Here is a 56383-nt window from a genome sequence, read left to right on the forward strand (position 1 = left end):
CCGCAAGCGCCCCCATTCCGCCCTTGGCGGCAAACCCCCAGCCGTGGTCTACTGGCTGAGAAAAGACGAAACCCAACCCGGTCAGCAGGAGCAAAGAGTAGCTTAAATCAAGCCGGAAACTGTCCAGACATTGGGGAGTAGCTCAGATTTCGACCTGTCGCAGCCAATTGAACCGCAGATCAAAGTCGCAAGAAATGTGCTTCGAGAGTTTCAGGTCGATGAGCACGGAAGGAAAATTCAAAGGCGAAGAAGGCCTGATAAATGGCTGATTTACCTACGTGTTCTTGACGCCAAGGAATGCGGTGCCAAATGGAATGAAATCGCATCGATGCTGGAGCACACGGCCGGGACCGAAGGTGCCGTGCGCGACACATTGGAACAAGCGAGAGACCTGTGTTTTAATTTTTGATTTCTTTCCACAATACCCACGCCTCCGACGCTGATCCACAAATGAGCCACCAAACGTTTCTTAACGAGGTGGCCCATGACCAACGATTGCAACCCGGCAAAGCGCATCCCCGCTGCTGACGTGCGGCAACTCTGCGGCGGCGTCAGCGACATGACGCTGTGGCGGTGGCTCCATCACGACGATCTGAACTTCCCGCGCCCTATCTATATCGGCCGTCGCCGTTACTGGCGCGAGGCTGACGTTATCGCCTGGCTGGAAGCCCAGGAGGTGGCGGCATGATCCAGCGGCACGTCAGAGATAACCACGACCGGACCGACAACGCTTTGCACGAATTGCGGTGCCTGTTGATCGCCGCGCGAACGCTGGCGGAAGACCCCAACGCCAAGATCGAAGGCACCGACGAAGCCAACGCGGTGCACGCCATGATGGAACTCGCTTGGGCGAAGATGGACGAAACTGAAACCGCCCATCTCATGGAATAGGTTGGTTTGGGCGGCAAGTCCGAGCGATTGACACAAGCCCAGCGGCGCGAGGCAAAGCGTAAGTGAATGCCCGGCATCTTTGCCCAACACGCTGACGCCTACGCCACTGCTGGCCTTCCCGCGTTTCCTGTAAACACGCGCCGCAAGCGACCGGCGGTGCGGGGCTGGCAGAAGGCTACGCCCGGCAGAGCGCGGGCATGGGCGTCCGTGGACAATCTGGGCGCAGTGGACGGTCTCGGGATCGTCATGGGCAAGTCATCCGGCCTTACCGAAATCGACGTGGACGCGGTGGGCGATGCGTGGCTGGCGTTGGCTGTGAAGCGTTTCGGAGAAACCCCGATCACGATCCGCACCGCCAGCGGCAAGGCAAAGTTGTGGTATCGCCACAATGGCGAGGGGCGCCGCATACGACCGTTTGATGACCTGCCCATCGACGTTTTGGGTGGCGGCTTCACCATCGCCCCGCCGTCATGGCGTGAAGACCTTGCCGCAGCTTACATCTACCGCACGGGCGGGCTGGATTCACTGGAAAAGTTGCCTCCGATCCCACCGCAGGCGCTTGAAACGGGCAGACCGCGAGCCGCTGAATGCGTCCGACAAGGCGAGCGCAACGACTTGCTGTGGCGCTACTGCATGGCACAGGCGCGACACCGCGATGATGTCGAGGCGCTTCTGGACGTGGCCAAAACATGGGCCAGCGCATTCACCGACCCATTGCCGTTGAAGGAGGTTGAACGGTACGCTCGATCCGCTTCGGGATACGAGGCATCCGGTCGGAACTTTCTTGGCCTTCGTAAGCCGCAAGTGACCGAAGGAGACAGGATCATGGACGATCTGATTGACCATCCCGAAGCTTTCACCTTGTATCAAATGTTTCTGCGATGGCATGGCAAGCGCCGCGCCTTCGCCATTGCGCCAACAGCAATGAGTGCGGCGGGCGGCCCGCCTTGGTCGCGGCACAAGATCGCTAATGCTAGGGATGTTTTGCTCGAACGCGGTTTCATCGAGGAACTGGTAGCGCCTGACCCCAAACGCCGCAAATCGGGCCGATACCGGCTTGTCCATGACTATGCCAAATCTGGCAACAATCATAATACACCTTTTCCCCTTTTGGAACGGCTGGTGATGCAACCGCATGGGGGCTGGCGTGACTGCGCCGGGCATCCCCCATCTGGTCCCAATGCCCGGCTTTGCTGGTGCGGGCAGGACCGCGGCGGAGTTGTTCTTTCGCGCTGTGCGGGAGGTCGGCATGGCTAAGGCATCCACCAAGGCAATCCGCTTCCTTGAGACCCTGCGCATTCCCGAGGGGCCGAAGGCTGGGCAGCCGGTGAAGCTGGCCCCGTTCCAAAAGCAATTCGTCAGGGGTGCCCTGGCGGACGGGATCAGTGTGGCCGTTCTCAGCATCGGCCGGGGGAATGCGAAAACCGCCCTGTCATCCGGCATCGCTCTTGGCGCGGTCATGGGCATCTGGGATCGGCAGCCGCACCGCGAGATCATCGTTGCGGCGCGGACGCGGGATCAGGGCCGGATCGCGTTCGACTTCGTGGTGGGCTTCATTCGCGGCCTGCCCGAAGACGAACAGGCGCTGTTTTACGATCCGCCGCAGCCCGAGACTTGAAGTCGAGTATGACGGCGACGGCGGCGGGCACTTCATCCGGGTTATCGCGGCTGACGGCAAGTCGGCTCTGGGATCGGCCCCGACGCTGGTCCTGATGGACGAACGCGGTCACTGGCAGGCGGATCAGGGGGACGCGCTTGAACACGCGTTGCTCAGCGGTCTGGGCAAGCGTGGCGGCCGGGCGCTGATTATCAGCACATCGGCGGCGGATGACGCGCATCCGTTCTCGGTCTGGCTGGACGAGGATCAACCGGGCGTCTACCGGCAAGAACACCGGCCCGCGCCGGGTTTGCCCGCGGACGATCTGGACAGTCTGAAACTCGCCAATCCGGGGGCAGAACACGGCATCGGTTCATCGCTGGAGTGGTTGCAAGCGCAAGCGCGGCGGGCCATTGCGCGGGGCGGATCGACCCTGACGGCATTCCGGCTCTACAACCGAAACGAACGTGTCAGCGGCGAAACCCGCGACTTGCTGTTGACGGTTGACGAATGGCTGGCCTGCGAGACGGCGGACCTGCCCGAGCGATCCGGGCCTTGCGTGGTCGGGATCGACCTGGGCGGCCCTGCCAGCATGACGGCGGCGCGTTCTACTGGCCCGAAACCGGGCGGCTTGAAGCCCTGGGCACCTTCCCGAGCAAACCGGGCCTGCTGGATCGCGGTCAGAATGACGGCGTCGGGGATCGGTATGTGCAGATGCACGACCGGGGCGAGTTGTCCACCCTGGGCGATCAGACGGTGCCGGTTGCGCCGTGGCTGGTCGAGGTTCTGGCCCATGTCGAGGGCGAGCAAATCGCCGCGATCACGATGGACCGATACAAGCAGGCCGAACTTGCCGAGGCTATCGACAAGGCGGGCATTCGCGCCCCGCTGGTCTGGCGCGGTCAGGGATACCGGGACGGCGGCGAGGACTGCGAGCGGTTCCGGCGGGCGGCGTTTGACGGGCTGGTGAAAACCGCGCCGTCGCTGCTGCTGCGGTCAGCCTTTGCGGATGCGGTCACGCTGCGCGACCCGGCGAACAACCTGAAACTGGCGAAAGCCCGGTCAAAGGGCCGGATCGACGCGGCATCGGCAACGGTTCTGGCGGTGGCCGAAGGTGCCCGGCAGACGGCGCGGGCGAAACGGACAGGAGGACGGATCGCATGGGTTTGAGAGAGATCGCAACACGGTTGATCGGGACGCACGGTCGGGCGGTGACGGTGCAGCGCGAGCCCCCCGGCACACCGGACGGCTACGGCGGCGTCAATCCGGGCACCTGGACGGACTATCCGGCGACGGCGGCAACGACGCTGTTTGACGAAGAACTGGCGGCTATCGCGGGCGGGCTGATGGAGGCGGGCGACCTGCGGCTTTGCGTGGCGGCCGAGGGGCTGGCGATCACGCCCGAGGTTGGCGACCGCGTGGTGGCCGAAGGTGAAACCTACCGCGTCATCCGCGTCACGACGCACGGGACGGACGGCAGCGCGGCCTATTACGAATTGCAGGTGCGGCGTGACCCGGTGGCATAGATATTCCCGGCACGTCACGCGCGGGCCACGGTGGCAGGCGCTGCGGCGCGAGGCGCTGCGGCGTGACGGCTTCAAATGCGTCCTGTGCGGCGCACGGCATCGGCTTGAGATCGACCATATCCAGCCGGTGCGGACCCATCCCGAACGGTCTTACGACCTGTCGAACCTGCAAACGCTCTGTGGCCGGTGCCACGGGGCCAAGCTCGCGTGGACTGCGGGCAGACGCCCGTTTCCCCCGAACGCCAGAAATGGCGGCAACTGCTGCGGGACATGCAGCGCAAACCTTCGAGCAAAGGAGATGAACATGCTTGAATCGGTGAAGATTCAGCGTCGGCAGTCGGAAATCCGGCAGGCGCTGGCCGAGCTGGTCGGGAAGGAAAAACCGACCGAAGACGAAACCCGGCAGATGGACGAGCTGGATCGGGAATATCGGGCCAATGAAACCCGCTATCGCGCGGCGCTCATTGCCGAGGATCAGGAACGGCGCGAAGCCGGGGCCGATCTGGAAACCCGCGAGGGCAAGGAATGGTCCGATCTGGTCAGCCGCTATGAAATCCGGCAGGCGGTCATGGCCTTTGCCGAGGAAGGCCGGGCGCTGGACGGCGCGACGGCCGAAGTCGTGGCCGAAATGCGCGCGCAAGGCGGGTATCGCGGCATCCCGGTGCCGTTCGAGGCGCTGGAAGCCCGCGCGGGTGAAACCGTTGCCAGCGGCACGCCCGATCCGATCCAGACGCAGCCGATCATCGACCGGCTGTTTGCCGACAGCGTGGCGGTGCAGATGGGCGCTCAGGTCATCAATATCCCCTTCGGGGATCGTGAATGGCCGGTGGTCACGTCCAGCGTTGCGGCGGGATGGGCCGCGACCGAAACCGGCTCTGTTGCCGGGCCGACCGCGTTTGCCACAACCGACAAGGCGATGGCCCCCGACAATACGCTGGGCGTCCAGATGAAGGTGACGCGCAAGACGTTGAAGCAATCGGGACCGGCCATTGAACAGGCAATCCGGCGCGACATGCAGAACGCGATCCGCGTCAGGGCTGGTGCGCGGTCTGTCGCCGGGCTTTCGCATCCTGCCGGATGGCGAGCGGATCGAGCGACGCGGCGGCGGGTTTCTGCGCACGGTAACGCGGGCGGCGCTGTTCGAAATCAGCGCCGTGACCCGCCCGGCCTATCCGCAAGCCCAGATCGAGGCGCGGTGCTGGTCTGGACGGGCCGAGGCGCAAGGCGCGGGCCTGCAACGCGCCCTGGGCCGATGGAGGGCTTGAAATGGAGATACTGAAACGAGACGAGGCAATCCCGGCCAGCTATCCGGCGGTGCCTTCGGGCCTGTCGGTTGCGGCGGCGGCGCTGGACGGGGATATGATCTGGCAGCGGATCGAGGCTTACACGGCGCACCGCTTCACCGATCGACAAGTGATCTGGACGGTTGAGGGGCCGGGCGAATGGTGGCCCGACCTGACCCCGGCAACCATCACGGCGGCGGAAATCTGGCGGGATGACGCCTGGACGGCGGACACGCTGAAGGCCGGGCCGCTGGGCGGCTACGTCCTGGACGGCACCGGGCCTTACCGGATCACGGCAAATGTTGGCGGCGGGGCGGTTCCGGCGGCGATAAACGAGGCTTTCCGGCGGCTGGCCGAATACATGGCCGAAGAGGTCGAGCGGCAAGGAGCCGGGCAATACAGCGTCACAATCGGGCAGATCACCGAAACCTTTACCCGCAATCCCGGCTGGCAGGCGCGGGGCATGCAACTGAGCGGCGCGGGCGATCTGCTGCGCCCATACCGGAGGGCGTGACAATGTGGCCTTTCAAGCGAAAACAAGAGGTCGAGACCCGCGCCAGCGGCAGCGGCTTCACGGCTGAAATCATCACGGCGCGCGAAGCCTGGATCAGCGGGCGGCGGGGCATTGCCGAACTGACGGCGACGGTGCAGGCGGCCGTGACGATGTGGGAAAGCGGTCTGAGCCTTGCCGATGTGACGGGCACCGAACTGCTGACCCGGCGCATTCTGGCGCTCTGTGCGCGGTCCCTGGCGCTCAGGGGCGAAGCGGTCTTGCTCATCACCGAACGCGGGCTGGTGCCGTGTTCCGACTGGGATCTGAAAACCAGCGACGGCTGGCCGACCGCCTATCGCGTGACCATCCCCGAGGCGGGCGGCGGCATATCCCGAACGGCTCTGGCCGGCGAGTTTCTCCGCTTTCGGATCGGCGCTGACATTGCCGCCCCCTACGCCGGGCAAGCCCCGCTCAAGCGGGCGCAACTGACGGCCGGGCTGTTGAACGCGGTCGAAAACGCCTTGTCCGAGGTCTTCGAGAATGCGCCCATCGGATCGCAAATCGTGCCGTTTCCCGAATCGCCTGACGTGGACCTGGGCAATATCGGGCGAGAGTTTCGAGGGGCGCGGGGCAAGCTGCTGTTGCGCGAATCGGTCAACGTGACGGCGGCGGGCGGACCGGCCCCGGCACAGGACTGGCGGCCCAGCGACGTCACCCCCGACCTGAGCCGGGCCATGACCCGCGAAAGCCTGGACGCGGCGCGCGATGCGATCTGCGCGGTCTTCGGCATCCTGCCGGGGATGCTCAACCCGGCCACCACGGGGCCGCTGGCGCGCGAAGGACAACGCCACCTGGCGCAATGGTGTTTGCAACCGATGGCGGCGGCGATAGCCGAAGAATGCACCGACAAGCTGGGCGAGACGGTCGAGATCGACACCATGCGGCCGCTGCAAGCCTTCGACGCGGGCGGACGGGCACGCGCGGCGGCGGGCATCGTTCAGGCGCTGGCACAAGCCAAGGAGGCGGGCGTTGATCCGGCAACGGCAATGAAACTGGTGGATTGGGAGCAAGCAAATGGCTGAGATCACGGGAATGACCATCAAAGGCGGCAAGCTGGGCCGCAAAAAGAAAATGGAGTTGCTTGTGCATTCTTCGACGTGCAGCTTTCCGAGGTCAGATTGCGCGGGTGCGCCGTGGTTTGGCACCCAAACGGCAACGTCACGATCTGGCCGCCGAAACTTGATGAAAGGACAGACAGCCGCCGTGCCGTGCATTTCTCGGACGAGCAGTTGAAGCGCGAGATTGCAGAACTGGCAATCGACGTGCTCAAGGCGATGGGCAGATCAATCCCCACAACCTGCACCGCCGACACCTGAGCGAAAAGCCAACGGGCTATGGTGGCGGCGAAGTTGGCAAAAATGCCAGTGGGAAACCCTGCCTTCCAAGGGGCAAATTTGCCCGATAGTGCGACGAACGCCAACGCGGCCGCCCGGCCCATTTTCTTAAGTGTGAATCATCGCCAAATTCAGGGCAATTCCGTTCCCCCGGTGTTCCCCCAGCGGACATTTTGCCAAGGGCGTTTTCACGACACCTAGCCAAATCACTGTATTTCTTGAGAATTTTGGCTCCGGCGGTAGGATTCGAACCTACGACCAATTGATTAACAGTCAACTGCTCTACCACTGAGCTACGCCGGAACCGTGCGGGCCGTATAACAATCCGGATTCCCCTCGTCCAGAGGGTTTCGCGAAAAAATTTTCGGAACCGGGCACGACGACGGATCGCCTGTCAGGCCAGTCGGGAAAACCGCGCCGAAACCGACAATTCCCCCTCTGGCGCAACGCGGTTTTTCCCCACGAGGTCAACGAGATGGGCAAAGACGTTCCGCTCGGCCGCGGGCAGCAGGGCGGCCGACACATCGGTGTAGATTCGGGCCGCCAGATCGCGGGCAGTGGCGGGCGCATCGGCGAGCGCATCGAGAATCGCCGCCTCGCGGTCCTCGCGGTGGCCGATGAGCCAGTCGAGCCGCTCGGCGGGCGCCTCGACCGGCGCGCCGTGGCCGGGGTGGAACACCTCCCAGGCCCGCGCGCGCAGCGCCCGGCACGAGGCCATGAAATCCGTCAGATCCCCGTCAGGCGGAGATACCAGCGAACTCGCCCAGCCCATCACGTGATCGGCGGTGAAACACTGCCCCTCCCAGGCCAGGGCTATGTGATTGCCCAGATGACCAGGCGTGTGGATCACCTCCAGCTCCCAGCCATCACCCGCGATTCGTTCGCCATGCGCCACGGTGACGTCGGGAGAAAATTCCGTGTCGATGCCTTCGCCCCCGCCGGCCAACCCGCCGCGGGCCAGCTGCTCCATCACCGCGCTGCGGCCCGCCGTCGGCCCGCCATAGGCCAGCACGGGCGCGCCGGTGCGCTGGGCCAGCAGACGGGCCAGCGGCGAGTGGTCCAGATGGGTATGCGTGACGATGATGTGGGAAATGCTCTGCCCCGGCTCCAGCGCGGCCAGGATCGCCTGCAGATGCGCCTCGATCGCCGGGCCGGGGTCGATCACGGCCAGCTCGCGCGTGCCCACCAGATAGGTATTGGTCCCGCGCCAGGTCATGGGCGACGGGTTCGGGGCCACGATCCGTCGCAGGCCGGGGCCCAGATGCACCGCTTCGCCAGGGGTCGGGTCGAAATCCTCGGGGGCCTGCATTTGTCGTTCCGCTCCTGTGTGCCGCGAAAACCGGTTTCGATTTCCTGTCCTGAGATATAGGCTTAGCGCATGTCTTTCACCTGGCTCAAACGATATATGCCGCGCAGCCTCTATGCCCGTGCGGCAATGATCCTGATCGTGCCCGTGCTGGCCTTGCAGGCGATCGTCACGGTCCGGTTCATCACCGACGATCTCAGGGGCGTCACCCGCCAGATGACGCTGACGGTTTCGCGCGAACTGCGCCTGCTGGCCGATCTGGCAGAAGGCGCGGGCAGCCCGCAGGAGGCGCTGGACCGGCTGGCGCCCTATCTGCAGACGCTGAACATGGGCCTGCGCTTTGTTCCGCCCGATCAGGTGCCGGCCACGGACCGGATTCCGTGGTCCGACTATTCGGCCCGGATCGTGCGCGACACGCTGCGCGCGGAACTGCCGGAAACCCTGGCGGTCAGCTTCCTTGACAGCGGCAGGGTCAGCTTCTTTTTCCGCACCGATCTCGGACCGGCCGAGGTGTTCATCAGCCGGCGCCGCGTGACCGCCGCGACGCCGCACCAGTTGATCGTCGTCACCATTTCCTTCGGCCTGTTGCTGACCGGAATCGCCTATCTCTATCTGCGCAACCAGCTGCGCCCCATCGCCAAGCTGGCCAAGGCCGCCGAGGCCTTCGGGCGGGGCCGGTCGGTCCCCTATACGCCTGCCGGGGCGACCGAGGTGCGCGCCGCGGGCAGCGCCTTTCTGGACATGCGCAACCGGATCGAGCGGCATATCGAACAGCGCACGCTGATGCTGTCGGGGGTCAGCCACGACCTGCGCACGCCGCTGACCCGTCTGCGGCTGGGCCTGTCCATGCTGGACGAGGACGACGCCCGGCCCCTGCTTCAGGACGTGGCCGAGATGGAGCGGCTGGTGGAGACCTTTCTCGATTTTGCCCGCGGCGCGGCCGAGGGCGAACCGGAAGAGACCGACCCGCATGACCTGGTCCGGCAGATCGTCGCCGATGCGCAGCGCGCCGGCAAGCCGGTCGAGATCGCCGAGCTGTCCGGCTCGGGCGCCCTGCCTCTGCGGCCGGTGGCGATCCGACGGGCGGTGGAGAACCTGCTGGACAACGCGGTGCGCTACGGCTCGCGCGCCGAACTGTCGGTCGCCCTGACCGACCGGTCCCTGCGCATCCGGGTCGAGGATGACGGCCCCGGCATCCCGCCCGAACAGCGGGCCGAGGCAGTCCGGCCATTCACCCGGCTGGATACGGCGCGCAACCAGAACAAGGGCAGCAGCGTCGGGCTGGGCATGGCGATCGCCATGGATGTGGCGCGAGCGCATGGCGGCACGCTGCGTCTGGGCGAAAGCGAACGGCTGGGGGGCCTGCGCGCCGATATCGTGATCGCGCGCTGACCGGCGGCCCTCAGTCCCGGCCCGCCACCGCCTGCCAGGCCGGAACGATCGCCTTTTGCGCAACCGGGATCAGCAGCAGCCCCAGCGCCAGCCCCAGCACGCCGTCCATCGCCGCCGTGGCCGTCCACTGGACTGCACCGCGCAGATCATCGGGGAACGGTGCCGCGGCGGCCACCGCCCAGTCGTGGATGTGATGGCCCAACCAGACAAAGCCCAGTTCCTCGAGCCCGTGCACGATGATCGACCCGCCGACCCACAGCATTGCCGCGGTGCCCACAACGGTCAGGATCTGCATGAATCGCGGCATCAGCCGCACCAGCCCGCGCCCAAGCGCGCGCGTGACCGCCAGCCGTCCGTTGGCAGCGAGAAACAGGCCGACATCGTCCGCCTTCACGATCAGCGCCACGCTGCCATAGACGGCGACGGTGATGCCGACCGCCACCACCAGCAGCGCGGCAGCCTCCATCCAGATGGTGCTTTCGGGCAACGCGGCCAGCGCGATGGTCATGATCTCGGCCGACAGGATGAAATCGGTCTTGATCGCGCCGGCGGCCTTCTGCTCCTCCAGATGCGCGGGATCGCCGGGGATGTCCTCGGGCAGGATCGCGTGGGCCGCGTCATGGGGCACGAAGGCGTGCCAGATCTTCTCGGCGCCTTCAAAACACAGATAGGCCCCGCCCAGCATCAGCAAGGGCGCGATCAGCCAGGGCGCAAAGGCCGATAGGATCAGCGCGACCGGCAGCAGGATCACCAGCTTGTTGCGAAACGACCCCTTGGTGATCTTCCAGATGATCGGCAGCTCGCGGCTGGCCTCGAACCCGTGGACGTATTTCGGCGTCACCGCGGCGTCGTCGATCACCGCGCCGGCGGCCTTGGCACCGGCCTTGGCCGCCTGCGATGCCACATCGTCCACCGACGCCGCCGCAACCTTGGCGATCCCCGCCACGTCGTCCAGCAATGCCAAAAGTCCGCTCATCGCACCTACCCCTTGTTGCCGGGGGCAGGTTAGCGATTGGCGGCGGCGGCGCAAGACCGCGCAGGCTCAGCCGAAGAGACGACGGACATCCTCGGTAAAGGCCGCCTCGACCTGCTCCATCTCGCCCACCGACACATGCGCGCGAAGCGTCCGGAACACCGCGGCGATTGCTTCGGGCGCATCTCCCAGCGGGTCGGTCTCGAACGCCTTCTGAACCGCCTCTTCGAATTCCTCGGCCTTGCGGATGCGGGTCGGGGTCTTGGACGGGTTCCAGCCCTCGTAATAGATCCCCCGCACCAGCACCGGCAATTGCGCGCCCAGCTGCGCGGCCTCGTCCACGCTCAGATGGTCGCGCACCACATGCAGCACCGCCCGCAACAGCCGATAGGCGCGCTGCTTGTGCTCCCACCCGACCTGTTCGTCGATCTCGTTGACCCAGCGGTTCAGCTGATGTGCAGCATCGTCGATGATCTTCAATCCAAGTGCGCTCATGCGATCCTCCCATTCTTTCCGCGCAAACAGTCTGCAACCAGTCACCGCCGGATGCCTTGACCTGCGTCATGCGCCACCGAATCTGTTGATCAGGATCATGGCCCGCCTGCCCGCGCCGGGCAGTATGGGGACAGGAAAACAAGGAGAACGATCATGCAGGTTGAACCGCGCGTCGTCTTTCAGGGTTTCGACCCCCGTCCGGAAATCGAAGAGCTCGTCAGAGACAAGATCGCCAAGCTGGAACAATTCTACGATCGCATCACCTCTTGCTCGGTCGCCGTGGAAAAGGACACCCGCAAGGGCCATCAGGGCCATCAATACAAGGTGACGATCCATGTGGACACGCCGATCGGAGAGGTCGCGGTCTCCGGCAAGCCGGGCGACGTGAACGCGCACGAAGATCCCCGCGTGGCGATCCGCGATTCCTTTGACGCGGCCCGGCGGCAGATCGAGGATCTGGTGCGCAAGGCGGGCGGCGTGCATGTCAAGCGCCACCCCGAGCGCGTGCACGGCACCGTCGCCCGCCTGTTCCCGGACGAAGGCTATGGCTTCATCCGGATGGAGAATGGCGAAGAGGCCTATTTCCACCGCGACAGCATGGAAGGCAACGGCTGGGATCGGATCGACCTTGATGCACGGGTCACCTTCACCGCGATGGATGGCGACAAGGGGCTCTATGCCGCCAACGTGACGGTGCGGGACTGAGCGCGCACCGGTGGCGCGGCGCCCGTTTGCGCTAACGCGGCATGTTTTCGCTAACACATTGGCACTGCGCCGCTTTCCCCCCTTTTGAACTCCGGCCGGGGCGGGTATATGGCGCCCGACCTTTCACCAGTCCGGAGTTCTGCGCTCATGACCATCAATGTCGGCATCAATGGTTTCGGCCGGATCGGCCGCTGCACCCTGTCCCACATCGCAGCCAGCGGCCGCAATGACATCAAGGTGGTCAAGGCGAACGCGCCGGGCCCGCTGGAGACGCATGCGCATCTGCTGCGCTATGACAGCGTGCATGGCCGCTTTCCCGGCGAAATCCGCGTGGACGGCAACACGCTGGACCTGGGCCGCGGCCCGATCGAGATGATGTCCTCCTATGACCCGGCCGAGCTCGACTGGTCCGGCTGCGACGTGGTGCTGGAGTGCACCGGCAAGTTCAACGACGGCGAAAAGGCCAAGGTGCATCTGGACAACGGCGCCCGCGCGATCCTGTTCTCGGCCCCGGCCAAGAATGTGGAAAAGACCATCGTCTATGGCGTCAATGACGACCAGCTGGCGCGGGGCGACAGGCTGATCTCGAACGGCTCCTGCACCACCAACTGCCTGGCGCCGCTGGCAAAGGTGCTGGACGAAGGCATCGGCATCGAACACGGCATCATGACCACGATCCACGCCTATACCGGCGACCAGCCGACGCTGGACCGCCGCCACAAGGATCTGTATCGCGCCCGCGCCGCGGCGATGTCGATGATCCCGACCACCACCGGCGCGGCCAAGGCGCTGGGCGAGGTGCTGCCGAACCTCAAGGGCCGGCTGGACGGCTCGGCCGTGCGGGTGCCCACGCCGAACGTGTCCTGCGTGGATCTGACCTTCCGCGCCGCCCGCACCGTGACGGCGGAAGAGGTGAACGAGGTCGTCCGCGCCGCCGCCGAAGGCCCGATGTCGCGGGTTCTGGGCTATGAGCCCGCGCCGCTGGTCTCCACCGACTTCAACCATACCGAGCAGAGCTCGATCTTTGCCCCGGATCAGACCCGCGTGGTCGATGGCCGCCTGGTGCGCGTTCTGGCCTGGTATGACAACGAATGGGGCTTTTCGGTGCGGATGGCCGACATGGCGGTGGCGATCGGCCGGATCAACGCCTGACCGGCCGCCCCTTGAGAACCCGCGCCCGGATGGCTAAAGCTGTCCGGGCGTTTTTCGTCGCTGGCCGCGGGTTCCGACATGACTGACCGACTTGCCCTGTATCTTGGCCTGGCCATCTTCGCCGCGCTGGTGGGAGATCTGCTGCTGTTCGGCGCCGAACACCTGATCTTTCTGGGCAAGAAACTCACCGATCTGATCGAGTGGCTCGCCTTCTGGCGCTGAAACGCCGCGCGCGGCCCGCAGCATGGCCGCGACGGCCCGGTTACTTCTCGACAACGAAATTCGGCCCCACCCGTGGTCGGCGGGGCCGTCCTGGCAATCGCAACGATCATTGCGCCTTGGCGATGGTCACCCTTTCAGGATCGACCGCCCGGCATATTCCGCCACTTCGCCCAGCTGTTCCTCGATCCGGATCAGCTGGTTGTATTTCGCCAACCGGTCCGACCGCGCCAGCGAGCCGGTCTTGATCTGCCCGCAATTGGTCGCCACCGCCAGATCGGCGATGGTGGCGTCCTCGGTTTCGCCCGACCGGTGGCTCATCACGTTGGTGTAACGCGCGCGATGGGCCATATCGACCGCCCGCAGCGTCTCGGTCAGCGACCCGATCTGGTTCACCTTGACCAGCATCGAGTTGGCGCAGCCCTTCGCGATGCCATCCGCCAGACGCGCCGGGTTGGTCACGAACAGATCGTCGCCCACCAGCTGGATCCGGTTGCCCAGACGTTCGGTCAGGGCCTTCCAGCCCTCCCAGTCGTCCTCGGACATTCCGTCCTCGATCGAGATGATCGGATAGTCGTTCACCAGCGCCTCCAGATAGTCCACATTCTCGTCGCTGGTCAGCGTTTTTCCTTCTCCGGCAAGCACATACTTGCCGTCCTTGAAGTATTCGGTCGCGGCGCAGTCCAGCGCCAGATAAATGTCCTCGCCCGGCTTGTAGCCCGCTGTCTCGATCGCTTTGAGGATGAAATCCAGCGCGTCGCGGGTCGAGTTCAGCGCCGGCGCAAAGCCGCCCTCGTCGCCGACGCCGGTGGCCAGCCCGGCCGCGGAAAGTTCCTTTTTCAGCGTGTGGAACACTTCGGACCCCATGCGCACCGCGTCGCGGATGTTCGGCGCGCTGACCGGCATGATCATGAATTCCTGGATGTCGATCGGGTTGTCGGCATGTTCGCCGCCATTGATGATGTTCATCATGGGCACCGGCAGCACCCGCGCCGAGGTGCCGCCGACATAGCGATAAAGCGGCTGGGTGGTGAAATCGGCGGCCGCCTTGGCCACCGCGAGGCTCACGCCCAGGATCGCGTTCGCGCCCAACCGACCCTTGTTCGGGGTGCCGTCCAGTTCGATCATCGCCATGTCGATCGCGACCTGCTCGGTCGCGTCATAGCCCACGATCTCGTCGGCGATCTCTCCGTTGACCGCGGCCACCGCCTCCAGCACGCCCTTGCCCATGTAGCGGCTCTTGTCGCCGTCTCGGCGCTCGACCGCCTCATAGGCGCCGGTGGACGCGCCCGAGGGCACCGCCGCGCGGCCCATGGTGCCGTCCTCCAGGATCACGTCCACCTCGACCGTCGGGTTGCCCCGGCTGTCCAGGATTTCGCGTGCGTGAATGTCGATGATCGTGCTCATGGCAAGTCCCCGGTTGGCTTGGATTCGCCCGCCTCTTACCGGGGCTCCGGAGCAAGCGAAAGGGGCGCGGGCGTCGCACGTCGATGTTTGCGCTCACGCCAGATCGTGTAGATGCCCGACCCCACGATCACCGCCGCCCCCAGCAGCATCGGCGCATCGGGCCGTTCTTCGAACACCGCCATGCCGACGACCAGCGCAAACAGCAGGCGCGAATAGCGGAATGGCGTGACAAAGGACACCTCGCCCACCCGCATCGCCGCAACGATAGCATAATAGGACAGCGTGCCCAGCCCCACCGCGCCCGCCAGCAGGCCGAGGTCGGCCACGCGCGGCGCCACCGCCGGCGCCCCGGTGACCAGCGCAAGAAGCCCCGAAGCCGGCACCAGCGTCAGAAAACCCAGAAAGCTCAGCTGAAAGGACGAGATCCCCTTGGGCACGTTGCGCGTCACCAGATCGCGGATCGCCAGCCCGATCACCCCGATCACGGCAAAGATCGACCGCGCGTCGAACCCCTCCAGCCCCGGCCGGATCACCAGCAGCACACCCAGGAATCCGGCGCAGATCGCGCTCCAGCGCCGCCAGCCGACCGGCTCGCCCAGAAACAGCGCCGCCCCCAGCGTCACCGCCAGCGGCGTCGCCTGCAGGATCGCCGAGGCCTGCGATATCGGCGTCAGCGCGATCGCCGTGACAAAGCCGAGCGTGCCGATGACCTCGCCGACATTCCGCAACAGGATCCGGCGGCTCAGCATCGCACGCGAAACCAGCCGCTCACCGCGCAACGCAAGGGTCGCACCGAATACCGCCGCCCCGCCGGCGCCAAGCGCCGCGAGGATCTCCCAAGTGGGCAGGCGCCCCGCCAGCAGCTTGATGAACATGTCCTCGAAGGCGAAGCCCAGCATCGAGAGCGTCATCAGCAGCGCGCCGCGCAGGTTTTCCATCGGTGCATCCTTTCCGCGTGATCGGTCCTGAGTGGATCGATTCGGCAGACCGGACAAGGGCACCCGGCGCATGGCAGGCATGCATCTGCGCATTGAACGAAACCGGCACGCGCTGCTAGGGCTTGCGCATGACGGCTCCGCGGCTCCAACCTTCGCTCTCCGACACGGCGCGGGCCCTGGCCATCGGCGCGACCGGGGCGGGTCTGGCCTGGTCGGTTTCGGCGCCGGCGGCGATCCTGCTTGGGCCGGCGCTGCTGGTCAGCGCCGCCAGCCTGAGCGGTGTGCCGCTCGGCCTCCCACGCCCGGTGACAGAGCTCTGCTTCGTCATTCTCGGCCTCGGCATCGGCGCGGGTTTCGACACCCATGCGGGCGACGCGATCCTGCGCTGGCCGCTGGCCTTTCTGGTGCTGCTGCCGATGCTGGCCGCCACGCTTTGGCTGGGGCGAACGGTGCTCGAACGCGGCTTCGCCTTCGACCGGCGCAGCGCAACGCTGTCCGCCGCCCCCGGACATCTGAGCTTCGTGCTCGGCCTCGCCGCCGACACCGGCGGCGATGTCGGCCGGGTCGCCGTGGTGCAAAGCATCCGGCTGCTGGCTCTGACGATCGCCGTGCCCGTCATCGCCCTGGCGATGGGCTACCGCATGGACCCCGCGATGCTGCCCGCCTCCACGCCCGCCCCCTTGCCGACGCTGGCAGTTCTGGCGCTGCTTGGGGCGGGGGCCGGGCTGCTGCTCAGACGCACCGGTGCGCCCGCGCCGATGCTCTTGGGACCACTGTCCGTCTCGGCCGTGGGCCACGTCACCGATCTGGCGCCCGGCGCACCTCCACCCTGGGCCATCACCCCGGCCTTCATCGTTCTGGGCACCCTGATCGGAACGCGTTTCGCCGGCATGACGCTGGCCCAGTTGCGCGCCTGGCTTCTGGCGGGCCTGGCCGTCACGGCGATCGCCGCCGGCATGGCCGTCCTGGCCGCACTTCCCGTCGCACTCGCCTTGGGATTTCCACCTGCCCATGTCGTCGCCGCCTTCTCGCCGGGCGGTCTGGAAACCATGGTGGCCCTCGGCGCCGTCATGGGCGCAAGCCCCGGCTTCGTCGCGGCCTGCCACATGGTCCGTCTCGGCATCCTGACCCTGCTGATTCCCCTGTCCCTCAACAGCCACGGGCGGCACTGAACGCCGTCGCGGACGGTTCAGCCCCGCCCCCTGCCCTTCATCTTGCCGAAAATACTCCGGGGAGCGCGAGGGGCAGAGCCCCTCGCATAGCCCCTCGCATCTGCAATTGGCGCGCCTCCGGCGCGACGGCAGAACCCCTCGCAACACCAATGCGCGCACCTGCGCCGGATTGGCCAGCTTGAAAAGCCGCCACCGCCGGTCACACGGCCCGTCAGGTTCCTTTCTTCAGATGCTTGCGCAGCGCGCTAGGCTGGCTCTTGCGGCGGCCCTTCCAGGGATTCTTGTCCCCCTGCCCGCGCAAGGTCAGCCGGATCGGCGTGCCGGGCATGTCGAAATCCTCGCGCAGCCCGTTCACGAGATAGCGCACATAGCTGTCCGGCATCTTGTCGGGATGGCTGCACATCACCACAAAGGCAGGCGGGCGCGTCTTGACCTGCGTCATGTAGCGCAGCTTGATCCGCCGGCCCTGCGGCGCGGGCGGCGGGTGCTGTTCCAGCATCCCCGCCAGCCAGCGATTCAACGCCGCCGTCGGCACCCGCCGGTTCCAGACCTCGTGGGCGCGCAGGATGGCCGCGTGCAGCCGGTCCAGACCGCGGCCCGTCTTCGCCGACACCGTCACCAGCGGCGCTCCGCGCAGCTGCGGCAGCAGCCGCTCGAACGCCTCGCGCAGCGCGCGCAGCTTTTCCTGCTTGTGCTCTTCCACGTCCCACTTGTTCACCGCCACCACCACGGCACGGCCCTCGCGCTCGGCCAGATCCGCGATGCGCAGATCCTGGCTCTCGAATGGGATCGCCGCATCCAGCAGAACCACCACCACCTCGGCGAATTTCACCGCGCGCAGCCCGTCGGCGACCGACAGCTTCTCGACCTTGTCCTGCACCTTGGCGCGCTTGCGCATCCCCGCGGTGTCGAAGATCCGCATCGGCACCCCGTCCCAGGCGGTGCGGATCGAGATCGCGTCACGAGTGATCCCGGCCTCGGGACCGGTCAGCAGTCGGTCCTCGCCCAAAATGCGGTTGATCAGCGTGGACTTGCCCGCGTTGGGCCGCCCCACCACCGCCACCTGCAACGGGCGCTTGTCGGAAAAGGCGGGCAGCGCGCCCTCGTCGCCATCCTCGCCCACTTCCACGTCGGTTTCGGGCGCATCGCGGGCGGCGCGGGCCTCGAATTCGTCGGCGAGCGGCGCCAGCTGCGCATACAGATCGTTCAACCCCTCGCCATGCTCGGCGCTCAGCCGGATCGGCTCGCCCAGGCCCAGGCCGTAGGCCTCCAGTACGCCGGCATCCGCCGCCGCGCCCTCGGCCTTGTTCGCGGCCAGAATCACATGCGCCGCCCGCTTGCGCAGGATGTCCGCGAACACCTCGTCCGAAGGCGTGACCCCGACCCGCGCGTCGATCAGGAACAGGCAGATATCGGCCATGTCCACGGCGCGTTCGGTCAGCCGGCGCATCCGGCCGGGCAGCGAGTCGTCGGTGGCCTCCTCCAGCCCGGCGGTGTCGATCACGGTAAAGCGCAGATCGCCCAGCCGCGCCTCGCCCTCGCGCAGGTCGCGCGTCACGCCGGGCTGGTCATCGACCAGCGCCAGCCGTTTGCCGACCAGACGGTTGAACAGGGTGGACTTGCCCACATTGGGCCGCCCGACGATGGCAAGGGTAAAGGACATCAGTTTCGCTTCCGTGTGCTCGAAAGCGCCCTTTACATCATCGCCGCGTCAACGGAAAGCCACGAGTTCGCCCCGGGTGGTCACGACATAGAGCGTATTTCCCGCCACCGCAGGTTCGGCGGTGGCGCCGCCCTTGACCTCGACGGCGGCCACCTGCGCGCCGTCCTGCGGCGCAAAGAACCGGATCAGCCCGTCGTTGGAGGCCACCACGATCCGCCCGCCTGCCAGCACGGGGCCGTAATGGGCGTAGATACGGCCGCGCTTCTTCGGCTTGTCCTTGACGAAACCGGGCAGGTCCACGGCCCAAATCACCTCGCCGCTGGCGGCGTCGATCCGCATAAGCTGGTTGCGGTCGGAAATCGCGAACAGGCTGTCACCGGCGGGGAACATCGGCGTCACCGCCCCTTCGCGCAGGGTCCAGAGCCTTTCACCGTCCTCAAGACGGAAGGCCGCGATACGGCCCGAATGGTTGCCGACATAGACCGCGTTGCCCACGATCAGCGGGCTGCCGGTCACGTCGCCGTAACGGGCGGAGGTGTAGCCCAGCCGCTGCCCGGCCACGGATCCCGACCAGCGGCGCACCCCGCCGCGGCGGAACACGCCCACCACGTCGCCCGAGCCGAAACCGAACACCGCAAATTGCCCCGACACCGCCGGGGCCGGCGCGCCCAGCACGTTGGCCACGCTCTCGGCCGACTTGAACCGCCAGGCGATGCGCCCGTTGTCGGTGCGGATGGCCCATGCGGTATCGTCCCCGGCAACCAGGTAGATCAGCCCATCATGCACCGTAGGCACGCCCGACCCTGTGGCATTGAGCCGCTGCGCCCACCGCACCGCGCCGGTTTTGGCATCCATTGCGGTCAGCCGGCCATAGCCCGACGAGACGTAGAGAACTCCGCCCGAATAGGCCAGCCCGCCGCCGGTGGCCTGACCTTCCTTGTCGGGCGGATCGATCAGATCGTGGCTCCAGACCACCTGGCCCGAGGGCGTCACCGCCGACACGCGCTCGGCCGAATCCAGCGTGTAGATCAGCCCGCCCCCGACGACCGGCCCGGCGGTGATGCGCTGCCGCCGGCTGTCGCCGCTGCCGATCTTGACCGACCAGAGCTGTTGGACGGGCACCCGCAAGGCGGGATGCGCCACGCGCTGCGACGGGGTGCCGATGGATTGCGACCAGTCCGCATTTGCCTTCATTGCCGGCAGGCTTATCGCCCGGCTCTGATTGACCCGCAGCCCCGACACCGTGTCTTCGACGGGCCAGATGTCCTCGCGCTCGCCAACCAGGATGCGCTCGGGCTCGGCACAGCCCGCAAGCGCAAGCACGGCGCCCGCCAGCAACAGCCCCCTCGCGCGCGTCAGCGACGAAAGCGATGAAATAGCACCCATGTTCCGAACCTGCCCCCGGTCCTGCCCAAGCCGATCCTGCCGCGTCCCGTCCGTCATACCGCCCGCGCCGTCAGCCGGTCTGGCGCGCGGACAGGTCGGCGGGCTCGCCTCCCAGCGCAACAATCAACTGCGTCGCCCGGTCTTGCAAGGCCTGAGTGACCTCGGAATCCTGACGGATCCGCTCCAGCCGCGCGATCGCCTCTTCGGCCTTGCCCTCTTCGATGTCGATCAGCGCAAGCTGTTCCTCAGCCAGAAGCCGCAGCGGCAGCCCGGCCGTGGCCAGCGCCTCGAACCCGGCGCGTCGATCCGCGGCGGGCAGGGTGTCGGCCTGAAGGGTCAGCGCCTTGAACCGGGCCAGCTGGCGATAGATTTCCTCGAGCTCGCCATTGGCGGCGATGGCGTCGAGTTCCGCCACGGCCTGTTCCAGCCGGCCGGAATTGGCCAGCGCGGTTGCCAGCAGCATCCGCCGCACCGCGTCCCCGCCCGGCGTGGCGGCCTGAACCCCGGCCAGCGCCTCGGCCCGTCCTGCCGGGTCATCGACCGACAGCGCGGCAATTATGGCATCGCCCAGCTGCTGCGCGGCGGCCACCTGCTGCGCCTTGCGATATTCGTTCCAGGCCGCGCCGCCCACGATCAGCACGATGATCAGCGCAACGATCCAGCCGTATTTCCTGTAGAGCGCGAACAGCCTGTCGCGGCGGACCTCTTCGGTGACCTCTTCGATGAAGTGATCGATTTCACTCACTGTCCTGCCCTCGCTGTCAAAGACCCGGCCACGGCCCGTGATCCTCAATCCGTTCCTCGTTACCGCCCGGCCGGCCGATCCGGCGCGCGCCGTGGCGATGCGGTTGGCCCCTCTTACCCCGCATCCCCAGCCAAGCCAAGAGCCGAGCGGGCGTGACCGCCGGGCAACAATCGGGCCCGGTTGTCCGTGCGGAGGAAAAAAATTATACTGAACCGGCTGGTTCGGCATGGACAGTGGCGCATGCAGGCACCATGTCCCCAGGCACCACGAGTGAAGATCGACATGTGCCCGGCCGGCTGACGAGACGAGGATAATTGCAACATGCGGGTAGTGCCCATCATTACGGCCACGGTTGTGACGCTGGCCCTTTATCTGCTGATTTTCGAACGCGACACGGTGCTGGCCTTTGCGCGGGGCGAGAACGTTCAGACGCAGACCGAACCGGCGCCGGCCCCGACGAATCCCGCGGCCGACATGGGCGCTGCCGCGGACAAGGCCGTGATGCGTGTCCTTGCCCGCCATTCCACGGCCCGTACCGTGGACAGCGCGGTGATTCTGCGCGGGCAGACCCGCGCCATCCGTCAGGTGCAGGTGCGCGCCGAAACAACCGGCCGCGTGATCTCCGAGCCGCTGCGCAAGGGCGCGTCGGTCGAGGCGGGCGACGTGCTGTGCCGGCTGGAGCCGGGCACCCGTCCCGCCGCGCTGACCGAGGCCCGCGCCCGTCTGGAAGAGGCCGAAGCCGCCCGGCCCGCGGCCCAAGCGCGAGTCAGAGAGGCGGCCTCGCGGCTCGAAGAGGCGACCATCAACTACAATGCCGCGAAACAGCTGATCGACGACGGATATGCCTCGCAGACGCGGCTGGCCGCGACGCGGGCGGCGGTCGACTCGGCCCGCGCCGCGCTGGAAACCGCCAAGGCGGGGCTTGAATCAGCAGAGGCCGCGGTCCAGGCCGCCCGCGCCGCCGTCGCTGCCGCGGAAAAGGAAATCGAACGCCTGACCATCAAGGCGCCCTTTGCCGGGCTGCTCGATGCCGACACGGCGGAGCTGGGGGAACTGCTGCAACCCGGCGCGCTGTGTGCGACGGTGATTCAACTGAACCCGATCAAGTTCGTGGGCTATGTCCCGGAAACCGAGGTCGATCGCGTCAAGGTCGGCGCGCAGGCGGGGGCTCTTCTGGTCAATGGCCGCCGCGTGATGGGCACCGTCACCTACCTGTCCCGCGTGGCCGATCCCCAGACCCGGACCTTTGCGGTCGAGGTCGAGGTGCCCAATGAAGACCTGTCCATCCGCGACGGGCAGACCGCCGAGGTGGCGATCGCCGCGGCCGGCACCAAGGCGCATCTGCTGCCGCAATCGGCGCTGACGCTCAACAGCGATGGCGCGCTGGGCGTGCGGCTGGTAGGGCCGGACGACATCGTGCAGTTCGCCGCGATCGAGGTGATCCGCGACACGCCGGACGGGGTCTGGATCACCGGTCTGCCGGACCGGGCCGACGTGATCGTCGCGGGCCAGGATTTCGTGACGGCAGGCGTGCGCGTCCTGCCCCAGTGGGAAGAGGCCAGCCGATGACCGGTATCGTCGACTGGGCCGCCGCGCGGGCGCGGATGGTCCTTGCCTTCATCGCCATCTCGATCATCGTCGGCGGCTTTGCCTATGCCAACCTTCCGAAAGAGGGCGAGCCCGATATCGAGGTGCCCGCCCTGTTCATCTCGGTGCAGTTCCCCGGCATCTCGGCGCAGGACAGCGAAAGCCTGCTGATCAAACCGATGGAGACCGAGCTTGCCGATCTGGACGGGCTCAAGAAGATGACCGCCACGGCGGCCGAGAACTATGCCGCCGTCGTGCTGGAATTCGAATTCGGCTGGGACAAGACCGCCACCATGGCGGATGTGCGCGACGCGATGAATTCGGCGCAGGCCAAGTTTCCCGACGGGGCCGAGCAATACACGATCACCGAATTCAACTTTTCCGAATTCCCCATCGTCGTGGTGAACCTGACCGGCGACGTGCCGGAACGCACCATGGCGCGGATCGCAAAGGATCTGCAGGACGATCTGGAATCGCTGGATGCGGTGCTGCAGGCGGGGATCGCCGGCAACCGCGACGAGATGGTCGAGGTGGTGATCGACCCGCTGCGGCTGGAGTCCTACAACATCACCGCGCCCGAGCTGCTGCGCGTGGTGCAGAACAACAACCAGCTGATCGCCGCGGGCGAGGTCGAATCCGAACAGGGCACGTTCTCGGTCAAGATCCCGTCGTCCTTTGACGATGCACGCGACATCTACGACCTGCCGATCAAGATCAACGGCGACCGGGTGGTAACGCTGGGCGAACTGGCGCAGATCAACCTGACCTTCGAAGACCGCAAGGGCACCGCGCATTTCGACGGAGAACCCACCGTCGCCCTGCAGGTGGTCAAGCGCAAGGGCTACAACCTGATCGACACGGTCGAGCTGGTCAAGCGCACCGTGGCCGAGGCCGAATCCCGCTGGCCCGAACAGCTTCAGGCGGCGGTGCTCGTGGGCACGTCGAACGACCAGAGCCGGATCGTCGATTCGATGGTGCGCCAGCTCGAAGGCTCGGTGCTGACGGCGATCGCGCTGGTGATGATCGTGGTGCTCTCCAGCCTCGGCAGCCGGGCGGCGCTGCTGGTCGGCTTTGCGATCCCGACATCGTTCCTTCTGACCTTTGCCCTGCTCGCCGTGATGGGGGTGGCGATCTCCAACATCGTGATGTTCGGCCTGATCCTCGCGGTGGGGATGCTGGTCGATGGCGCGATCGTCGTGGTGGAATATGCCGACAAGCGGATCAAGGAAGGCACCGGACCGATGCACGCCTATGTCGAGGCGGCCAAGCGGATGTTCTGGCCGGTGGTGTCCTCGACCGCGACGACGCTGTGTGCGTTCCTTCCAATGCTGTTCTGGCCCGGCGTGCCGGGCGAGTTCATGTCGATGCTGCCGATCACGCTGATCTTCGTGCTTTCCGCTTCGCTGGTGGTGGCGCTGGTCTATCTGCCGGTGATGGGCGGCGTCACCGGACGCATGAGCCGCCTGTTCGGCCGCGCCTCGGACGCGATGCGGGCGCGGCTGCCCTGGGTGGCGCGCGCGGCACTGGTGCCGATCGCCTGGTACGCGATGTTCCTGGGCGCGATGCAGGTGCTGAACCCGGCCTATCTGCTGCCCGACGGGACCGTTCCGCCAATGATCGGCTCGCTTTTGGGCGCGGCGATGTTCCTGCTGGCGTCCTTTGCCTCTTCGATCACACTGTCGGCGGCGCGGATCGCGTTCGCGCCGAAACGCATCAGCGCGAAACAGGGCCACACGGCCTTTGGCTGGGTGATCCGGCTGATTGCGGGCAACCCGGTGATGCCCATCGTGACCATCGCGGCGGTGTTTTCGGCCGTGTTCTACATTTCCTTCGTCCTGTTCCCGCAGAATTCGCGCGGGGTGGACTTCTTCGTCGAAACCGAACCGGAACAGGCCACGGTCTATGTCCGTGCGCGGGGCAACCTGTCGCTGGCGGAAAAGGACCGAATGGTGATGCAGGCCGAAGAGATCGTGGCGGCGCACCCCGCCGTGATCAACGTCTTTGCCTTTGCCGGCGACGGGGGCCTGCGCACCGACACCAGCGGCGGCCAGGCGCCGGCGGACACGATCGGCCAGGTGCAGTTCGAGATCATCCCCTGGGAACAGCGCCCCAAGGTCAAGGAACCCTGGCTGGGCGGCAGGTTCCAGCGCGAGGTGACCGCGCCCGACTATGACGGCGACACGGTGCTGGAGCAGCTCCAGATCAGGCTGGACGAGCTGCCGGGCTTCGTCACCGAGGTCAAGGCGCTGGAGCGCGGCCCCGCCTCGGGCAAGCCGGTGCATCTGCGCATAAAGGGCGACGACTGGGACGACCTGCGCCGCGCGGTGGACATCGCACGGGCAAAGATGGAGGACATGCCCGGCCTGGTCCAGATAGAGGACACCCTGCCCCTGCCCGGCATCGACTGGCAGATCGACGTGGACGTGGCCAAGGCCGGCCGCTACGGCGCCGACGTGGCGACCGTGGGGGCGATGGTGCAGCTCGTGACCCGTGGCATCCTGCTGGACACGATGCGGGTGGACACCAGCGAAGAGGAGATCGAGATCCGCGCCCGCCTGCCGGAAAAGGACCGGGTTCTCAGCACGCTGGACAGTCTCAAGGTGCGCACGCCGGACGGGCTGGTGCCGCTGTCGAACTTCATCACCCGCGAACCGGTGCCGAAACGCGCCACGATCAGCCGCGTGGATCAGCGCCGGTATTACGACGTCAAGGCCGACGTGGCGCCGGGGCTGGCGCGCATCGTGCGCAGCGGCGCGGTTGGCAAGCCCGAAACGCTGGCCACCGTTCAAATCCTTGGCGAAGGCGAAACCACCACCGATCCGATGTTCACGCATCCGTCAGGCGACGAATACCGGCTGATGCGGCTGGACGCCGCTGCCAACGCCACCGAGGTCGCCGACGCGCTGCAGTCGGGCGAGGCGCATTTCGTGCCGATCAACGCCAACGAACGGATCGCGCAGCTGACCGAATGGCTCGAAACCCGCCCCCTGCCCGCCTCGGTCACCTGGGAATGGACCGGCGACCAGGAGGAACAGGCCGAAAGCCAGGCCTTCCTGTCCAAGGCCTTCCTGGGCGCGCTGGGGCTGATGTTCGTGATCCTGCTGGCGCAGTTCAACAGTTTCTACAACGCGGTTCTGGTGTTGCTGGCGGTGGTTCTGTCCACCACCGGCGTGCTGATCGGCATGATGGTTATGGAACAGCCGTTTTCCATCATCATGACCGGCACGGGCATCGTCGCGCTCGCGGGCATCGTGGTGAACAACAATATCGTGCTGATCGACACCTATCAGGAATTTTCCGCCTACATGCCCCGGATCGAGGCCATCGTGCGCACGGCCGAGGCCCGCATCCGCCCCGTTCTGCTGACCACGATCACCACGATGGCCGGCCTGACGCCGATGATGTTCGGCATCAGCCTGGATTTCTGGGCGGGCGGCTATACCATCGACAGCCCGACCGCGCTGTGGTGGAAACAGCTGGCCACGGCGGTGGTGTTCGGGCTGGGCATCGCCACGGTGCTGACGCTGGTGGTCACGCCGTCCTTCCTGGCGCTGCCTGTGTGGATCACCACCTATGCTCGCTGGTTCGGCCAGCTTCTGGGCCGCCTGACCGGCGGGCGGGCGGGCCGCGCCGCGCGCGACATGGCGCTGCGCCGCGAAGTGCGCCGCCTGCACCACCCCGAAATCATCTGGGACGATCTGTCCGGCGCGGTGGAGCGGTCCGACCCCGACACGCCCGCCCCCGACAAGCCCCTGCGCGCCGCGGAGTGACCCGCGGCACCGCGGCGCGCCGCCTACAGCAGCCACTCCACCGGCAGCCAGCGGATCACTCCGGCAACGAACCGCTCTACCAGCCCGGTGCCGGGCTCGATCTCGTGCCGGATCACGGTGCCGTCTTCGCGCCGTTCGACCCATTCCAGCCGATCGTCCACAAGTTCGACCCGATAGCTCCGCGTGGGCAGCGCGGCCTTGAACCGCGCGGCCATGTTCCGCGCCAGTTTCTGACTGTCGATGAGAAATCCCATCTCGGTGTTCAGATTGGCCGATCGCGGATCGAAGTTGAACGACCCCACGAACACGGTCCTTTCATCGATGACAAAGGACTTGGCATGCAGGCTGCTGTTGGTGGACCCGATCAGGTCGAACTTCTCGGCCAGATCCCTGCGCGCTTGCGTTGATCTGAGTTCGTGCAACCCCACGTCCGCCGCCAGCAACCGGTCTCCATATTTCATGTAGCCCGCATGCACCGGCAGAACATCCGTCGACTCCAGCGAATTGGTCAGGATATCCACCGCGACCCCTTTGCGCGCCCAATCCGCCAGACGCGCCGAAAACCGCTCTCCCGGCACGAAATAGGCCGAGGCCAGCAGCACCTCGCGCTCGGGCCGGGGCAGGATTTCCGCCAACCGCGTGGTCAGCAGCGCCGCGGCGGGCGCCGGCCCCTGACCCTTGACCGGATCGTCGCTGACCAGTTGCACGGGAACCCAGTCGAACCCGACCGCACCGTGGCGAATTCGGTCCAGCAGATCAAGGTCGGAAACCGCCCTTGCGTATCGTTGCGCCCTGTCATCGGTCCGCAGCGCGGCCAGAGCCGCTCCCAGCCGGTCCGCACCGGACTCGGCGGGCGACAGGATCGCTGCGGCGGCAAACACCGGCGGACTGGCCCAGTAGAGGTCGAAGTCCTCCGATACGTCGCGCGACGCCGGACCCAGAACTGCCACGTCCATGTCGAAATAGTTCACGTTCGGATCACTGGAAAAATAGATGTCGCCGATATTGCGCCCGCCGATGATGCTGACCACGCCGTCCACGGTCATCGACTTGTTGTGCATCCGCCGGTTCAGCCTGCGAAAATCCAGCACATAGGACAGCATCCGCGGCGTGCGCAGGGCAAAGGGGTTGAACAGGCGCACCTGGATGTTCGGATGCGCGTCCAGCTGCGCCAGTATCGGGTCCAGACCGGGTATGCCATTGTCGTCCAGCAGTATCCGCACGCGCACGCCCCTGTCGGCCGCCCGCCTCAGCGCATCGAGCAGCAACAGCCCGGTCACGTCGCGCTGCCAGATGTAATAGCGGATATCGATACTGGCCTCGGCCGCCTCGATCAGCAACAGCCGCGCGGCAAAGGCGGCGGCGCCATCCCCCAAAGAGGCAACCCCGGACCTGCCCGGATTGGCCGCCTCCAACGGCAACACCCAGGCGCCAAGCCGGGTGCCCGGATCGGCGGGAATGGCCCTGTCATGCGCCAGTCCCGCCCGCGACGGCACCGAATACACGTTCTGAAAGACGAAACTCGTCGCGGCCAGGACAACGACGACGCCAATCAGGAAACGCAGCACTCGAAACATCGCTCGCCCTCGCGCGGGGGTCGGTTCCCTTCACCCTAACGCATGGCCCAAACCGACGAAAGCGCCCGATCCGCCCGGTCTCCCCGCTCCGCGGCTTCATCTTGCCCGAAATACTCCGGGGAGCGCGAGGGGCAGCGCCCCTCGCATCGGTCGGACTGGCGCAGCCAGTCCGAAACGCGCCTCCGCGCACCGCGCCAGCGTCGCTCCAGAAGAATCAGGCCGCCTCTGAATCCGCCTGCTGACGGCTCCACAACTGCGCGTAGCGCCCGCCCCGCGCCAGCAACTCGTCGTGACGCCCGCGCTCCACGATCTCGCCGGCCTCCAGAACGATGATCTGGTCCGCCTCCGCGATGGTGGACAGCCTGTGCGCGATAGTTATCACCGTGCGCCCCTCGCCGGCGCGGGCCAGGGCGTCCTTGATCTCCTGCTCTGTCTCGGTGTCCAGCGCGCTGGTAGCCTCGTCCAGCAGCAGGATCGGCGGGTTCTTCAACAGCGTCCGCGCAATTCCCACCCGCTGTTTCTCGCCGCCCGACAACTTCAGCCCGCGTTCGCCAACCACCGTGTCATACCCCTCGGGCAGCGAAACGATGAAATCGTGAATCTGGGCATCCCGCGCGGCCTGCTCGATCTCTTCCTGGGTCGCGTCACCGCGGCCATAGGCGATGTTGTAACGGATCGTGTCGTTGAACAGGACCGTATCCTGCGGCACCACGCCGATGGCCGCGTGCAGGCTCTTCAGCGTCACGTCGCGGATATCTTGGTCGTCGATGCGGATCGCCCCTCCGCTCACGTCGTAGAACCGGAACAGAAGCCGGCCGATGGTGGACTTGCCCGATCCCGTCGCGCCCACGATCGCAACCGTGCTGCCGCCGGGCACGTCAAAGCTGATTCCCTTGAGGATCTCGCGTTCCGGGTCATAGGCAAATCGCACGCGATCGAACTCGATCCGCCCTTCGCGCACCACCAGATCCCTGGCGCCCGGCCTGTCGGTGACCTCGGCTGGCTGTTCCAGAAGGTCGAACATCTCGCCCATGTCCACGAGGCTCTGGCGGATCTCTCGATAGACCGTGCCGAGGAAATTCAGCGGCACCGTGATCTGGATCATGTAGGCATTGACCATCACGAAATCGCCCACGGTCAGGCTGCCGTCCTGAACCCCCAGCGCCGCCAGAACCATCACCCCGATCAGCCCCGAGGTGATCAGGAAGGACTGGCCGAAATTCAGGAAGGCCAGCGAATAGGCCGTCTTGAGCGCGGCGCGCGCATAAGCCCGCATGGCGCCATCATAACGGGCGGCCTCGCGCTCTTCGGCGCCGAAATACTTGACCGTTTCATAGTTTAGCAGGCTGTCGATCGCCTTCTGGTTGGCGTCGGTGTCCTGGTCGTTCATCTCGCGGCGCAGCTTGACCCGCCACTCGGTGACCTTGAAGGTGAACCAGACATAGAGCGCGATGGTCACCGCCACGATCGCCAGATACCGCCCATCGAACACCACCGTCAGGATGATCGCCACCAGCGCCAGTTCCAGGATCAGCGGGCCGATGCTGAACAGCAGAAACCGCAGCAGGAACTCCACCCCCTTGACCCCGCGCTCGATGATCCGGCTCAGCCCGCCGGTCTTGCGCGTGATGTGATAGCGCAGGGACAGGCGATGGATGTGCTGGAAGGTCTCCAGCGCCAGCCGCCGCAGCGCCCGCTGGGCGACCGGCGCAAAGGCGGCGTCGCGCAGCTGCTGGAACCCCACGGTCATCATCCGCGCCACGCCATAGGCGACGGTCAGCCCGACCGCCCCCAGCGCCAGCGGCGGCACGCCCTCGGCGGCCAGCGCATCGACCGCGCCCTTGTAGAGCACCGGCGTATAGACCGCGACCAGCTTGCTCAGCACCAGCAGCGCCAGCGCCAGAACGACCCGAACCTTGACCCATGCGTGTTCCTTCGGCCAGAGATAGGGCATCACCCGGCGGATCGTCCGCCAGGCCGATCGTCGTTCCTCGCGCGCCGCATCTCGGGCCTGAATGTTTTCTGTCGTCGCGGTCATCGCATTTCCCTCGTTCCGCGATGACATAAGCCGCGCCACCGGCAAAGACCAGAGGCGCCGGACCATTCCGCCGCCGCAATCACTCGGGGAGCGTGAACACCTGCCCCGGATAGATCAGATCCGGGTCGCGGATCTGATCGCGGTTGGCTTCGAACACCCGGACATAGAGAACCCCCAGCCCGTAGCGTTCGCGCGAGATTGCCCACAGCGTGTCGCCCTTCTGCACCGTCACCCGGCGCACAGGGGCGGTCCGGGCGGGGGCGTCCGCGCCCGCATCCGCGGGCGGCTGCAGCGCCTCGGGCGCCTCGCGCTTGAACGGTGTCTCGATCCGGCTGAGCACCTCGCCCCCTTCGCCGATCTCGTCGAGACGCAGCGTATAGACGCCCGGATCGATTCCTTCGAGCGTTCCCTTCCAGCGGCCCTGCTCGTCCGCCGCCAGATCCCGCACGGCCTTGTTGTCGATATAGACCCGGACAGAGGATCCGCCGCGGGCCCGGCCGGTCAGCATGACCTCGCCCGCATCCGAATATCCGATCACATCGAGCGCGACGCGATCCATCTCTTCGGGCGACGGCGCGGTGGCGGGCTGGACCAGCTCGACCCCGTCCTTGCCCGCGCGCAGAACGGCGACGGCGGCGGGTTTCGGCGCCTCCTCGCCGGCGGGTTCGGCAGAAGCGACGGACTCGGCGGGTTGGGCGAGTGCGGGCGACTCGGAGGGCGATGCGGACGGAGCCACCGATCGTGGCACCGTTGCCGCCGCGGTCCCGGTCTCGTCGGCGCCCGTCGCCTTTTGCGCGACGACTGGCGATTGGTTCGCGGCCGACCCGGTTCCGTCGGACACCGCCTGCGGAAACTCCGGTTTCAACGCGGTCTGTGCAGGCGCTGCCGGCTCGGTCGCCGCCGGTGCGACGGCCACCGCCTCGGGCGCCATTTCATGTTCTGCTTCGGGTGGCCCCTCGCCGACATCGGCGGATTGCGCAATCGTTTCGTCGGCCACGCCTTCGGCATCGACCCGTGGTTGGCCCTGAGCGGATTCCCGGGCTTCGACGCCCCCGGCGCTGGCCGGGGCAGAGGAGGTTTCCGCCGCGTCGCTCGGCGCGGTCTTGCCCTGCTGTGGCTCCGCCTGGGCAAGCTCGACCTCCGGCTCGGCCCCTGCCACCGGGGCAAGGATGATCTGGTCGGGCGACAGGACCTGCGCCCCGTCGTGTTCGGCGATGGCCGTCAGCACGCGCGGCGTGTCGCCCACCGGGATGTCGAGGAACCGCGCAAAGCTGCCGGTTCGGTCAACTTCGAAACTGTCCAGCTGTTCGTCGTCAAGCAACAGGGTCACCCGGCTGCCCGCCGGTGCCTTGCCGGCGATCACGGCTGAGCCGTCCGTATCGACGCGCACCAGGTCGAGCACGGGCGCTCCTGCATCGCGGGCGTCCGCCGCACGCGCATCGGCGGCCTCGACCGGACGGTCGGCCTCCGCGCCCCGGGCCTCCGGTGCCGTCGCGACGGCCTCCGGCTGCGCGGCTGCGTCGGCTTCGGATTCAGGCGCCGCTGCGGGTTCGGCTGCCTCACCGGCCGCTTTCGACCCCGTACCTTCGGGTTCGACGGCGGATGCCAGCGGCTCTGGCACGGTGTCCGACGGCGCGTCGGCCGGAACGTCCTGTGTAGCCGGGGCCTGCCCGGCCGTCGGCGCCTGTGTCGCCTCCGGCGTCGTTACCGGTGCCGGGGGTCGAGGCGCCTCGGGCCGGAACCAGAACGCCACCCCGCCCAGCACCACGACCACCGCGCCCGCGACGATCCATCCCGTCTTTTGCAGCCCGCCGCTGCCGCCTGCTGCCGCCATCATCGCCCCCTTGCTGCGCGGGCCATCCCTCCCGCGTGGTTGAGCCGACGTGGCAGGCCGGTTATCAGGGATCACGGCGGCCGTTCCGAGCCGCTGCCTGTCCTGATGAAAGGCCGTGCCATGACCGTCAAATCCGTCTGTGTGTATTGCGGATCGCGCCCGGGGGCAATGCCCGCCTATGCGCGGGACGCCGAAATCCTGGGCCGCGCGCTTGCCGCCAAAGGCTGGCGGCTGGTCTACGGGGCGGGCGATGTCGGGCTGATGGGCACCGTGGCGCGGGCTTCGCAGGCCGCCGGCGCGGACACGTTCGGGGTCATCCCGCGGCACCTTGTGGATCGCGAGGTCGGCAAGACCGACCTGACCCGTTACGTGGTCACCGAGACCATGCACGAGCGCAAGAAGGTCATGTTCATGAATGCCGATGCGGTGGTGCTGCTGCCCGGCGGCGCGGGATCGCTGGACGAGCTGTTCGAGGCGCTCACCTGGCGGCAACTGGGTCTGCATGGCAAGCCGATCGTGGTTCTGAACACCGAAGGATACTGGACGCCGCTGAGGGCGTTGATCGCGCATGTGATCGATCAGGGGTTCGCCGACGACACTCTGGCCGAGTTCGTGACCTGGGCGGACACCCCGGAGCAGGCAATCGAGGCCCTGGGCGCGCATTTTCGCGGCGAGTCCCAAGCTGGGTCTGCGCAAGCGGTGGAACGCGCCGGCGTGGGGCCGGGTTTCTCGGATCGCTGACGCGATCCGACCGATGCGAGGGGGCGCTGCCCCCTCGCGCTCCCCAGGGGTATTTCCGACCAGAAAGAAGCAGAAGGCAGATTGGCCCGCGGGTTCAGGTGCGGGACGCCCAGGTCTCGCGCTCTTCGGCGATCCGGGCGGGATCCATGAAATGTTCGATCATCACCCGGGTGGCGGCGTCATAGGCCTCCGCCTCGGGCATCTCGAGCTGGCAAAGCAGCGTCTGCTTGCCCAGCGCCACGGCGGGCGCGCGGCGGGTGGCGAGCGTGCGGGCGAATGCCATCGCCTCGTCCATCAGCCGTTCCGACGGGATCACCCGGTTGACAAGCCCCGCCCGCAGCGCCCAGTCGGCGTCGAACACCTCACCCGAGAGGGTCATTTCCATGATGTGCTTGCGCGCGAGGTTGCGCCCCACCGTCACCGCCGGCGTGGTGCAGAACCCGCCATTGCGCACGCCGGGCAGGCAGAAGGTCGCCGAAGGCGCGACAAAGGCCAGATCGCAGGCCGCCACCAGTTGCAGCCCCGCCGCGGTGGCCAGCCCTTCGACCACGGCGATCACGGGTTTGGGCGAATGGGTCAGCGCCTGCATCATCGCAGCGCAGGCCCGGAACAGATCTTCCAGATAGGCCCGGCCCAGATCCGCGTCGGCGCGGTGCCTGGCGATCTCCTTCAGATCATGGCCGGCGCAGAAGATCCGCCCCGGGCCGTGCAAAAGGATCACGCGAACGGCATCATCGGCCGCCGCCCGGCGCAGCGCGTCATGCAGCGCCCCGATCATCGCACGCGACAGCGGATGCGCGGGCGGGGCGCCGAGGGTGAGCGTCAGCACGCCCTCGGCGCTGGTTTCCTCGACAAGCGGCGCGGTGATCATTTCGTTCATTGCCGGATCCTCCCACACACAGGATCACCCGGGACCCGGCCGTCGCGCAAGTCGCATCAAGACCGCCCATGAAAAAACCCCGCGACCGGGTCGGCGCGGGGCCTGTCCTGACCGAACTGGCGGCGCCTCACATGCGCGAGGCGACGTTTTCCCAGTTCACCAGGTTGTTCAGGAAGTTCTCGATATAGGCCGGGCGCCGGTTGCGGAAATCCAGGTAATAGGAATGCTCCCACACGTCGCAGCCCAAGAGCGCGGTCTGGCCAAAGCAGAGCGGGTTCACGCCGTTTTCGGTCTTGGTCACGGCCAGCGAGCCGTCGGCGTTCTTGACCAGCCAGCACCAGCCCGAACCGAACTGCCCCACGCCCGCGGCGGTGAACTGGGCCTTGAATTCGTCAACCGAGCCGAAACTTTCGACCAGCGCCTTTTCCAGTTCGCCCGGCATCTTGGATTCGCCCGGACCCATCATTTCCCAGAACTGGTTGTGGTTCCACAGCTGGCTGATGTTGTTGAAGATGCCGTTCTGGGCGACGGCGCCGGGCTGGTAGGTGCCGGTGATGATCTCTTCCAGGCTCTTGCCTTCCCACTCGGTGCCGGCGATCAGCTTGTTGCCGTTGTCCACATAGGCCTTGTGGTGCAGGTCGTGGTGGTATTCCAGCGTTTCCGCCGACATGCCCTTGGAAGCCAGCGCGTCATGTGCATAAGGAAGGTCAGGAAGTTCGAAAGCCATGATGTTTCCCTGTCAAATCTGTTGCGTTTCCCCCGTCTACATGCGGCGGCGGGGGCGGCAGGTCAAGGGCGAAGGCGGCAGGAGGCAGGGCAGATGCTGACCCGGTTGAGAAAGATGATCTATCGTGCCCGCGGTCATTATGCCGGGCAGCTTGGGGGCGAGCGGTTCCGGCTGGACCCCTATCACAGCAAGTTCTGGCGCAAGGCCGGATCCGGCGCGTGGGAGCCCGAAACCTTTGCGGTGCTGCGCGCGCATCTCGCGCCCGACCGCGACTATCTGGACATCGGCGCATGGATCGGCCCGACGGTTCTGTTCGGCGCGCGCCGCGCCCGGCATGTGTGGTGTTTTGAGCCCGACCCGACCGCCTTTCGCCACCTCGCCTGGAACATCGAGCTGAACGGCCTGCGCAATGTCAGCGCCTTCCCCGTGGCGCTGTCGGAGGGCTTCGGCGTGGCGCGGATGGCGTCCTTCGGCGGCGAGGCCGGGGATTCCATGTCCAGCCTGCTGAATGCGGGTGGCGCGGGGGCGACGGAGGTGCTGACCATCGGCTGGGAGCAGTTCGCCAGCGCGGTGGACCTCTCGGGCGTTTCGCTCGTCAAGGTCGACATCGAAGGGGCCGAGTTCGACCTGCTCCCCACCCTCCTGCCGTGGCTGGAACGCCACCGCCCCGCCCTGTTCCTGTCCACCCACGCGCCGTATCTCGACCCCGACACCCGCGCCGACCGGATGCGGCGGCTGGCCGAAAGCCTGTCCTTCTATTCGACCTGGCAGGACAAGAGGCTCCGTCCCACCGGCCCCGGGGCACTGACGCAAGACCCAGCCCTGACCGGGTTCGAGACCTATCTTCTGACGCCCTGACGGGGCGCAACCGGGGGGGGCGGCAAGTCTCAGGTCACCTTGGCGCGCCGCTTGTATTCGGGGCGATCCCACAGGCGATTGTTCATGATTTCGGCCAGGATCGCCACCGCCGCCCGCACGTCCGCCTCGTCGATGTAAAGCGGGGTAAAGCCGAACCGCATGATGTCGGGGGCGCGGAAATCGCCGATCACGCCGCGCGCGATCAGCGCCTGCATCACGGCATAGCCTTCGTCGAAGCGGAACGACACCTGGCTGCCGCGCCCGGCCGCGTCGCGCGGCGAGGCCAGCACCAGATCGGGACAGGCGGCCTCGACCCCGGCGATGAACCGCTCGGACAGTTCCACCGACTTCGCCCGCACATCCTCCAGCGACACCCCCTCCCACACGTCCAGCGCCGCATCCAGGGCGGTCATCTGGATCACCGGCGGCGTGCCGACCCGCATCCGCTCGACCCCCGCGCCGGGGCGGTAGTCCAGTTCAAAGGCAAAGGGCGCCTCATGCCCCAGCCAGCCCGCCAGCGCCGGCCGCGCCCGGTCCGCAAGGCGCGGGGCGACATAGATGAAGGCCGGCGCGCCTGGGCCGCCGTTGAGATACTTGTAGGTGCAGCCCACGGCGAAATCGGCCCCGCCCCCGGCGACATCGACCGGAAAGGCCCCGGCCGAATGCGCCAGATCCCAGATCGCCAGCCCGCCCTGCGCATGCACCTTCGCGGTCAGCGCCCGCATGTCATGCCGCCGCCCCGTCCTGTAATCCACCTCGGTCAGCATCAGCACCGCAACCTCGTCGGTGATCGCGTCCTCGACCTCTTCCGGGGCCACCACCCGCAGCTCGTGCCCGTGCCCCAGTGATGTCAGCAATCCATTGGCCATGTAGAGATCGGTGGGAAAGTTGCCGCTGTCGGACAGCACCACCTTGCGACCCGGCACCATCTCCAGCGCCGAGGCGAGCGCCTGATAGACCTTGATCGACAGCGTGTCGCCCACCACGACATGGCCCGGCTCGGCCCCGATCAGCCGCCCGATCCGATCCCCCAGGGCAACCGGCATGGACATCCAGCCCCGGCCGCCCCAGCCGCGGTTCCAGCCGGTGATCAGCATCTCGCCCCACTCCGCCGAGACCACCTCGGCCACCCGCATCTTGGCCGCGCGCGGCATCGGCCCCAGCGAATTGCCGTCAAGATAGATCACACCCTCGGGCAGATCGAACATGGCGCGGGTCGCGGAAAAATCGGTCACGGGCTGTCCCCTTCTTTGTCACGCTGTCACGGCGGCGCTTTCCGGTGACAATGCGCCACTCCGAATCCCCCGCCTCTTCATCTTGCGTCAAATACTCTGGGGGGTGCGGGGGGCAAAGCCCCCCGCCTAATCACCTCGGCAAGCAAAGCCCCCCGCCTAATCACCTCGGCAAGCAAAGCCCCCCGCCGAAAATCAGTCCGGCGGGCATAGCCCGCGCATCGGTCGGATCGGCCCGGCCAGTCCGACCGATTCCCAAACGCCCCCGCCGGATCAGACCTGGCCGCCGGCGATCTCGATGGTCTGGCCGTTGATGCTCTCCGATCCCGGCCGCACCAGCCACATCACCGCTGCTGCCACCTCTTCGGGCGCGATCAGCCGCTTGTGACGGTTCGATTCCACCATCATCGCCAGCGCCTCTTCGCGGCTCACTCGCGCGCGGGTGGCGATGCTGTCGATGTTGCGGGTCACGATGGGCGTGTCCACATAACCCGGACAGATCGCGTTGAACGTATAATTCGTGCCCATGTATTCCTCGCTCAGCGACCGCGTCAGCCCGACGACGCCGTGCTTGGACGCCGAATAGCAGGCACCGCCCTTCAGCCCCCGCACCCCCGCGATCGAGGCCACCGGGATCACCCGGCCCCAGTCGGTGCTCAGCATCCCCGGCAGGCAGGCGCGGATGGTCAGGAACACGCCGTCGAGGTTGGTCGCCATCATGTTGCGCCAGAATTCCAGCGAAGTCTTGTGCAGCGCCTTGCCCTCGGCGATCCCGGCATTGGGCACGCAGATCTGCACCGGCCCGCGCGCCTCCACCGCGCGCGCGATGGTGTCATCGACGCTCGCCTCATCCCGCACGTCCATCGCCATGCCGAACAGGCCGTCGCCCGCAACCTCGTCCAGCACCTCCTGCCGGCGGCCGGTGATCGTGACCTGCGCCCCCTCGGCCGCCAGTGCCCGCGCGATCGCCAGCCCGATCCCGGTGCCGCCGCCCGTCACCAGCGCGTGTTTTCCCTCCAAGCTCATCTGCAACCTCCCTGATCTGCTGCGCATCGCAGCGTAGTGACGGCGCGTGACGTGACAAGATGCGCCGTTGGGTCACTTCGCCAAACCCGCCATTCTCTGCTATCTCCGACACCGTGACAGGGAGACGGCGCCGCCATGAAATGGATCGACATTCCGCCCGTCTGGCTGGCCGCCTTCGCGGCGCTCGCCTGGGCGCAGGCCCATTACCTGCCGATGGGGCTGTCGCTTGACTCACGGGTGACCCAGCTTCTGAGCGGGCTGCTGATCGGGGCCGGCATCCTGCTGATGCTGCTCGCCGTAATCGAGTTCCGCCGCCACCGCACCACCGTCTGGCCGCACGGCACCCCCGACCGCCTGATCCAGTCGGGCATCTTCAGCCGCACCCGCAACCCGATCTACCTGGGCGACGCGCTGATGCTGGCGGGGCTGATCCTGGCATTTGACGCAGTGTTGTCCTTGCCTTTGATCCCGATCTTCGTCTGGCTGATCGAGCGCCGCTTCATCGTGCCGGAAGAGAACCGGATGCGGCGCAGGTTCAAGGCCGATTTCGCCCGGTATGAACGCCGGGTGCGGCGATGGCTGTGAGATTTCTGCAAGGTGTTTGCGCACACATTCGCGAAATGATTTGTCGCGAATGCGACAAAAGGGGCAATCTTGTTGCCCGGCGCTTGCACCCGGCAGATGGGAAGGATAGGCAAAAACCCGGCAAACCAATCTGGTTTGCACCCGGGTTGTGAACAGAGGGGACCGACGGGGTGAAGATAGGGACACCAAAAGAAGTCATGAAGGGCGAAAACCGCGTCGCGATGACGCCGGATTCCGCCAGACAGCTCCAGAAGCTGGGCTATGAATGCCTGATCGAAAAGGGCGCGGGTCATGCCGCGGGCTTTGACGATGCCGCCTACGAGGCCGCCGGCGTCACGGTCATCAAGACCGCCGCAGCGCTGTGGAAAGAGGCCGACATCATCGCCAAGGTGCGCCCGCCCACCGAAACCGAGCTCAAGCGTCTGAACAAGGGCAAGACGCTGATCTCCTTCTTCAATCCGGCCGAAAACGAAAAGGGCCTGGAGATCGCCAGGGAAAAGGGCGCCAACGTCATCGCGATGGAGATGGTGCCGCGGATCAGCCGCGCCCAGAAGATGGACGCGCTGTCGTCGATGGCCAACATCGCCGGCTACCGCGCGGTGATCGAGGCGGGCAACAATTTTGGCCGCTTCTTCACCGGTCAGGTCACCGCGGCCGGCAAGGTGCCGCCGGCCAAGGTGCTGGTGGTGGGCGCGGGCGTGGCGGGTCTTGCCGCGATCGGCGCGGCGGTCAGCCTCGGCGCCATCGTCTATGCCTTTGACGTGCGCCCCGAGGTGGCCGAACAGGTCGAATCGATGGGGGCCGAGTTCGTCTATCTCGATTTCGAGGACGACCAGGACGGCGCCGAAACCGGCGGCTATGCCAAGCCTTCCAGCCCCGAATTCCGCGAGGCCCAGCTGGCCAAGTTCCGGGAACTGGCCCCGGACATGGACATCGTGATCACCACCGCGCTGATCCCGAACCAGCCGGCGCCGATCCTGTGGACCAAGGACATGATCCAGTCGATGAAGCGCGGCTCGGTCATCGTGGACCTTGCCGCCGAACGCGGCGGCAACGTCGAGGGCACGGTCAAGGACGAAAAGATCGTCACCGACAACGGCGTGACGATCATCGGCTACACCGATTTCCCCTCGCGCATGGCGGCGCAGGCCTCGCAGCTTTATGCCACCAACATCCGCCACATGATATCCGACCTGACCCCCAACAAGGACGGTCAGATCGTGCATGACATGGAAGACGACGTGATCCGAAGTGCTACGGTGGCCTATCAGGGTGAAATCACCTTCCCGCCGCCGCCGCTCAAGGTGCAGGCGATCGCGTCGAAAAAGCCGCAGGCCCAGCCGAAGGAACTGACCCCCGAAGAGAAACGGGAACAGGAACTGGCGGCGTTCCGCGCCGAGACGAAACAGCAGGTCACGTTGTTGACCATCGGAACGGTGCTCATGCTTCTCGTGGGTCTCGTGGCACCGGCGAGCTTCATGCAGCACTTCATCGTGTTCGTGCTGTCGGTCTTCGTCGGCTTCCAGGTGATCTGGAACGTCAGCCACGCGCTGCACACGCCGCTGATGGCCGTGACCAACGCGATCTCGTCGATCATCATCCTTGGTGCGCTGATGCAGATCGGGTCGGGATCCTGGCTGGTGATCCTGCTGGCCGCTCTGTCGGTTTTCATGGCCGGGATCAACATCTTCGGCGGATTCCTTGTCACCCGGCGCATGCTCGCCATGTTCCAGAAATCCTGAGGAGGCTGCAGCAATGAGTTACGGTTTCACGACTGCGGTCTATGTGGCGGCCGCCGTTCTGTTCATCCTCGCGCTGGGCGGGCTGAGCAATCAGGAAAAGGCCAAGCGGGCGGTCTGGTATGGCATCGTCGGCATGGCGCTGGCGGTGATCGCGACCCTGATGGGCCCCGGTTCGGGCTTTTGGTGGCTGTCGCTGGTTCTGATCCTGATCGGCGGCGCCATCGGCCAGTATGTCGCGCAGCGGGTGCAGATGACCGAAATGCCCCAGCTGGTGGCCGCGATGCACTCGCTGGTCGGTCTGGCGGCGGTGTTCGTGGGCTTCAACGCCCATTTCGAACTGGTCCGCGTTCTGGGCATGGACGAAGCCGCGCGTCACGGGCTGGAAGGCTTTGCTGCCGTTCTGGCGCACAAGACGCCGGTGGAACAGAACATCCTGCGGGTCGAACTGTTCCTCGGCATCTTCATCGGCGCGGTGACCTTCACCGGCTCGGTGATCGCCTATGGCAAGCTGGCGGGCAAGGTCACCTCGGCCGCCACCAAGCTGCCCGGCGGGCACGCGCTGAACGCCTCGGCCGCGGCGCTGTCGCTGATCTGCCTGATCTGGTATTTCAACTCGGGCGGCCTGCTGCCGATGATCCTGATGACGCTGGCCGCGCTGTTCATCGGCTATCACCTGATCATGGGCATCGGCGGCGCCGACATGCCGGTGGTGGTGTCGATGCTCAACAGCTACTCGGGCTGGGCCGCGGCCGCGATCGGCTTCAGCCTCGGCAACGACCTGCTGATCGTGGTCGGCGCGCTGGTGGGCTCGTCGGGTGCGATCCTCAGCTACATCATGTGCAAGGCGATGAACCGCTCCTTCATCTCGGTGATCCTGGGCGGCTTCGGCGGCACCGGCGGCCCGGCGATGGAGGTGGACGGCGAACAGATCGCCATCGACGCCGAAGGCGTGGCTGCGGCGCTGAACGACGCAGACAACATCATCATCGTGCCGGGTTATGGCATGGCGGTGGCGCAGGCGCAGAACGCGGTCAGCGAACTGACCCGCAAGCTGCGCGAGCGGGGCAAGAACGTCCGCTTCGCCATCCACCCGGTCGCCGGCCGCCTTCCGGGCCACATGAACGTGCTGCTGGCCGAGGCCAAGGTGCCCTACGACATCGTGCTGGAAATGGACGAGATCAACGACGACTTCCCCGAAACGGACGTGGTGATCGTGATCGGCTCGAACGACATCGTGAACCCGGCCGCGCAGGAAGACCCCAACTCGCCCATTGCCGGCATGCCGGTGCTCGAGGTGTGGAAAGCCAAGCAGGTCTTCGTGCTCAAGCGCGGCCAGGGCACGGGCTATTCCGGCATCGAAAACCCGCTGTTCTACAAGGAGAACACGCGGATGTATTACGGCGACGCCCGCGAATCGATCGACAAGCTTCTGCCGCTGATCGACTGACCGGACCGACCCGGAAACACCACCGAACCCCGCCCCCGTGGCGGGGTTTCCTTATTGCCGAAGGCCCCTGCCCCCTGCTTCTTTCTGGTCGGAAATACCCCGGGGGAGTCGCGCATCGCGCGACGGGGGCAGCGCCCCCCTGTTCCGCCTCAGGCCGTCAGACCGGCCCCGATCAATTGCGCCAGATGCGCCACGCGGGTCCGGTAGGTGGCGAAATCCACCCCTGCCATCTTCAGCCCTTTGAGCGCGGTGGTGATCGTCGCCGCGATCTCCGCAGCCGGTCCCGGCAGGCGCACCCGACCGCCCGCCACCTCTTCCGCCAGCCAGTCTGCATAGGCCGCGGCCAGCGCCGCCTCGCCCGCCTCGGCGATGTCGCGCGCCACCGAATGGCCCGTGTCCATCAGTTCGACCCCATGCGGAGAACTCAGCATCGCCTCGACCATCTCGCCCGCCTGGGCGGCAAAGGCCGCCGAAACACGGTCGGTCACGCTGCCCGGCCCGGCCAGCGCCGCGCGCACCGCGGCAACCGTGCTTTCGTAATACAGCTGCGTCAGACTGCGATAGATGTCTTCCTTGTTCCGATAGCGCAGATAGAGCGCCGGCCGCGACATGCCCGCGCCGCGGGCGATGTCGTCCATCGACGTCTTGCGGAACCCGTAGGCCGCAAAGGCCCGCCAGGCGGAGTCGAGTATCGCCGCCTGTTTCGGGTCCAGATCGGACATCAAGCTGCCTGCATCTTCCATGACCGTCAAACTGACACCGGGTGCAAAAATTGTCAATTGACATACTGACGTTTTATCGTATTTTTGTCAGGAAACATCGCGAACCGACAGGAAAGTCCCCGACCATGGCGACCACGCTCAGAATCAACGGCAAGACGCATCGTGTCGATCTGCCCGACGATGTGCCCCTCTTGTGGGTGCTGCGGGACGAGATCGGCCTCACCGGCACGAAATTCGGTTGCGGGGTCGCCGCCTGCGGGGCCTGCACCGTGCATATCGACGGACAGGCCGTGCGGTCCTGCCAGGTGCCGCTGGGCGACGCGACCGGCGAAATCACCACGATCGAGGGGCTGGGCACGCCCGATGCCATGTCCGCGATCCAGCAGGCCTGGGCAGACCACCAGGTGGCGCAATGCGGCTACTGCCAGTCCGGTCAGATCATGCAGGCCGCCGCATTGCTGGCCGAGAACCCCGCCCCGACCGACGCCGAGATCGACGAGGCGATGGCCGGCAATCTCTGCCGCTGCGGCACCTATCCCCGCATCCGCGCCGCAATCCACGACGCCGCCAACCGCATAAAAGGGGCCTGACCCATGGCAAGTATCGGAAAGATCGCCCGCCGCAGCTTCCTGATCGGCTCGGCCGCCATTGTCGGCGGCGTGGCCTTCGGCGCCTGGTACATCAACCGCCCCGCCCCCAATCCGTTGAAACCGGGCAAGGGGGACGCGGTATTCAACCCCTTCGTGATGATCTCGCGCGACCGGATCACGCTGATCGCCCCGCGCGCCGAGATGGGCCAGGGCGTGCGCACCACCTGGGCCGCACTGATCGCCGAAGAACTGGACGTCGATCTCGACCAGGTCACCGTGCTGCACGGACCGGCGGCGGCGGCTTACTACAATGCCGCGGTGATCGGGGAAACCCTGCCCGATCGCGGCTACAACCGCTCGGAATTCACGCATTGGCTGGGGGAAACCCTTGGTCCGGTAGGCAAGGTGCTGTCGATGCAGATCACCGGCGGCTCGACCTCGATGAAGGACGGGTTCGAACGGATGCGCGCCGCCGGGGCGTCCGCCCGGGAAACGCTGAAGGCCGTCGCTGCCGAACGGCTGGGCGTGGACCACGCCGCGCTGAAAACCGAACGCGGCCGGGTGATCGCCCCGGACGGAACCGAGATCGCCTATACCGATCTCGCCGAAGCCGCCGCCGGGCGGAAGCCCGTCGAGGCCGATCTGCGCGACCGCTCCCAGTGGCGCCTTCTGGGTCGGTCGCAGCCGCGCGTGGACATGGTGGGCAAGGTCACCGGCACCGCGCAGTTCGGTATCGACCTGCGCCTGCCGGGGATGAAATTCGCCTCTGTCAAGCGCAACCCGCGCCAGGGCGGCGGGATGAAGGGGTTCGACGCCTCGGACGCAAAATCCATGCCCGGCGTGGAACGGATCGTCGATATCGGCGACGGCGTGGCGGTAGTGGCGACCAACACCTGGCTTGCCATGCAGGCGCTGGAGGCGATCGAGATCGACTGGGAGGACGCCCCCTACCCCGCCGACACCGCCGGCATCTTCGCGCGCATCGACGCCGCGTTTGACGCCACCCCGAACTCGACCATGCGCGACGACGGCGACGCGGACACCCTGCCCGCGGGCGCGACCGAGGTCACCGCCGAATACCGCCTGCCCTATCTGGCGCATGCGACCATGGAGCCGATGAACACGACCGCGCTTTTCACCGGCGACCGGCTGGAGCTGTGGTCGCCCAACCAGGCACCGACCTTCGTCGCCATGAAGGCGGCCGAGGCGGTCGGGCTGGAAACCGAAGCGGTCGAGGTGCACACCACCTATCTGGGCGGCGGCTTCGGACGGCGGGCCGAGTTCGACTATGCCGTGGTCGCGGCGAAGGTGGCCAAGGCGCTGCCCGGCACCCCGGTGCAGGTCACCTGGTCGCGCGAAGAGGACATGAGCCACGACATGTATCGCCCCGGCGCGGTGGCGCGGATGCGCGGCGCGGTGCGCGACGGCAGGGCGGTCCTGCTGGACGGCCGGATCGCCGCGCAGTCGGCGACGCAAAGCGCGATGATGCGCATGCTCGGCACCCCCGGCGCGGGGCCGGACAAGGTGCATGTCGAAGGCGCCTTCAACCAGCCCTACGCCATCCCCAACTACCGGATTCGCGGCTACCTGGCCGATCTGGCGATTCCGGTCGGGTTCTGGCGCTCGGTCGGCAACTCGTTCAACGGCTTCTTCATGGAAAGCTTCATCGACGAGATGGCCCATGCCGCCGGCCGCGACCCGCTGGAGTTCCGGCTGGAGCTGGCCCGCGCCGAATGGGAGCCCGCGGCGAAGGTGCTGGAAGCGGTGCGTGAGATGTCGGGCTGGACCGGCAAGACGCCCGACGGCGTGGGCCGCGGCGTGGCGATGACCTACAGCTTTGGCACGCCCGTGGCCGAGGTGATCGAGGTGCGCCGGGCCGATGACGGCATCCGCATTGCCAACGCATGGATCGCGGTGGATCCCGGCATCGCGCTGGATCCCGAAAACGTCAAGGCGCAGATGTTCGGCGGCATGGCCTATGGCCTGTCGGCGGCCTGTTTCGGCGAAATCACCTTTGCCGACGGCGCGGCCGAACAGCTCAACTTCCCCGACTATGACGCGATCCGCATGCACACGATGCCAAGGGTCGAGGTCCGCGTGCTGGAAAACCAGGACCATCTGGGCGGCGTGGGCGAACCCGGCACGCCCCCGGCGGCGCCGGCGCTGGCCAATGCGCTCTTTGACCTGACCGGCAAGCGGGCGCGCCGCCTGCCCTTGATGCATGAATTCGACCTGATCGCCTGACCTTCGGATTCCGCCCGGCCACCCGCCGGGCGGAGCCGTCCGGCGGAATTTCGGCCAAACCGCCCCAATTGTGGCGCACCTGCGTAAAATCTCCAACGTGGGGCCGCACTTCTTCCCCAGAAAGAACAATCCGACCCTCTAGCCCGGTGCACGGACGGGTGCGCGCTGTCGCGCCCGAAAAGCAGGCACAAGGCGGCAGATCAGGCCGCCCGGAACAGAGTGAGCAGCCATGGCCCGAGGGTATCTCGTCTCGCTGGGATCGGACAGCACGCTGACGCCAGAGGATTCGATCGGCGGCGGATGGAGCCGGTTCCGCATCGCCCAGTCGCTGGGCAGCGGCGAATGGACCTGGAGCGGCACCGCCGCCGGGAGAACCTATTTCAACGAAACCGAGCCGGGCCAGTATTACCTTGCCACCAACGGCAATGTCTATTTCGTGCCCGATTACGGCGCGGTGGACACGCTGTCCTCGGCCCAGGTGGTGTCCGCGCCGGACTACACGCCCGACAATCGCGTCGATGGCACGAACAATGCCGAGCTGATCGACGGAACTTACGTCGATGCCCAAGGCGATTTCGTGGACAGCGGGCAGGGCTCCGGCCCCGGCGGGTATGGCGACGTGGTCGAGGCCAGGGGCGGCGACGATACGGTGGATTCGGGGCTGGGCGACGACACGGTATTTGGCGGATTTGGCGATGATCAGATCACCGGCGGCGCGGGCGACGACATTCTCTACGGCGACGGACATGGCGGCGGTCCGGAATCGCTCAACTGGTTCGCCGAGGGCACCGACGGCACGGATCTGAGCGCGGGCTTCACCCAGACCACGGGCGAGATGGACGTCACCGTTTCGTTCCGGAACGACGGGAACAACGGCCCGGCATTCCAGCTGGACACGGCGACATCGCAATATTCCCAGCCCGCAGAGCCCGCCGTGGACCACTCGGCGCTGCATCTGTTCGGAAACGGCGACGGGGCCACATCGACCGCGACGATCGAATTCGCCGCGGGCGCCGATTCGGAGATGCAGGACGAGGTGCAGGACGTCCTCTTCCGCATCAACGACATCGACTGGGCCGCGGGCAACCACGAGGACATCGTTACCGTCAACGCCTATGACGCGGCCGGCAACGCGGTGCCGGTATCGCTGACCGTGGGCTCCGGCGGCGCAAATGCCGACCAAGTGTCGGGCAACACCGTCACCGCCGGCCACGTCACCGAAAGTGCCGCAGACGCGGGCGGCTCGGTCCTGGTGGAAATCGCCGGGCCCGTGCAGCGGATCGAGGTGACCTATTCCAACGGCCTGACCGGCGCGCAGGCGATCTGGCTCAGCGACGTGCATTTCACCACCGTCGCGCGCCCCGACGGCAACGACCTGATCCACGGCGGCGACGGCGACGACCAGATCTTCGGCCAGGGCGGCGACGACACGCTGCATGGCGATGCGGGCGCCGATACCGTCTCGGGCGGCGATGGCGACGACCGGATCGAAGCGGCCCAGGGCGACAGCGTGTCGGGCGGCGCGGGCGATGACGTCTTTGCTCTGACCGATCTGGGCGAGGCCGGGTCGGGCACCATCACCATCACCGGCGGCGAGGCGGACGAAACCTCGGGCGACACGCTGGATCTGGGCGGCGTGGCCGACAGGTCCACGCTGAACCTCACGGTCAATCAGCCTGGTGAACTGGCCGGAACGGTGGAACTGAATGACGGCACGCTGGTCAGCTTCGACAATGTCGAAAACATCATCTGCTTCACCCCCGGCACGCTGATCGAAACCGCCCACGGCCCCCGCTGGATCGAGGATCTGCGCCCCGGCGATCTGATCCTCACCCGCGACCACGGGCTGCAGCCGCTGCGCTGGGTGGGCCGGCGCACGGTGCGCGCCAGGGGCCGTTTTGCACCCATCGAGATCGGCCCCGAGTTGCATGGCGGCGACGCGCCGCTGCTGGTTTCACCCCAGCACCGGCTGCTGTGGCAGGGCGCGCGGGCGCAGTTGCTGTTCGGCACGCGCGAAGTGCTGGTGTCCGCCTGCCACCTGCTCGACCATCCCGCCGTCCGCCGGGTCGAGGGCAGTCAGGTCACCTACATGCACCTGATGTTCGACCGCCACGAGGTGATCTGCGCCAACGGCGCGCCGACCGAAAGCTTCTATCCCGGAGACATGGCCTTGGCTGCGCTGAACGATCCCGCGCGCGAAGAGGTGTTCGCGCTGTTCCCCGAACTGCACAGCCATGCGGGCGGCTTCGGCGACACCGCGCGGCTGTGTCTGAAACGGCACGAGGCGCGCATTCTAGCCGCTTGAGCTCCGCGCCGTCCGGGCGGCGGGGCGCAAGGGGCGCCGGTATCACGCCGGGCCGGCGGTCACGTCGTGGCGGTAGATCCAGTCGAACTGCCGCACCATTCGCCCCGGCGCCAGGGATCCGCCCAGCCGCAGCGCCAGATGCGCAAGCCCCCGCACCGGTCCCGGCCTGAGGTGGTATTTCCAGGCATTGCCGTTGGCCGCGGCGATCACCCTGGCAACACGCGGGCGTCGGCGTGCCTGATAGGCGGCCAGCGCCGCGCCGAGATCGGCGCCGCGCTCCAGACAATCGGCCAGAACCCACGCGTCCTCGAGCGCCATGTTGGCCCCCTGCGCCATGAACGGCAGAGTCGGATGCGCGGCGTCACCGAGGATCGCGAGCCGGCCCCTCTGCCAGCAGTCCGCCACCGGATGGCGGAACAACCCCCACAGGTTGACCTCATCGACCTGCGCCAGCAGGCGCCGCGCGTCTCCTCCGAAATCGGCAAAGGCGGCGCGCAGGTTGTCGGGGTCGTCGGCGTGGTGCCAGCCCTCGGCGGCCCATTCGCGCCGCTCCTGCACGGCAACGATGTTCACCAGATCGCCCCGACGCAGAGGATAGCACACCAGATGCCGCCCCGGCCCCATGAAGACCTGCGCCTCGGGCCCCAGCCCGATCACATTGGGCACCACGGCGCGCCAGGCCACCTGTCCGGTAAAGAATGGATCATCCGCCCCGTTCAGCACCGCGCGCGCCCGCGAATGCAGCCCGTCCGCGCCGATCACCAGATCCGCCGCGATTTCCGCCCCGCTGGCCATTCGCAGCACGGCGCGGTCGGCGTCCTCCGCGCCTGGCTCGACCGCGGCCACCCGCTGCAGGAGGCGCAGGCCGATGTCGGCTTCGCGCGCGGCCTGCGTCAACAGGTCGATCAGGTCCGCCCTGTGCACGAAGTAATAGGCCAGATCCGGCGCGTGCCGGGCCAGGTCCAGCCGCAGCACCGCGTCCCCGCCAGCGTGGTCCCGCAGCACCACCGCCCGGCCGCGCACCGCCTCCTGCGCCAGCGCCGGTTCGAGCCCCAGCACCCGCAGCACGGCGACCCCGTTGGGGCTGATCTGCAGCCCCGCCCCTACCTCGGAGAGCTCGGGGGCCTGTTCCAGCACCGTGACCTCGGCCCCGCGCGCCCGCAGGGCCAGAGCCGCCGCCAGCCCGCCGATGCCGGCGCCCACCACCTTGACCCGCAGCCCGTTCAGACTCATCGCTTGCGCCCCTCTTCACGACAAAACGCCGAGGCGACGGGCCCCGGCGTCCGTTTCACAGCCGCTCGATGCAGCCCGCGCGGTCAGTCGTCGCGATGCACCTTTTCGCGCCGCTCGTGCTGTTCCTGCGCCTCCAGCGTCATGGTCGCGATTGGGCGCGCGTCCAGTCGCTTGAGGCTGATCGGCTCGCCCGTCACCTCGCAATAGCCGTATTCGCCATTCTCGATGCGCCGCAGCGCCGCGTCGATCTTGGCAACCAGCTTGCGCTGGCGGTCGCGGGTGCGCAGCTCCAGCGCGCGGTCGGTTTCCTCGCTGGCGCGATCGGCCACGTCCGGAATGTTGCGCGTGCTGTCCTGCAGCCCCTCGATGGTTTCCCGGCTCTCCTCCAGCAACTCGTTCTTCCAGGCAATGAGCTTGCGCCGGAAATATTCGAGTTGACGCTCGTTCATGAAAGGCTCGTCTTCGGCGGGCCTGTAATCTTCCGGGAGAAACACTTCCTGTTTCATTTCCGCTCCCTTGGTCTTGCCTCTGGCGTCCGTCATCAAGATTTTCCAGACATGCGGCACCCCCTTCTGCCGCAGCGTTTAGCCCACGGGTTTCAGATTGTCACTACACAAAGCGGAACTTCTTCGGCTAAAACCCACGGGACTGGCCGTAACGTCAGGAAAAAGGCAACAAGAGGTTGGAAAAACATGAAATTTCAGGGCACAAAGTCCTACGTCGCGACCGATGACCTGAAAGTTGCGGTCAATGCGGCGGTCACGCTCGAACGCCCCCTGCTCGTCAAGGGCGAACCCGGCACCGGCAAGACCGAGCTTGCCCGCCAGGTGGCTGATGCGCTGGGCTTACAGATGATCGAATGGAACATCAAGTCCACCACCCGCGCCCAGCAGGGTCTGTACGAATACGATGCCGTCAGCCGCCTGCGCGACAGCCAGCTGGGCGACGAACGCGTCCGCGACGTTCGCAACTACATCAAGAAGGGCAAGCTCTGGCAGGCCTTCGAGGCCGACGAAAAGGTCGTGCTGCTGATCGACGAGATCGACAAGGCCGATATCGAGTTCCCCAACGACCTGTTGCAGGAACTCGACCGGATGGAGTTCTTCGTCTATGAAACCGGCGAGACGATCCGCGCGAAACACCGCCCCATCGTCATCATCACCTCCAACAACGAAAAGGAACTTCCCGACGCCTTTCTGCGGCGGTGCTTCTTCCACTATATCCGTTTCCCGGACATGGAGACGATGAAGCAGATCGTCGAAGTGCATCACCCCGGCATCAAGGAATCGCTTCTGACCGCGGCGCTGACGCAGTTCTACGAAATCCGCGACACCCAGGGGCTGAAGAAAAAGCCCTCGACCAGCGAGGTGCTGGACTGGCTCAAGCTTCTGCTGGCCGAGGATCTGGATGCCGAGGATCTCAAACGCGATGGCGCCAGCGCCCTGCCCAAGCTGCACGGGGCGCTTCTGAAGAACGAACAGGACGTGCATCTGTTCGAACGACTCGCCTTCATGGCGCGCGGCAGACGCTAGGAAACCTTCATGAACCTCAAGACATCCCCGATCCGCATCCGGCCAGTCACCCCCGCTGACGAACCGGAATGGCGCCGGTTGTGGACCGCCTATCTGGACTTCTACGAAACGCGGGTGGACGAAGACATCTACCGCACCTCCTTTGCCCGGCTGCTGAGCGACGACCCCCACGAGTTTCATGGCCTTCTGGCCGAGGTGGACGGCCACGCGGCCGGGCTTGTGCATTACCTGTTCCACCGGCACATGTGGAAAGCGACCAATGTCTGCTACCTGCAGGATCTCTATACCGAACCGCAGATGCGCGGGCGCGGTGTGGGGCGGGCTCTCATCGAGGCGGTCTATCGTGCTGCCGACTCCGAAGGGGCACCCGACGTCTACTGGCTGACGCAGGAATTCAACAGCACTGCGCGCCGCCTCTACGACCGGATCGGGCAGTGCACCCCGTTCATCCGCTATGTCCGGCCGCCGCGGAACACGCAGTAGGACGGGAACCCCATGCTTCGGAATATCCGGGAACACCGGCCCAGGGCGACCTGACCGTACCACCGCCACGTTCGGGTTCTGACATTGCTCCGCGCGGCAGACGCCAGGCGGTTTTCAGGCGAAATTGTGGCGGGCGGTCCGATTCGGGGCGCCCGTTTTCGCCATAATTCCCGATATCCTGGGAAACTGTTCACAATTCGGCCGCAATTTCGCGCCCCCGCCGCCCGATTGCGGTTTGATCTTGAGAGCGCGCCGCCGGTCTGCCACGCTTGTTTCATGACCGTAATCGCGCTTGTTTTCCTTTCCGCACTTCTTGCCGCGTCCGGCCTGCCGGGCGCCCCGATGTCCGTTTGTGTAGCGATTGCCGCCGGAACCGCGCCGCGGACCCGGCGTCGGGGAAAGGGCCATCCATGATTCGCGCCGTCCTGATTGCTGCCGCGCTGGGCCTTGCCGGTTGCGCCGCCGCCCCGACCCGGGAGGTGCCCACGCGCGCCGCCCATTCTCATGACAGCGCGCTGCCGCCGATGAAGTCCTTCACCGCCGCGCACCCCGCCGCGCCCATCCGGTCGAATGCCAATATCGCCGCCGATTTCCTCGATCTGCATTTCCAGCTGGAAAGCGGCCGCGCCCTGCCGGTTTTCAGCCGGTTCGAAGGCCCGATCACCGTGCGCGTGACCGGCAGCCCGCCGCCGACCCTGCGCCCCGACCTGCGCCGCCTGCTGGCGCGGCTGCGCAACGAGGCCGGCATAGACATCAGCGAAACCACCGGGGCTGGCGCCAGCATCACCATTCAGGCGGTCAGCCGCGCCGACATCCGCCGCGCCCTGCCCGACGCGGCCTGTTTCGTGGTGCCCAATGTCTCCAGCCTGGCCGAGTTCCGCCGCGACCGGCGCAAGCCCAGCACCAGCTGGAGCCGGCTGACCACGCGTACGCGGCTGGGCATCTTCGTGCCCTACGACGCCAGCCCGCAGGAGATCCGCGACTGCCTGCACGAGGAACTGGCCCAGGCGCTGGGTCCGGTGAACGATCTCTATCGCCTGCCGGATTCGGTGTTCAACGACGACAACGTGCACGCGGTGCTCACCGGGTTCGACATGCTGATCCTGCGCGCGACCTATGCGCCGGAGTTGCACAGCGGCATGAGCAAGGCCCAAGTCGCCGCGCGCCTGCCCGCGATTCTGGCCCGGCTGAACCCGCGCGGCAGCACGCTTCCGCCCGCGCCGGTTTCGCCCACGCCGCGCGCCTGGTCCGATGCCGTCCAGACCGCGCTCGGCCCCGGCGCACGCCCCGACCAACGCCGCGCGGCCGCCGAACGCGCCCTGTCGATCGCGCAGGCGCAGGGCTGGACCGACCACCGCCTCGCGTTTTCCTATTACATCCTCGGGCGGATGACCGACGCCTATGACACGACTCTGGCCGAGCGCTATTACGAGGCCGCGCAGTTTTTCCTGTCGCGCACGCCGGGAACGCAGGTCCAGCGCGCCTATGTGGCCACGCAGACCGCGGCGCATGCGCTGGCCGCGGGCGATCCGGCGCGGGCGCTGACCCAGATCGAACCCAACCTCGCCGTGGCCGCGCAGGCCGAGAACGCCTCGCTTCTGGCCACGCTGATGCTGCTCAAGGCCCAGGCGCTGGAGCAGGCCGGGCGCCGGGACGAGGCACGCGCCGTCAGACTGGACAGCCTCGGCTGGGCGCGCTACGGCTTTGGCTCGGATTGGGCGGTTCAGGCCAAGATTCAGGAAATCGCGGCGCTGGACCCCTGGAAAAACTTGGGCGGATAGGGTTACATGATCGTCATTCTGGCGGCGCTGTTCGGCGCTGCACTGGGCGCGTTCAACGCGAAACGGCGCGGTGGCAAGGCAGCCGACATGGCGCAATACGCCGCCGCGCATGCCATCATCTTTGCCCTTCTGGGCCTGGCCGCGACCATCGTGATCGAACGGATGGCGGGGTAAGGCGGCGATGTTTCTTCCCTTCTTCGAAAACCTGCGCAAACACGGCGTCCCGGTCAGCTTGCGCGAATACCTGACCTTTCTGGAGGCGATGAAAACCAACCTCGTCATCTATGACGTGGAAGGCTTCTACTATCTCGCCCGCTCCGCGATGGTGAAGGACGAACGCAACATCGACAAGTTCGACCGCGCATTTGCCGCCACCTTCGAGGGGCTGGACGAGATCGGGCTGGACCAGGTGCTGGAGGCGGTGGACATCCCCGCCGACTGGCTGGAGAAACTGGCCGAAAAGCATCTGAGCGAAGAGGAAAGGGCGCAGATCGAGGCGCTGGGCGGCTTTGACAAGCTGATGGAGACGCTGCGCGAGCGGCTCAAGGAGCAGAAGGGCCGGCATCAGGGTGGGAACAAATGGATCGGCACCGCGGGCACATCGCCCTTTGGCGCCTATGGCTACAACCCCGAAGGCGTGCGCATCGGCCAGAAGGAAAGCCGCCACCGCCGCGCGGTGAAGGTCTGGGACAAGCGCGAGTTCCGCAATTTCGACGACACGGTCGAGCTGGGCACCCGCAACATCAAGGTGGCCCTGAAACGCCTGCGCCGCTGGGCGCGCGAGGGCGCGAACATGGAGCTGGATCTGGACGGCACCATCCGCGCCACGGCCGAGCACGGCTATCTGGACGTCAAGGAACGGCCCGAACGCCACAACGCGGTCAAGGTTCTGCTGTTTCTGGACGTGGGCGGGTCGATGGACGACCACATCAAGGTGGTCGAAGAGCTGTTCTCGGCCGCGCGCGCCGAGTTCAAGCATCTCGAATACTACTATTTCCACAACTGCCTGTACGAAGGCGTCTGGCGCGACAACCGCCGCCGCTGGGACGCGCAGATTCCCACATGGGAGGTGCTGCGCACCTATGGGCCGGACTACAAGTGCATCTTCGTCGGCGATGCCTCGATGAGCCCCTACGAGATCGCCTATCCCGGCGGCGCCAACGAGCACTGGAACGCCGAGGCCGGTCAGGTCTGGCTGCAGCGCGCCCGCGAACAGTGGCCCAGCAATCTGTGGATCAACCCGGTGCCGGAAAAATACTGGGACTACACCCATTCCATCGGCATGATCCGCGAGATCTTCGAAAACCGCATGGTGCCGCTGACGCTGTCGGGGCTTGAGCGGGGCATGCGCGAACTGTCGCGGTAGGCCGATGTCCGGGTGAATCGTTGCCGTGGGCGTGCCCTTCCCGGGCGTGTCGCGCCTATTGGCATTTCCCGCCCGGGACGCGTGGCGGCCCGGGCATGCGCCCGCCCGCCCCAAGGCGGGCGCACCCCTCCGTTGAAGGAGATGCAACTCCGGTCATTTGCGACATGCCTCGCAAAGAGACACCGGCGCCGGGGCGACGCACGGTCGGGGTGGAATTCGCCGTGCCCGTGGTCTATCTGCGCAGGAATAGTGCGGAACGGAAAGCCTGATCCATGAATTTCGAAGAACCGGGGCCGGTCGAGGCCAGCCTGCGCGAAGCCATCAGCCCGATCGAAGAGATCATCGAAGAGGCGCGCCGCGGCCGGATGTACATCCTTGTCGATCACGAGGACCGCGAAAACGAAGGCGATCTGTGCATCGCCGCCGAATTCGCCACCCCCGAAGCGATCAACTTCATGGCCAAATACGGCCGCGGCCTGATCTGCCTGCCGATGTCCGCCGAACGGATCGACCGGCTGGGCCTGCCGATGATGGCGGTGAACAATTCCAGCCGGATGGAGACCGCCTTTACCGTGTCGATCGAGGCGCGCGAAGGCGTGACCACCGGCATTTCCGCCCATGACCGGGCGCGCACCATCGCGGTGGCGATCAACGAACAGAACACCATGGCCGATCTCGCCACGCCGGGCCATGTCTTTCCGCTGCGCGCCCGCCGGGGCGGCGTTCTGGTGCGCGCCGGCCATACCGAGGCCGTGGTGGACATCTCGCGGCTGGCAGGGCTCAACCCCTCGGGCGTGATCTGCGAGATCATGAAGGATGACGGCACCATGGCGCGACTGCCCGATCTGGTGGAGTTCGCCCGCGAACACGGGCTCAAGATCGGCACCATCACCGACCTGATCGCCTATCGGTCGCGCAACGACAACCTGGTGATCGAAACCGGCCGACAGACCGTGACCTCGGAATTCGGCGGTGAGTGGGACATGCGCATCTTCACCGACCAGATCCACGGGGTCGAACATGTGGTGATGATCAAGGGCGACATCACCACGCCCGAGCCGGTGCTGACCCGCACCCACGCGCTGCACGAGGCCTCCGACGTCCTGGGCCTTGGCCCCAGCCCCGCGCGCGAACTGCCCCGCGCGATGGAGCTGATCGCCGAGGAAGGCCGCGGTGTGGTCTGCCTGTTCCGCGAACCGCGCCATTCGCTGTACGACGACGAGGACGAAGGCCCCCGCACGATCAAGCGCACCGGTCTTGGCGCGCAGATCCTGTCGAATCTGGGGCTCAGCGACCTGATCCTTCTGACCGACAACCCGCAGACCCGCTATGTCGGCCTGGACGCCTATGGGCTGTCCATCGTCGGCACCCGCCCGATCCTGTCCGGAGACTGACCCATGGCCGAAGCCGAATCCCATTACGTCCTGCCCCGCCCCAGCTTTGACAAGCCCGTCAAGCTGCTGATCGTGGTGGCGCCCTATTACAAGGACATTGCCGACTGGCTGGTCGAGGGCGCCAAAGCCGAGATCGAGGCCGCCGGCGGCAGCTGGGAGATCGCCGAAGTGCCCGGCGCGCTGGAGGTGCCCACCGCCATCGGCATCGCCAACCGGATGTCGAACCATGACGGCTATGTCGCGCTGGGCTGCGTGATCCGGGGGGAAACCACCCATTACGAAACCGTCTGCAACGACAGCAGCCGCGCGCTGCAACTGCTGGGGCTGCAGGGCCTGTGCATCGGCAACGGCATCCTGACGGTCGAGAACAAGGAACAGGCCGAAGTGCGCGCCGACCCCGCCCGCGGCAACAAGGGCGGCGGGGCGGCGGCGGCGGCCTTGCATCTGATCGCGCTGGGCCGTAAGTGGGGCGCCCGGACCAAAGGCATCGGCTTCAAGCCGCCCTCGGACAGCTACCAGATCGCCGGCGACAGCAACGGATCACCCAAGGCATGAGCGGAAAGCGCGCGCCCCAGACGGGCAATGACAAACGCAGGATGAAATCCGCCGCGCGGCTTTATGCCGTGCAGGCGCTGTTCCAGATGGAACAATCCGGCCAGACGGTCGATCAGGTGATTTCCGAATTCTTCGATCACCGCTTTGGCGCGACCTATGACGGCGAAGAGATGATCGACGGCGACATGGGCCTGTTCCGCAAACTGGTGGAAAATGCGGTGAACTATCAGGCGCCGATCGACCAGATGACCGACCGGGCGCTGGTGGCGAAATGGCCGATCTCGCGCATCGACCCGACCCTGCGCGGCCTGTTTCGCGCCGCCGGGGCGGAACTGCTGCGGTCCAGCACCCCGCCCAAGGTGGTGATCAACGAATTCGTGGACATCGCGCGCGCCTTCTTTCCCGAAGGGCGCGAGCCGAAATTCGTCAATGCCGTGTTGGACCACATGGCGCGCGAAGCCCGGCCCGAGGCGTTCTGACCGCCACGTTCACGGGCAAGACACGCCTTGACCTGCAACCAAGTATCGTTTCGGTACCTGGAACAATCCCGGAATTGATCTCAAATTGTCTAAATCCTGCCTGAATCGCGGGGCATCTACTTCCTTGGCACCCACCACCAGCAGTCCGCAAGAGGCTCGCCCAAGGAGAAAGACAATGAAATTCACTCGTTTCACGCTGATCGCCGGGATCGGGCTGGGGCTTTCGGCCTGCGCCACGGCCGACCTGCCGACGCGGAACGCGCCGTTCGAAGAAATTCCCGCAACATCGGTCACCACGCCGCAGGGCTATCGCGCCGCGCTGCCCTCCGAGGAAACCGTGCAAGAGCTGCGCGACACCACCGTGCTCAAGGCCGTGATCGAGGCCCCCAGCACCGAGGCCGCGATCGCCAGCCTGCCGAACGCGCCAAGGGATCTGTCCCCCTACGAATCCCCGGTCACGGTCGAAGACGTCATCGTTCACGTTCCGCGCAGCCTGAAGGTTTCGGAACGCAACAGCTACTACCCGCGCGGCGACATCGTCTGGCGCGGCGACCCGATCGGCGACCGCCATGCGCAAGTTCAGGCCATCTTTGAATCCGCCTTCAAGCGCGGCGTCCAATCACTGCACGGCCCGGTCAAGGTGGATCTGGAGGTGACGGTCAAGCGGTTCCACGCTCTGACCGAAAAGGCCCGCTATACCATCGGCGGCGTGCACTCGATCACCTTCGATCTGGCGGTTCGCGACGCCGAAACCGGCAAGATCCTGGTTCCGCCGCGCACGATCCGCGCCGACCTCGATGGCTTCGGCGGCCAGCAGGCGATCCTTGCCGAGGCCCGGGGCGAGACGCAAAAGGTGCGCATCACCAACCACCTTGCCGAAGTGATCCGCGAGGAACTGAGCAACCCCGAGGGGTATCG

General features: G+C 66.5%; 52 protein-coding genes and 1 tRNA gene (1 of these 53 cut by a window edge). 33 read left to right on the forward strand and 20 right to left on the reverse strand.

What is annotated here, in order from left to right; translation table 11 throughout:
* Positions 1–484 precede the first annotated feature (484 nt).
* The 9 genes from C4S70_RS11515 (at position 485) to C4S70_RS11560 (ending at position 6872) form a co-directional block, all read left to right on the forward strand.
* Positions 485–688, forward strand: coding sequence for a helix-turn-helix transcriptional regulator (locus C4S70_RS11515; protein ID WP_104008263.1), 204 nt, complete (start codon positions 485–487; stop codon positions 686–688).
* Entirely contained in the window at positions 685–891 is a 207-nt protein-coding gene (locus C4S70_RS11520) for a hypothetical protein (protein WP_104008264.1), read from the forward strand. The genes C4S70_RS11515 and C4S70_RS11520 overlap by 4 nt, the downstream gene beginning before the upstream one ends.
* Before the next feature lie 66 nt (positions 892–957).
* Positions 958–2148, forward strand: a complete 1191-nt coding sequence (locus C4S70_RS11525) for a bifunctional DNA primase/polymerase (protein ID WP_104008265.1) — start codon at positions 958–960, stop codon at positions 2146–2148.
* The gene (locus C4S70_RS19130) at positions 2141–2509 is read left to right on the forward strand and encodes a hypothetical protein (RefSeq protein WP_235003812.1); all 369 of its coding nucleotides are present in this window, start codon (positions 2141–2143) and stop codon (positions 2507–2509) included. Before C4S70_RS11525 ends, C4S70_RS19130 begins: the two co-directional genes overlap by 8 nt.
* A gap of 489 nt (positions 2510–2998) precedes the next feature.
* The gene (locus tag C4S70_RS19135) at positions 2999–3658 is read left to right on the forward strand and encodes a terminase TerL endonuclease subunit (RefSeq protein ID WP_235003813.1); all 660 of its coding nucleotides are present in this window, start codon (positions 2999–3001) and stop codon (positions 3656–3658) included.
* Positions 3649–4014 (forward strand): hypothetical protein, encoded by a 366-nt coding sequence (locus tag C4S70_RS11535; protein ID WP_146064210.1) that lies wholly within the window; start codon positions 3649–3651, stop codon positions 4012–4014. Before C4S70_RS19135 ends, C4S70_RS11535 begins: the two co-directional genes overlap by 10 nt.
* A 304-nt stretch (positions 4015–4318) precedes the next feature.
* The gene (locus C4S70_RS11545; protein WP_456077571.1) at positions 4319–5293 is read left to right on the forward strand and encodes a phage major capsid family protein; all 975 of its coding nucleotides are present in this window, start codon (positions 4319–4321) and stop codon (positions 5291–5293) included.
* Positions 5281–5811, forward strand: coding sequence for a hypothetical protein (locus C4S70_RS11555; protein WP_104008267.1), 531 nt, complete (start codon positions 5281–5283; stop codon positions 5809–5811). The genes C4S70_RS11545 and C4S70_RS11555 overlap by 13 nt, the downstream gene beginning before the upstream one ends.
* Before the next feature lie 2 nt (positions 5812–5813).
* Positions 5814–6872, forward strand: a complete 1059-nt coding sequence (locus C4S70_RS11560; protein ID WP_200822758.1) for a phage portal protein — start codon at positions 5814–5816, stop codon at positions 6870–6872.
* Positions 6873–6889: 17 nt separating this feature from the next.
* Here C4S70_RS11560 and C4S70_RS18515 read toward each other — a convergent pair whose 3' ends face one another.
* The 3 genes from C4S70_RS18515 to C4S70_RS11575 form a co-directional block, all read right to left on the reverse strand.
* Positions 6890–7270, reverse strand: a complete 381-nt coding sequence (locus tag C4S70_RS18515) for a hypothetical protein (protein ID WP_146064211.1) — start codon at positions 7268–7270, stop codon at positions 6890–6892.
* Positions 7271–7412: 142 nt separating this feature from the next.
* Positions 7413–7487 (reverse strand) — tRNA-Asn (locus C4S70_RS11570).
* 91 nt (positions 7488–7578) lie between these two features.
* Complete coding sequence (locus tag C4S70_RS11575; RefSeq protein ID WP_104008270.1) at positions 7579–8493, reverse strand: MBL fold metallo-hydrolase; 915 nt, start codon at positions 8491–8493, stop codon at positions 7579–7581.
* A gap of 69 nt (positions 8494–8562) precedes the next feature.
* Between C4S70_RS11575 and C4S70_RS11580 the strand changes: the two genes are divergently transcribed.
* A complete protein-coding gene (locus C4S70_RS11580) occupies positions 8563–9882 on the forward strand; it encodes an ATP-binding protein (protein ID WP_104008271.1) in 1320 nt (439 codons plus the stop codon).
* Between the two features lie 10 nt (positions 9883–9892).
* Here the strand turns inward: C4S70_RS11580 and C4S70_RS11585 are convergent, their stop codons facing one another.
* Positions 9893–10858, reverse strand: coding sequence for a DUF808 domain-containing protein (locus C4S70_RS11585; protein WP_104008272.1), 966 nt, complete (start codon positions 10856–10858; stop codon positions 9893–9895).
* A gap of 66 nt (positions 10859–10924) precedes the next feature.
* A complete protein-coding gene (locus C4S70_RS11590; protein ID WP_104008273.1) occupies positions 10925–11350 on the reverse strand; it encodes a DUF2267 domain-containing protein in 426 nt (141 codons plus the stop codon).
* A gap of 153 nt (positions 11351–11503) precedes the next feature.
* Here C4S70_RS11590 and C4S70_RS11595 point away from each other — a divergent pair, with 153 nt between their 5' ends.
* From C4S70_RS11595 to C4S70_RS18840, 3 genes are all read left to right on the forward strand, one after another.
* Positions 11504–12055 (forward strand): HPF/RaiA family ribosome-associated protein, encoded by a 552-nt coding sequence (locus tag C4S70_RS11595; RefSeq protein ID WP_104008274.1) that lies wholly within the window; start codon positions 11504–11506, stop codon positions 12053–12055.
* Between the two features lie 147 nt (positions 12056–12202).
* On the forward strand, positions 12203–13207 hold the full coding sequence (gap, locus tag C4S70_RS11600) for a type I glyceraldehyde-3-phosphate dehydrogenase (RefSeq protein WP_104008275.1): 1005 nt from the start codon (positions 12203–12205) through the stop codon (positions 13205–13207).
* 78 nt (positions 13208–13285) lie between these two features.
* Entirely contained in the window at positions 13286–13429 is a 144-nt protein-coding gene (locus C4S70_RS18840) for a hypothetical protein (protein ID WP_200822759.1), read from the forward strand.
* Positions 13430–13555: 126 nt separating this feature from the next.
* On the opposite strand, the gene eno is transcribed toward C4S70_RS18840, so the two are convergent.
* Together eno and C4S70_RS11610 are read right to left on the reverse strand one after the other, a co-directional pair.
* The gene (eno, locus tag C4S70_RS11605; RefSeq protein WP_104008276.1) at positions 13556–14833 is read right to left on the reverse strand and encodes a phosphopyruvate hydratase; all 1278 of its coding nucleotides are present in this window, start codon (positions 14831–14833) and stop codon (positions 13556–13558) included.
* A 35-nt stretch (positions 14834–14868) separates the two neighbouring features.
* On the reverse strand, positions 14869–15771 hold the full coding sequence (locus C4S70_RS11610) for a DMT family transporter (RefSeq protein WP_104008277.1): 903 nt from the start codon (positions 15769–15771) through the stop codon (positions 14869–14871).
* Positions 15772–15899: 128 nt separating this feature from the next.
* Here C4S70_RS11610 and C4S70_RS11615 point away from each other — a divergent pair, with 128 nt between their 5' ends.
* Complete coding sequence (locus C4S70_RS11615; RefSeq protein ID WP_104008278.1) at positions 15900–16943, forward strand: AbrB family transcriptional regulator; 1044 nt, start codon at positions 15900–15902, stop codon at positions 16941–16943.
* A gap of 211 nt (positions 16944–17154) precedes the next feature.
* On the opposite strand, the gene der is transcribed toward C4S70_RS11615, so the two are convergent.
* From der to C4S70_RS11630, 3 genes are all read right to left on the reverse strand, one after another.
* The gene (der, locus tag C4S70_RS11620; protein ID WP_104008279.1) at positions 17155–18606 is read right to left on the reverse strand and encodes a ribosome biogenesis GTPase Der; all 1452 of its coding nucleotides are present in this window, start codon (positions 18604–18606) and stop codon (positions 17155–17157) included.
* Between the two features lie 48 nt (positions 18607–18654).
* Positions 18655–19992 (reverse strand): PQQ-binding-like beta-propeller repeat protein, encoded by a 1338-nt coding sequence (locus tag C4S70_RS11625; RefSeq protein WP_104008280.1) that lies wholly within the window; start codon positions 19990–19992, stop codon positions 18655–18657.
* A gap of 70 nt (positions 19993–20062) precedes the next feature.
* Positions 20063–20737, reverse strand: a complete 675-nt coding sequence (locus tag C4S70_RS11630) for a hypothetical protein (protein WP_104008281.1) — start codon at positions 20735–20737, stop codon at positions 20063–20065.
* A gap of 321 nt (positions 20738–21058) precedes the next feature.
* Here C4S70_RS11630 and C4S70_RS11635 point away from each other — a divergent pair, with 321 nt between their 5' ends.
* A complete protein-coding gene (locus tag C4S70_RS11635) occupies positions 21059–22306 on the forward strand; it encodes an efflux RND transporter periplasmic adaptor subunit (RefSeq protein WP_104008282.1) in 1248 nt (415 codons plus the stop codon).
* The gene (locus C4S70_RS11640; protein ID WP_104008405.1) at positions 22303–26094 is read left to right on the forward strand and encodes an efflux RND transporter permease subunit; all 3792 of its coding nucleotides are present in this window, start codon (positions 22303–22305) and stop codon (positions 26092–26094) included. Before C4S70_RS11635 ends, C4S70_RS11640 begins: the two co-directional genes overlap by 4 nt.
* A gap of 23 nt (positions 26095–26117) precedes the next feature.
* Here the strand turns inward: C4S70_RS11640 and C4S70_RS11645 are convergent, their stop codons facing one another.
* The 3 genes from C4S70_RS11645 to C4S70_RS19145 all read right to left on the reverse strand — a co-directional run bounded on the left by C4S70_RS11645 (position 26118) and on the right by C4S70_RS19145 (position 31546).
* A complete protein-coding gene (locus C4S70_RS11645) occupies positions 26118–27671 on the reverse strand; it encodes a phospholipase D family protein (RefSeq protein WP_104008283.1) in 1554 nt (517 codons plus the stop codon).
* Positions 27672–27885: 214 nt separating this feature from the next.
* Positions 27886–29709 carry an ABCB family ABC transporter ATP-binding protein/permease gene (locus C4S70_RS11650; RefSeq protein ID WP_104008406.1) on the reverse strand — a complete coding sequence of 608 codons (1824 nt, stop codon included), beginning with the start codon at positions 29707–29709 and terminating at the stop codon, positions 27886–27888.
* A 79-nt stretch (positions 29710–29788) separates the two neighbouring features.
* Complete coding sequence (locus C4S70_RS19145; RefSeq protein WP_235003814.1) at positions 29789–31546, reverse strand: LysM peptidoglycan-binding domain-containing protein; 1758 nt, start codon at positions 31544–31546, stop codon at positions 29789–29791.
* A gap of 117 nt (positions 31547–31663) precedes the next feature.
* On the opposite strand from C4S70_RS19145, the gene C4S70_RS11660 reads away from it, so the two are divergent.
* Entirely contained in the window at positions 31664–32284 is a 621-nt protein-coding gene (locus C4S70_RS11660) for an LOG family protein (protein ID WP_104008408.1), read from the forward strand.
* A gap of 94 nt (positions 32285–32378) precedes the next feature.
* On the opposite strand, the gene C4S70_RS11665 is transcribed toward C4S70_RS11660, so the two are convergent.
* On the reverse strand, positions 32379–33164 hold the full coding sequence (locus C4S70_RS11665; protein WP_104008284.1) for an enoyl-CoA hydratase-related protein: 786 nt from the start codon (positions 33162–33164) through the stop codon (positions 32379–32381).
* A gap of 127 nt (positions 33165–33291) precedes the next feature.
* On the reverse strand, positions 33292–33891 hold the full coding sequence (locus C4S70_RS11670; protein WP_104008285.1) for a superoxide dismutase: 600 nt from the start codon (positions 33889–33891) through the stop codon (positions 33292–33294).
* Positions 33892–33984: 93 nt separating this feature from the next.
* Between C4S70_RS11670 and C4S70_RS11675 the strand changes: the two genes are divergently transcribed.
* Positions 33985–34749 (forward strand): FkbM family methyltransferase, encoded by a 765-nt coding sequence (locus C4S70_RS11675; protein ID WP_104008286.1) that lies wholly within the window; start codon positions 33985–33987, stop codon positions 34747–34749.
* A gap of 29 nt (positions 34750–34778) precedes the next feature.
* On the opposite strand, the gene kynU is transcribed toward C4S70_RS11675, so the two are convergent.
* The gene (gene kynU / locus C4S70_RS11680; protein WP_104008287.1) at positions 34779–35984 is read right to left on the reverse strand and encodes a kynureninase; all 1206 of its coding nucleotides are present in this window, start codon (positions 35982–35984) and stop codon (positions 34779–34781) included.
* A 270-nt stretch (positions 35985–36254) separates the two neighbouring features.
* A complete protein-coding gene (locus tag C4S70_RS11685; RefSeq protein ID WP_104008288.1) occupies positions 36255–37007 on the reverse strand; it encodes an SDR family NAD(P)-dependent oxidoreductase in 753 nt (250 codons plus the stop codon).
* A 135-nt stretch (positions 37008–37142) separates the two neighbouring features.
* Between C4S70_RS11685 and C4S70_RS11690 the strand changes: the two genes are divergently transcribed.
* The 3 genes from C4S70_RS11690 to C4S70_RS11700 all read left to right on the forward strand — a co-directional run bounded on the left by C4S70_RS11690 (position 37143) and on the right by C4S70_RS11700 (position 40781).
* Positions 37143–37592 (forward strand): methyltransferase family protein, encoded by a 450-nt coding sequence (locus tag C4S70_RS11690; protein WP_104008289.1) that lies wholly within the window; start codon positions 37143–37145, stop codon positions 37590–37592.
* A 170-nt stretch (positions 37593–37762) separates the two neighbouring features.
* A complete protein-coding gene (locus C4S70_RS11695; protein WP_104008290.1) occupies positions 37763–39334 on the forward strand; it encodes a Re/Si-specific NAD(P)(+) transhydrogenase subunit alpha in 1572 nt (523 codons plus the stop codon).
* Between the two features lie 13 nt (positions 39335–39347).
* Positions 39348–40781 carry an NAD(P)(+) transhydrogenase (Re/Si-specific) subunit beta gene (locus C4S70_RS11700; RefSeq protein WP_104008291.1) on the forward strand — a complete coding sequence of 478 codons (1434 nt, stop codon included), beginning with the start codon at positions 39348–39350 and terminating at the stop codon, positions 40779–40781.
* A gap of 149 nt (positions 40782–40930) precedes the next feature.
* Here C4S70_RS11700 and C4S70_RS11705 read toward each other — a convergent pair whose 3' ends face one another.
* On the reverse strand, positions 40931–41503 hold the full coding sequence (locus tag C4S70_RS11705; protein ID WP_235003815.1) for a TetR/AcrR family transcriptional regulator: 573 nt from the start codon (positions 41501–41503) through the stop codon (positions 40931–40933).
* A gap of 125 nt (positions 41504–41628) precedes the next feature.
* Here C4S70_RS11705 and C4S70_RS11710 point away from each other — a divergent pair, with 125 nt between their 5' ends.
* The 3 genes from C4S70_RS11710 to C4S70_RS11720 all read left to right on the forward strand — a co-directional run bounded on the left by C4S70_RS11710 (position 41629) and on the right by C4S70_RS11720 (position 46642).
* Complete coding sequence (locus C4S70_RS11710; RefSeq protein ID WP_104008293.1) at positions 41629–42093, forward strand: (2Fe-2S)-binding protein; 465 nt, start codon at positions 41629–41631, stop codon at positions 42091–42093.
* A gap of 3 nt (positions 42094–42096) precedes the next feature.
* Positions 42097–44337: a xanthine dehydrogenase family protein molybdopterin-binding subunit gene (locus tag C4S70_RS11715; protein WP_104008294.1), complete on the forward strand. Its 2241-nt coding sequence runs from the start codon at positions 42097–42099 to the stop codon at positions 44335–44337.
* Between the two features lie 229 nt (positions 44338–44566).
* Complete coding sequence (locus C4S70_RS11720) at positions 44567–46642, forward strand: Hint domain-containing protein (RefSeq protein WP_104008295.1); 2076 nt, start codon at positions 44567–44569, stop codon at positions 46640–46642.
* 42 nt (positions 46643–46684) lie between these two features.
* Here C4S70_RS11720 and C4S70_RS11725 read toward each other — a convergent pair whose 3' ends face one another.
* Together C4S70_RS11725 and dksA are read right to left on the reverse strand one after the other, a co-directional pair.
* Positions 46685–47875 (reverse strand): FAD-dependent monooxygenase, encoded by a 1191-nt coding sequence (locus C4S70_RS11725; protein ID WP_104008296.1) that lies wholly within the window; start codon positions 47873–47875, stop codon positions 46685–46687.
* An 83-nt stretch (positions 47876–47958) separates the two neighbouring features.
* Positions 47959–48381 carry an RNA polymerase-binding protein DksA gene (gene dksA, locus C4S70_RS11730; protein WP_104008409.1) on the reverse strand — a complete coding sequence of 141 codons (423 nt, stop codon included), beginning with the start codon at positions 48379–48381 and terminating at the stop codon, positions 47959–47961.
* Between the two features lie 186 nt (positions 48382–48567).
* Here dksA and C4S70_RS11735 point away from each other — a divergent pair, with 186 nt between their 5' ends.
* The 9 genes from C4S70_RS11735 to C4S70_RS11780 form a co-directional block, all read left to right on the forward strand.
* On the forward strand, positions 48568–49407 hold the full coding sequence (locus C4S70_RS11735) for an AAA family ATPase (RefSeq protein ID WP_104008297.1): 840 nt from the start codon (positions 48568–48570) through the stop codon (positions 49405–49407).
* A gap of 9 nt (positions 49408–49416) precedes the next feature.
* Positions 49417–49890: a GNAT family N-acetyltransferase gene (locus tag C4S70_RS11740; RefSeq protein ID WP_104008298.1), complete on the forward strand. Its 474-nt coding sequence runs from the start codon at positions 49417–49419 to the stop codon at positions 49888–49890.
* Between the two features lie 410 nt (positions 49891–50300).
* A complete protein-coding gene (locus tag C4S70_RS11750; RefSeq protein WP_104008300.1) occupies positions 50301–51671 on the forward strand; it encodes a DUF2927 domain-containing protein in 1371 nt (456 codons plus the stop codon).
* Between the two features lie 6 nt (positions 51672–51677).
* Positions 51678–51845: an apolipoprotein acyltransferase gene (locus C4S70_RS11755; RefSeq protein WP_104008301.1), complete on the forward strand. Its 168-nt coding sequence runs from the start codon at positions 51678–51680 to the stop codon at positions 51843–51845.
* A gap of 7 nt (positions 51846–51852) precedes the next feature.
* Positions 51853–53037, forward strand: coding sequence for a vWA domain-containing protein (locus C4S70_RS11760; RefSeq protein ID WP_104008302.1), 1185 nt, complete (start codon positions 51853–51855; stop codon positions 53035–53037).
* Between the two features lie 272 nt (positions 53038–53309).
* Complete coding sequence (gene ribB, locus C4S70_RS11765) at positions 53310–54431, forward strand: 3,4-dihydroxy-2-butanone-4-phosphate synthase (protein ID WP_104008303.1); 1122 nt, start codon at positions 53310–53312, stop codon at positions 54429–54431.
* A 3-nt stretch (positions 54432–54434) separates the two neighbouring features.
* A complete protein-coding gene (locus tag C4S70_RS11770; RefSeq protein ID WP_104008304.1) occupies positions 54435–54986 on the forward strand; it encodes a 6,7-dimethyl-8-ribityllumazine synthase in 552 nt (183 codons plus the stop codon).
* Positions 54983–55465: a transcription antitermination factor NusB gene (nusB, locus tag C4S70_RS11775; protein WP_104008305.1), complete on the forward strand. Its 483-nt coding sequence runs from the start codon at positions 54983–54985 to the stop codon at positions 55463–55465. The genes C4S70_RS11770 and nusB overlap by 4 nt, the downstream gene beginning before the upstream one ends.
* Positions 55466–55640: 175 nt before the next feature.
* A protein-coding gene (locus C4S70_RS11780; RefSeq protein ID WP_104008306.1) for a DUF6778 family protein crosses the window boundary here: on the forward strand, positions 55641–56383 show its 5' portion. It continues 43 nt past the right edge of the window; the window shows 743 of its 786 coding nt (coding positions 1–743); its start codon is at positions 55641–55643; its stop codon lies off the right edge, out of view.

Origin of the sequence: Jhaorihella thermophila (assembly GCF_900108275.1) — a bacterium.
Taxonomy (GTDB): domain Bacteria; phylum Pseudomonadota; class Alphaproteobacteria; order Rhodobacterales; family Rhodobacteraceae; genus Jhaorihella; species Jhaorihella thermophila.

Excerpts from the sequence above, each read along its gene's own strand:
- C4S70_RS11645 (WP_104008283.1), bottom strand. The coding sequence starts at position 27,671 with ATGTTTCGAGTGCTGCGTTTCCTGATTGGCGTCGTCGTTGTCCTGGCC.
- C4S70_RS11755 (WP_104008301.1), top strand. The coding sequence starts at position 51,678 with ATGATCGTCATTCTGGCGGCGCTGTTCGGCGCTGCACTGGGCGCGTTC.
- C4S70_RS11580 (WP_104008271.1), top strand. The coding sequence starts at position 8,563 with ATGTCTTTCACCTGGCTCAAACGATATATGCCGCGCAGCCTCTATGCC.
- C4S70_RS11640 (WP_104008405.1), top strand. The coding sequence starts at position 22,303 with ATGACCGGTATCGTCGACTGGGCCGCCGCGCGGGCGCGGATGGTCCTT.
- C4S70_RS11665 (WP_104008284.1), bottom strand. The coding sequence starts at position 33,164 with ATGAACGAAATGATCACCGCGCCGCTTGTCGAGGAAACCAGCGCCGAG.
- C4S70_RS11595 (WP_104008274.1), top strand. The coding sequence starts at position 11,504 with ATGCAGGTTGAACCGCGCGTCGTCTTTCAGGGTTTCGACCCCCGTCCG.
- C4S70_RS11545 (WP_456077571.1), top strand. The coding sequence starts at position 4,319 with ATGCTTGAATCGGTGAAGATTCAGCGTCGGCAGTCGGAAATCCGGCAG.
- C4S70_RS11635 (WP_104008282.1), top strand. The coding sequence starts at position 21,059 with ATGCGGGTAGTGCCCATCATTACGGCCACGGTTGTGACGCTGGCCCTT.
- nusB (WP_104008305.1), top strand. The coding sequence starts at position 54,983 with ATGAGCGGAAAGCGCGCGCCCCAGACGGGCAATGACAAACGCAGGATG.
- C4S70_RS19135 (WP_235003813.1), top strand. The coding sequence starts at position 2,999 with ATGGCTGGCCTGCGAGACGGCGGACCTGCCCGAGCGATCCGGGCCTTG.
- C4S70_RS11555 (WP_104008267.1), top strand. The coding sequence starts at position 5,281 with ATGGAGATACTGAAACGAGACGAGGCAATCCCGGCCAGCTATCCGGCG.
- C4S70_RS11520 (WP_104008264.1), top strand. The coding sequence starts at position 685 with ATGATCCAGCGGCACGTCAGAGATAACCACGACCGGACCGACAACGCT.
- C4S70_RS11770 (WP_104008304.1), top strand. The coding sequence starts at position 54,435 with ATGGCCGAAGCCGAATCCCATTACGTCCTGCCCCGCCCCAGCTTTGAC.
- der (WP_104008279.1), bottom strand. The coding sequence starts at position 18,606 with ATGTCCTTTACCCTTGCCATCGTCGGGCGGCCCAATGTGGGCAAGTCC.
- C4S70_RS19145 (WP_235003814.1), bottom strand. The coding sequence starts at position 31,546 with ATGATGGCGGCAGCAGGCGGCAGCGGCGGGCTGCAAAAGACGGGATGG.
- C4S70_RS11525 (WP_104008265.1), top strand. The coding sequence starts at position 958 with ATGCCCGGCATCTTTGCCCAACACGCTGACGCCTACGCCACTGCTGGC.
- C4S70_RS11670 (WP_104008285.1), bottom strand. The coding sequence starts at position 33,891 with ATGGCTTTCGAACTTCCTGACCTTCCTTATGCACATGACGCGCTGGCT.
- C4S70_RS11625 (WP_104008280.1), bottom strand. The coding sequence starts at position 19,992 with ATGGGTGCTATTTCATCGCTTTCGTCGCTGACGCGCGCGAGGGGGCTG.
- C4S70_RS11650 (WP_104008406.1), bottom strand. The coding sequence starts at position 29,709 with ATGACCGCGACGACAGAAAACATTCAGGCCCGAGATGCGGCGCGCGAG.
- C4S70_RS11725 (WP_104008296.1), bottom strand. The coding sequence starts at position 47,875 with ATGAGTCTGAACGGGCTGCGGGTCAAGGTGGTGGGCGCCGGCATCGGC.
- C4S70_RS11690 (WP_104008289.1), top strand. The coding sequence starts at position 37,143 with ATGAAATGGATCGACATTCCGCCCGTCTGGCTGGCCGCCTTCGCGGCG.
- C4S70_RS11740 (WP_104008298.1), top strand. The coding sequence starts at position 49,417 with ATGAACCTCAAGACATCCCCGATCCGCATCCGGCCAGTCACCCCCGCT.
- ribB (WP_104008303.1), top strand. The coding sequence starts at position 53,310 with ATGAATTTCGAAGAACCGGGGCCGGTCGAGGCCAGCCTGCGCGAAGCC.
- C4S70_RS11720 (WP_104008295.1), top strand. The coding sequence starts at position 44,567 with ATGGCCCGAGGGTATCTCGTCTCGCTGGGATCGGACAGCACGCTGACG.
- C4S70_RS11590 (WP_104008273.1), bottom strand. The coding sequence starts at position 11,350 with ATGAGCGCACTTGGATTGAAGATCATCGACGATGCTGCACATCAGCTG.
- C4S70_RS11575 (WP_104008270.1), bottom strand. The coding sequence starts at position 8,493 with ATGCAGGCCCCCGAGGATTTCGACCCGACCCCTGGCGAAGCGGTGCAT.
- C4S70_RS11750 (WP_104008300.1), top strand. The coding sequence starts at position 50,301 with ATGATTCGCGCCGTCCTGATTGCTGCCGCGCTGGGCCTTGCCGGTTGC.
- C4S70_RS11700 (WP_104008291.1), top strand. The coding sequence starts at position 39,348 with ATGAGTTACGGTTTCACGACTGCGGTCTATGTGGCGGCCGCCGTTCTG.
- C4S70_RS11675 (WP_104008286.1), top strand. The coding sequence starts at position 33,985 with ATGCTGACCCGGTTGAGAAAGATGATCTATCGTGCCCGCGGTCATTAT.
- C4S70_RS11615 (WP_104008278.1), top strand. The coding sequence starts at position 15,900 with ATGACGGCTCCGCGGCTCCAACCTTCGCTCTCCGACACGGCGCGGGCC.
- C4S70_RS11760 (WP_104008302.1), top strand. The coding sequence starts at position 51,853 with ATGTTTCTTCCCTTCTTCGAAAACCTGCGCAAACACGGCGTCCCGGTC.
- C4S70_RS11585 (WP_104008272.1), bottom strand. The coding sequence starts at position 10,858 with ATGAGCGGACTTTTGGCATTGCTGGACGACGTGGCGGGGATCGCCAAG.
- C4S70_RS11705 (WP_235003815.1), bottom strand. The coding sequence starts at position 41,503 with ATGTCCGATCTGGACCCGAAACAGGCGGCGATACTCGACTCCGCCTGG.
- C4S70_RS11660 (WP_104008408.1), top strand. The coding sequence starts at position 31,664 with ATGACCGTCAAATCCGTCTGTGTGTATTGCGGATCGCGCCCGGGGGCA.
- C4S70_RS11685 (WP_104008288.1), bottom strand. The coding sequence starts at position 37,007 with ATGAGCTTGGAGGGAAAACACGCGCTGGTGACGGGCGGCGGCACCGGG.
- C4S70_RS11610 (WP_104008277.1), bottom strand. The coding sequence starts at position 15,771 with ATGGAAAACCTGCGCGGCGCGCTGCTGATGACGCTCTCGATGCTGGGC.
- C4S70_RS11515 (WP_104008263.1), top strand. The coding sequence starts at position 485 with ATGACCAACGATTGCAACCCGGCAAAGCGCATCCCCGCTGCTGACGTG.
- gap (WP_104008275.1), top strand. The coding sequence starts at position 12,203 with ATGACCATCAATGTCGGCATCAATGGTTTCGGCCGGATCGGCCGCTGC.
- eno (WP_104008276.1), bottom strand. The coding sequence starts at position 14,833 with ATGAGCACGATCATCGACATTCACGCACGCGAAATCCTGGACAGCCGG.
- dksA (WP_104008409.1), bottom strand. The coding sequence starts at position 48,381 with ATGAAACAGGAAGTGTTTCTCCCGGAAGATTACAGGCCCGCCGAAGAC.
- C4S70_RS11710 (WP_104008293.1), top strand. The coding sequence starts at position 41,629 with ATGGCGACCACGCTCAGAATCAACGGCAAGACGCATCGTGTCGATCTG.
- C4S70_RS18840 (WP_200822759.1), top strand. The coding sequence starts at position 13,286 with ATGACTGACCGACTTGCCCTGTATCTTGGCCTGGCCATCTTCGCCGCG.
- C4S70_RS11560 (WP_200822758.1), top strand. The coding sequence starts at position 5,814 with ATGTGGCCTTTCAAGCGAAAACAAGAGGTCGAGACCCGCGCCAGCGGC.
- C4S70_RS11715 (WP_104008294.1), top strand. The coding sequence starts at position 42,097 with ATGGCAAGTATCGGAAAGATCGCCCGCCGCAGCTTCCTGATCGGCTCG.
- C4S70_RS11735 (WP_104008297.1), top strand. The coding sequence starts at position 48,568 with ATGAAATTTCAGGGCACAAAGTCCTACGTCGCGACCGATGACCTGAAA.
- C4S70_RS19130 (WP_235003812.1), top strand. The coding sequence starts at position 2,141 with ATGGCTAAGGCATCCACCAAGGCAATCCGCTTCCTTGAGACCCTGCGC.
- C4S70_RS11535 (WP_146064210.1), top strand. The coding sequence starts at position 3,649 with ATGGGTTTGAGAGAGATCGCAACACGGTTGATCGGGACGCACGGTCGG.